This is a genomic window from Massilia sp. Root351, assembly GCF_001425045.1.
Taxonomy (GTDB): Bacteria; Pseudomonadota; Gammaproteobacteria; order Burkholderiales; family Burkholderiaceae_D; genus Rugamonas.
The window spans coordinates 399,324-452,524 of record NZ_LMDJ01000032.1 but is presented as its reverse complement, the minus strand read 5'-3'; the positions used below and the strand labels follow the sequence as shown (position 1 = coordinate 452,524).

Below are 53,201 nucleotides of genomic sequence, written 5' to 3'. Positions count from 1 at the left end.
GAGCGCGCTGGACGCGCTCAAGGTCGGCTGCGCCCAGGCGTTCGCGCTGATCCCCGGCACACACGCCGTTCGGGTTGATCAGGTAGACCTTGCCGTTCGACTGCAGCGCGCCGAGGATCTTGCTGGGGTCCTGGCCGACAATACGGTTCAGCACCTTGCTGTCGCCGCTCTGCTGGATGAAGCGGGTGATCTCGTTGGGATTGATGGAGAAATTCTGCCAATTGATGATGGTGTTCGGCGTATTCGTAATGGTGTACAAATTGCCTTGCTGGAGGAAGCTGGCCTGGCCGGCCACGACTTGCGGGACGCTGGGATTACCGTAGGCGGAACCATAGCAAGCTGCTACCAACACCGCCAGCAGCTTGCGCCGCATGCCTTGGGGAACCTGACCTGTCATCATCGTGCTTACCTCGTTGTGCGTATTATTTAGCGAGTCACCAGCTCAGGTCGACCCTGATGTGCAGGCGATTCTTATCCTGTAGCGGCATCTGGCTGGAGCGCACCACATGGCCGTAATCCACTTGCAAATCCACGTCGCGGGAGAGATTGACGCGCAGGCCCACGCCCACGCTGCCGATCGCCTTGGTGCGCAGCTCGCCTCCCTGTTCGCGGTTGCGCTTGATCATTCCCTTGTCATAAAACACCAGCGCGCGGCAGCGCCAGCGCGCATCGCCGCACAACTGCGGCGAGTATAGCTCGACATTGGCGGTCAGTCCGCTGTCATTTGCCAGATCGCGGGCGCTAAAACCACGCACCTGCGCGCCGCCGCCGGCGCCGATCTGCTCGCCGGGCACCAGCGCGTCGCGCGTGTACTGGCCGTTGACGGCCGCGCGCACCTGGAAATCGCGCGGCAGCTGCCGGGTCAGGCTGGCCGCCAGCCGCACTATGCTGTAGCCGGCGTCCGCGCCGGGACGGGCGCGGCTAAAGTCGGCCTGGCCGCCGCGCGGCCCGCCGGCCAGGTTGCGCAGCACCGTCACCGAGCCGCTCGCCTCGCCCTGCTCGAACAGCCAGCTGCCGCTGTAGTTCACCGTCAGCGGACGGACCGTCACGTCGTAGCCCGCTTCGCTATCCTGCCAGCCTTCGCCGCGGAAGGCCTTGATGCCAGCGCCGTAGTTCAGACGCGACTCATGGCCCTCGCCCCTGGCCAGCAGCTGACTGTAGCGCGCGCCCAACATGGCGCCCTTGCCGCCCTCGGGCCAGGCCCGGGCTTTCCACGCATAGTCGCTCTGGTTGTAGCCGCCGTACAGGTCCAGCGTGTCGCCCGATGACGCCACCGGCAGCCGGTAGTCCAGCCGCAGCGCGCCGCCACCGTTGTCGGCGCTGGCCGAAGCGCTCACGGCGGGCTTATCCGCCGCGCCCTGGACCGCGTCCTGGCCGGCCGGGCAAGCAGCGCCCGAGGCAGCGGCCAAAGCCGCAGCAGCCAGCAGTTGCACGACGCGGCATCGCATGATGGCCTCCGCCCGGACTTGACCTGAGAGAAATACTTATTACTCTCAGTTTAGTCCGAATCGCGTCTTGCGTCCGCTTTTTTTGGCCGCCTGATGTATTTCCGCACAGATACTTTATGTTGGCTTACTTGGTATCAAAGGTGGTTACGCCGTCCCAGTCCGGCGCCGGCGGATGGGTGCGGTAGTGGCCGATGCGCTCCAGGTAGAGCTGGTACAGGCTGTGCGGCGCGGCCGCGTCGAGCGCTTCCAGCGCCGCCTGCGCCGCGTCCCACTGCTGGCTGCGCACCAGCGCCAGCGCCGCGTGCCAGCGCGCCAGCCCGGCGCGCGCCGCTTCATCCAGTTCCCCTTCCCGCCCCAGCGGCTCGAAGATGGCCACCGGCTCGTTCTTGCCCTTGACCCGCACCAGGTCCAGCTCGCGGTAGGCGAATGCCGGCGCCGCCGCGCGGGTGGCCTCGCCCACCGCGATGCCCACGCTGTACACCTTGGTGATGCCTTCCAGGCGCGACCCCAGGTTGACCGCGTCGCCCATGACAGTGTAGGCGCGGCGGATCTGCGAGCCCATGTCGCCCACGTGCATCTGGCCGGTATTGACGCCGATGCCGATCTTCAGCTCGGGCCAGCCGCGCTGAATGAAATCCCGGTTCAGGCGCTGCGCGCTGGCCTGCATCAGCAGCGCGGTGGCCACGGCCCGGCTGGCGTGGTCCGGGAAGGCCACCGGCGCGCCCCAGAAGGCCATCACGGCGTCGCCGATGTATTTGTCCAGCGTGCCCCGGTGGCTGTCGCGGATGTCGGTCGACATGGCCGTCAGGTACAGATTGATGTATTCGCGCAGCGCCTTCGGCGTCAGGCCCTCCGAGATGGTGGTAAAGCCGCGCACGTCGACGAACATCACGCTCAGCTCGCGGCTTTCGCCGTCCATATTGTATTTTTCCGGGTTCTCGGCCATCTCGGCCACCAGCTCGGGCGCCACGTATTCGCCGAAGCGCGACACCAGCGCGCGGCCGCGCCGCACTTCGAAGAAATAGCCCCAGGCCACGTTCAGGATGAACAGCGCCAGCGCCAGCACCAGCATGGACGAGACATTGAACACCAGGTCGTGCGCGCGATACAGGTAGAAGTTGACGGCGCCGGCCGCGCCGATGGCCAGCAGCGACAGCGCGATCGACCAGGCCGGTGCCAGCACCGGCAAGGCCAGCGCCAGCAGCAGTCCCAGCACCACCAGCTGCGCGGCCTCGAACACGGAAGCGTAGTCGGGCCGGAACTTGAAACTGCCGTCGAGGATGGAGCTGATCATGTTGGCGTGGATCTCCACCCCGGGATACTGGGCGTTGACCGGCGTGGCCCGCAGGTCGTTCAGCCCCGGCGCGGTGGTGCCCACCAGCGCGATGGCGCCGGCCAGCTGCTCGGCCGGCACCGCCCCGCGCAGCACGTCGGCGGCCGACACGTAGCGGTAGGCGCCGCCCTGCGGCCCGCCCGCGCCGCGGTACTGGATCGCGGTGGTCAAGCCTTCGCCGACCGGGATGCGGATGTTGCCTTCCTCATGGAACAGGGCGATCGCCTCCAGGCCGCCGTTGGCGCGTTCAGCTTCGGACAGGGTGTCCACCGTGCCCTCGAACAGCGGCGCGATGGAACGCGCGCGCAGCGCCACGGCGGCGGTGGCCAGCGACAGCGTGGGATAGTAGCCGCGGCCGATTTTCTGCAGCAGCGCGGTGGAACGCACCACGCCGTCGCGGTCCGGCATGGCGGTGAAAATGCCGGCGCTGACGGCCGCCTGCTGCAGGCGCGGGATGTTGGCCTCGTAGCCGGCCACCGCGTAGGCATGCACGGTGCGCCCGTTCAGGGCGTCCTCGGTGAAGGCAGGCTTGGGCAGCATGCCCCTGGCCTGGGTGCCGGACAGGCTGTAGCCCAGCACCACCGGCTGGCCCTGGATCGCCTGCGCCAGCAAACCGTCGTAATCGAGTTGCGGCTGCAGGCGCGCCAGCTGGCCCTGCAGGCCCGCCACCTGCTGCAGCTCGCCCTGCGCCAGCTGTTTCAGCACGTCGTAGCCGGAGCTGGTGTCCGGCTCGGGGAAGGAGACGTCGAAGCCGACCGCGGCCACCTCGTAATTCACCGTCAACTGCTCGACCAGCCTGGCCATCACGTTGCGGCTCCACGGGAAGCGCCCTACTTCGGCCAGGCTTTTTTCATCGATATCGACAATCACCACGCGCGGGTCGAGCACCGGCGTCTCGGCCCGCATGCGCAGGCCGGACATGAACGTGTCCATGCGGTCCAGCGTATCGATGTGCAGCACATTGGCCGTATGCAGGATGGCGGCCGCGCACAGCAGCAGTCCCAGCGCCCAGCGGGCGCCGTACTTGCGCAGCGGTTTCAGCACCGGGACACCATGGACGGGGCCACGTCAGGGAACGTAGCCGGGAATCTTCGACTCGTCCACCTGGTCCAGCTGGCGCGCGTCCACATTCTTGTGCGCGAACTCCAGGTAGACCTTGGAGCGGATGAAGATGTCGAACAGGTCCGGATCGATATGGCCGTTCAGGCTGAAATTGCCCAGGATGCGCAGCGACTCCGACAGCGGCTTGCCCTTCTTGTAGGGCCGGTCGCGCGCGGTGAGCGCCTCGAAGATGTCGGCAATGGCCATGATGCGGGCCTGCACCGACATCTGGTCCTTGGTCAGGCCGCGCGGATAGCCCTTGCCGTCCATGCGCTCGTGGTGGCCGCCGGCGTATTCCGGCACGTTCTGCAAGTGCTTGGGCCACGGCAGCGATTCGAGCATGCGGATGGTGACGGCGATATGGTTGTTGATTTCCTTGCGCTCCGGCTCGGTCAGGGTGCCGAAGCGGATGTTCAGGTTCTCCACCTCCTCGGCGGTCAGGAAGTGCTGTTCCTCGCGCAGGAACGGCGGCTCCTCGGCGCCGGGCTCCTTCTTGTACACCCGCGGACCGGTCCAGCGGTAGCCGGCGATCTGCAGCACGCGCTGCTGGTCTTCCGGCTTCATGCCCTCGCCGCCCACATTGGCCTGGCGCAGGAACTGGCGGTCCTGTTCCAGCTGCGCCAGTTCCGTGGCCAGCGCGGCGTCGATGGCGGCGTGATCGGCGGCGCTGCCGCCGGCCAGCTTGGCCTTCAGGGCGCGGATTTCCGCATCGCGCATCAGCACCTCGAAGCGGGTGCCGACCATGTGGATGCGGTCGAAAATGGTTTCCAGCTTGGTGCCCTTGTCCACCACGTGCACCGGGGTGGTGATCTTGCCGCAGTCGTGCAGCAGGCCTGCCAGCCACAGCTCCTTGCGGTCGCCGTCGTCCATGCGGAACTCGGCCAGCGGGCCGGTATCGGTGTTGTGCACCGCCTCGGCCAGCATCATGGTCAGCTCGGGCACGAACTGGCAATGGCGGCCGGTATAGGGCGATTTTTCGTCGATGCCGATGTTGATCAGGTTGACCAGCGCTTCCAGCAGGTCTTCCAGCTGCTGGATCAGGCGCTGGTTGGTCAGCGCCACCGCCGCCTGGGCCGCCAGCGCCTCGATGAAGCGCTGGTCGGTCGGCGAGAAGGCGCGGATCTCGCCGCTGGCCGGGTCCTTCGCGTTGACCAGCTGCAGCACGCCCACCAGTTCGCCCTCGTGGTCGGTCATCGGCACGGTCAGGAAGGACTTCGAATGGTAGCCGCGCTGCTGGTCGAACGAGCGCATGCCGGAGAAGTTGAACACGTCGGCCTGGTACACGTCTTCGATGTTGACCGAGAGCCGGAAATTGGCCGAATAGGCGGCCACCGACGACAGGTTCTTGTCGCCCAGCTCATCGAACAGCGGCACGGCCGGGATGTCGATCCGGTCGCCGCGCGCCCCGCCCTGGCGGATGCCCAGCGTGTCGTTGACCGAGATGTGGAAACACAGGCTGGCGCCGTCGGCGCTGGGGCGGTACAGCGTGCCGCCGTCGGCATGCGTCAGGGCCTTGGCCACCATCAGGATGCGCTCCAGCAGCTCGTCGGTTTCATGGCTGGCCCCGAGGGCCACGCTCAGTTCGGTCAGCTGGTCCAGCCTTTGCGCGATTTGTATGTGGTTCAGCTCTTGCATGGTGTTTTTTATAATCTTTTCGAAGCACAGGCGTGTAGTGGAAGTGTAGCCGCAGCGCAAGCCGCTGTACATTGGAAATCGCGCAAACGGCGCGCCGTGTTTCAGTTGACGACACTGCACCGCCCAGCTCGCTCAAATTCGCAACTTTTGGCCCAGAATTGATGAAAAAAAGGCTATCATCCAAGCGGGATCGCCACTTGCCTGTTCGATCATGGTTCATGCAGAACAGTCAACAGAAGGGCGGCAGTGACAGCACATAAGCGGGCCGAGTTAAGGGTAGAGAGCATGAAATTCAAATTTTGGGGGGTGCGCGGTTCGATCCCGTCCCCGGGTCCGCGCACCACGCGCTATGGCGGCAACACCACCTGCATCGAGGTGCGCAGCGACGACGATACGCTGATCATCATCGACGGCGGCACCGGCCTGTTCGCGTTGGCGCAATCGCTGATCTCCCAAAAGAAAACCCCGGTGCAGGCCAACATCTTCATCACCCACAGCCACTGGGACCACATCCACGGCCTGCCCTTCTTCACCCCGCTGTTCATCAAGGGCAGCCGGGTGCGCCTGCACGGCACCACCGACCCGGACACCGGCAACGGCATCGAGCACGTGATGGGCGTGCAGCTGCAAAACAGCTATTTCCCGGTCAGCGAAACGCAGATGGACGCCACCATCGAGTACCGCACGCTGGCGGTGGGCGAAGCCATCGAGGTGGGCGACGCGGTGGTATCGAACGTGGTCATGAACCACCCGGTGATCGACCTGGGCTACCGCATCGACTGCAACGGCAAATCGGTGTTTTTCACCGGCGACCACGAACCGCACTACAACATCTACCCGGAGCAGCACCCGGAACACGCGGCCTACCAGCAGTACATCGAGGAGCGCATCGGCGCCCTCGAGGACAAGGTGCGCGGCGTGACCGCGCTGATCGTGGACTGCTCCTACACCCGCGAAGAATACCCGGCCAAGCGCGGCTGGGGCCACGGCACCTTCGATTCGGCCTTCGACATGGCCATCAAGGCCGGCGCCAAACAGCTGTACTGCACCCACCACGAACCGACCCGCAGCGACGACGAACTGGAGGCCGTATTCGCCGAAGTGCTGGCGCGCCGCGCGCCGCTGCCGGAAGGCCTGCAGGTGGTGCTGGCCTACGAGGGCCTGGAAGTCACGTTGTAGCGTAGTTGCAAAATTAATACTTTCGCGTAGACAAGCGTCAACCGCCCCGTTAGACTAGTCCATGTTGCACTGCGGCGGAGAAAACAGTGAGCGAACACAGCGCAATCCAAGCGTGGCAAGACCCGGCGGACGCGGTGATGGTCAACCGCATGCGTTCGCTGCTCTCGGCGTCCTGCCTGCTGACCCTGTATATCGATCCGGACGCCATGGGCCGCACCAACGCGTTTGCCGCGCCGGTGTTCGCCGCCTTCCTGGTCTACAGCCTGGCGCTGGACTACAGCCGGGCGCGCCGCTGGGCGCGCGCCGTGGCCTGGGTGGACGTGCTGTGGTTTTACCTGATCGTGCTCAGCACCGGCGGCTCGAGCAGCTTTTTCTACCCCTTCTTCTTCTTCGCCATCCTGAGCGCGGCCTTCACTTCCGGCCTGGCCGCCGGGGCCCGCATCACCATCGCCTCCACCCTGCTGTTCGCCAGCACGGCCGCCTTCACCACCAGCGGCGACGAACTGGCGCGGGTGCTGCTGCGCGCCACCTTCATGCTGGCGCTGGGCTACATGATTTCGCACTGGGGCGGCATGGTGGTGTCGCAGCGGCGCCGCCTGGAACTGCTGCACGAGGTGAGCCGGCAATCGAACCCGCGCTTCGGGGTCGACCACACGGTGGCCTCGGTGCTGGACAAGACCCTGAGTTTCTACGGCGCCGGCACCTGTTTGCTGCTGCTGCGCGACACCGACACCAAGGAATGGATGCTGCGCACCGCCAATACCGGCCAGCCCGGCCACGCGCTGCACGACAAGCGCCTGAGCGCCGAGGCGGCCGAACCGCTGCTGTGCGTGCGCAGCGGCCAGGTGTTGCTGTACCAGCGGCCGCTGTGGCGCTGGCTGCGGCGCGGCCACGAGGCGCACGAATGCCAGCGCGACACCCACAGCTGGAGCCGGGTCGATCCGGCGCCGGCGGGCCGCCTGGCCGAACTGATGGACGCCATTTCCCTGATCGCCGTGCAGGTGCCGCTGCGCCAGGGCGAAGGCTGGCTGATCGTGGCGTCCCGGCGCGACCACAGCCAACAGGACGCGCTGTTCCTGCTGCAGATCGCCGGCCAGGCCTTCCCCATCATCGAAAACATCGCCCTGCTCGACCGCATGGCCTCGGAAGCGGTGTTGCGCGAGCGCGAGCGTATCGCGCGCGACATCCACGACAGCACCATCCAGCCCTATATCGGCTTGCGCCACGGCGTGAGCGCCATGCGCAAGCGGGCCGCGCCGGACAACCCGCTGCTGCCCGACCTGGACGGGCTGCTGGACATGATGGGCCAGGTGATCGTCGACCTGCGCCGCTTTGCGCAAACCTTCCGCAGCGGCGAGGCGCCGCGCGAGCCGGAGCTGCTGGTGGCGCTGCGGCGCCAGGCCAGCCAGGTCAAGCAGTTCTACGGCATCGACATCACGGTCGACAGCACCGGCCAGCTGGCCGTCAACGACCGCCTGGCCGCCGAGGTGTTCCAGATCGTCAACGAGGGCATGAGCAATATCCGCAAGCACACCGAGGCGCGCACCGGCGCCGTGACGCTGGCCTGCGACAAGGGCGAACTGCGGGTGCGCATCGAGAACGACTGCCGCAGCCTGACGCAGGCCGATTTCCTGCCGCAATCGATCGCCGAGCGCGCCTTCGCGCTGGGCGGCAGCACCCGCGTGCAGGCCAGCGCCGGCCGCCGCACGGCGATCGAAGTCGTCATTCCTGTCTGAAGCGCCGATGAGCACACCCGCCACGCCCGCCAATCCCGCCCCGCCATCGGCGCGCATCCGCGTGCTGCTGGTGGACGACCACAAGACCATCCTGTGGGGCCTGGACCGCCTGGTGGGCAGCGAGGCCGACGGCATGGAAGTGGTGGGCGCGGCCTCCGACATCGCCGGCGCGCTGGCGCTGACGGCGCAGCTGGCACCGGACGTGGTGGTGCTGGACCTGGACCTGAACGGCAAGAGCTCGCTGGAGATCCTGCCGACCCTGGCGGCCGCGCCGGGCACGCGGGTGCTGGTGCTGAGCGGCACCCGCGACCGCGATCAGCTCGACCAGGCAGTGCTGCGCGGCGCGCGCGGCGTGGTCGGCAAGGAAGCGGCGCCGGAAATCATGCTGAAAGCCATCCGCAAAGTGCATGAAGGCGAGCTGTGGCTGGAACACGGCATGCTGGGCCGCATCTTCGAGGAAATGCGCAAACCGGCCCACAGCGCGCCGCCGCAGGCCGACCGCCTGGCCAGCCTGACCCTCAAGGAACGCAAGATCTGCCAGCTGCTGGCCGACGGCGGCGGCGCCGTCAACAAGGCGCTGGCCGAGCAGCTGTACATCTCGGAACACACGCTGCGCAACCACCTGACCGCCATCTATCACAAGCTGGGCGTGACCAACCGGCTGGACCTCTACATCTTCCTCACCACCCCGCAAAACGGCCGCCACGACGGCTGACGCTGCGCGACTGTTGTTTTTCGCCAAATTCTCACACTTTGTCACGCTCCGATCATGCTTTTCGCGTGTTGTCATTCTGCGACTACCTCCCTGCAAGCCGCGCCATTACGTGCTTCCATGACAAATGTCCTGCCTGTTGGAAATGGAAATAGGGTGTGTGTCATGGACGAAAAAAGGACATTCATCTGATGTAGCTCAATTCCCCCAGGAATATATTGTTTCCATGGCAGCGCTAATCCAAGCACGGCCCCGCGAGGAGAACAGCATGCAAGCAGCAGACAGTAGGCCGGTCTCCACACGGGGTTTCCTGGGCAGCGAACAGGGCGCCACCTTTTACGAAGCGGTACTGCTGGCGGCACTGGTGAGCGTGGTTTGCATCATCTTGCTGCTGGCGCTGGGCAAGGGAATCTGAACCGCCGCACCGCGGTTGCAGAGGCTACACATCGGGGTGCATTTCTTTAACCAAAGGAGAATCATCATGCAAGCAATTCAAAAATTCTGGCAGCAGGAAGACGGTGTCACCGCAATCGAATACGGCCTGATCGCTGCGCTGATCGCAGTAGCCATCATCGTCGGCGTCACTGCCGTGGGGACCAAGCTGAACACGATGTTTACCAACATCAGCACCAAAATCAGCGGCGTCACGCCAGCGGCCTAAACCAAGACGGCGGTTCCGGGACGGGGTGAGCCCCCGTTTCGGCCCGGCCTCCGCCACCGCACTCCCCACACCAGACACAGCGAGGGCACCATGAAACGCCGCCTCTGCCGCTTTCTCAACGACCGCTCGGCCGTTACCGCGATCGAATACGCACTGCTGGCTTCCCTGATCGCAGGCGTGGTCATCGTCGGCGCCACCGCCTTCGGCGACGCGCTCGGCAATATGTACATCTACGCCAGGGACTTGATCGTCCTTGCCCTGCAATGAAATCCATGACGACATCGGCGCCGGCAACGCTGCTGCGCGAACTGGCCCCCGCACTGCGCGCACACCGCTGGCTGGCCCTGGCGGTCGCCGTGCACGCGCTGGCCGCCGCCGCCATCCGTATCCGCTACCACAGCGGCGCCGGGCTCGGCACGCTGCTGGCCGGCTACGCCTCGTCGCTGCTGGTCGGCCCGCTGTTCGCGCTGGCCGGCTATGCGCTGTACGTCATGCTGTTCATCCGTCCCCGCCTGCTGCTGCGCCACCTGGGCCAGCAGCTGCGCGGCTACCTCAGCCGCGAGCGCGTGCTGTTCGCGCTGCCGGCCATGCTGCTGCTGTCGCTGTTTGCCGGTAGCTTCACCGAATTGAAAGCGGCCGTGCCGCTGATACAGCCATTCGCGCTGGACCGCCGCCTGGCCGAACTGGACCTGGCGCTGCACGGCGGCGTCGCGCCCTGGGTCTGGCTGCAGGCGGCGTTCGGCCATCCGCTGCTGACGGCCGCGCTGAACCTGGCCTACCACCTGTGGTTCTTCATCATGTTCGCGCTGACCTACTGGCTGGTGTTCAGCAGCGAACGCGCCGCCCTGCGCATGCAGTTCCTGTTCAGCTTTGTACTGACCTGGGCCTTGCTGGGCAACGTGCTGGCGGTGCTGATGTCCTCGGCCGGGCCGTGCTACTACGGCCTGGTGCTGGACGGCGCCAATCCCTACGCCGCCCAGATGCAGGCCCTGCATCTGGCCGACCGCGAGGTGCCGCTGCTGGCGCTGCGGGTGCAGGAAATGCTGTGGCAGGATTACCGCAATGGCAGCGCCATCTCCGGCATGGCAATTTCGGCCATGCCCAGCATGCACGTGGCCAGCTCGGTGCTGATGGCGCTGGCCGGCTGGCGCCTGAACCGCGCTGCCGGCATGGCGCTGACCGCGTTCGCGCTGCTCATCATGATTGGCTCGGTGCACCTGGGCTGGCACTACGCGGTGGACGGCTACGTCGGCGCCATCGGCGCGGCGCTGCTGTGGAAGCTGACCGGCTGGCTGCAACACGGACTGCCACGCCAGATACCGGGCCGCGCGCTGCCGGCCGGGAGGCCGCATCATGGTTAATCCAGCGGCCCACGCAGTGGCGGAATTGCCGGCTGGCTCCATGGCCGCCGCGATGACCGACGCCGTACTTGCCTCGATGACCGGCCTGGCCACGCGGCTGGCTGCCGACCCGCGCATGGCGCTGCCGCTGCTGCTGCTGCTCGGCCTGATGGCGGCAGCCGTCTGGCACGACGTGAAGGCGCGCCGCATTCCCAACGCCCTGGTGCTGCCGGGTGCGCTGGCCGGCCTGGCGCTGCAGGGCATGCTGCCGGCCGGCGCCGGCCTGTACGCCCACCCCTTTGGCGCGCTGGGTCTGCTGCTCGGGCTGGCCGGCATGGCGCTGGGCCTGGCCATGCTGCTGCCCATGTATATGCTGGGCACCATGGGCGCCGGCGACGTCAAGCTGCTGGCCATGGCCGGCGCCTTCCTGGGCCCGCAGCAGGTGCTGGGGGCCGGCCTGCTGTCGCTGCTGGCCGGCGGCCTGCTGGGACTGGCGGTGGCCGCGCAGCGCGGCGACCTGGCGCGAGTCTGGAACAACCTGCGCACCATGCTGCTGTCGACCATGCTGCGCGGCATCGGCGGCGGCCGCGTCAGCGTGGACGCCCCCACCGCACCCACCGGCCAGTTGCCGTATGCCATCGCCATTGCGGCGGGCACCACCCTGCAGCTGCTGCTATCCGACCTTCCAGCCTGGCGAGACCTGCTATGAAAACAACGACCACTCCCCTGCGCTGCCTGCTTGCTTCGCGCACCCTGCACGCCTGCGGCGCCCTGCTGCTGGCCGGCGTCTGGATCAGCTTCTGCTACAGCCACCTGCTGGCCTGGCAGCATACCGGCGCCTGGAGCTACCTGCTGTTCGCCGGCTCCGAATCGCTGGTGGCCATGCTGTTCCTGCTGCGCGACCGCCCGGCCGCCGTGTCGGACGCGCCGCTGGACTGGCTGCTGGCGCTGGCCGGCACCGCCACCCCGCTGCTGTTCACGCCCACGGCCAGCGGCATGCTGCCAGGCGGCGCGGCGATGATCGCCGCCGGCGTGCTGCTGCAAATCGGCGGTCTGCTGTCGCTGAACCGCAGCTTCGGCCTGGTGGCCGCGCGCCGCACCGTCAAGACCGGCGGCCTGTACCGCCTGGTGCGCCACCCGCTGTACGCCAGCTACCTGCTGATGTACCTGGGCTACGTGCTGGTCAACACCAGCCTGGCCAACCTGCTGCTGGTGCTGCTCGGCGTGGTGCTGCTGATGGCCCGCATCGTGCGTGAAGAGCGCTTCCTGGCGCGCGACGTGCAGTACCTGAATTACATGGGCCAGGTGAAATATCGCCTGATTCCCCTGCTGTTCTGACCCGAGGTCCCGCCATGCCAGCCGATACCGCCCAAGCCGTCCTGTCCCGCCCTGCCGCCGCGCCGGCACAGCCGCCGCTGCCGCTGAAGGGCACGCCGCGCAAGCCCGCGCCGCGCACCGTGGAGGAAACCGGCCTGCCGTTCATGTTCCTGACCGAGCTGCTGGGCAAGCTGCTGGCCATGCGCGGCCAGCTGCGCCTGGCCGAGCTGTCCGCGCTGAGCAAGCTGCCGCCCAGCGTGCTCGATCCGCTGCTGACCTTCATGCGCGCCGAAAAGCTGTGTGAGATCGGCCGCCGCGGCAGCAGCGGCACCGACGCCGACCTATATTACAACCTGACCGAGTCCGGGCGCGTGCGGGCGCTGGACGTGCTGCGGCGCGACGCCTACGCCGGCCCGGCGCCGGTGCCCCTGGCCGACTACGCGGCCCAGGTGCAGCAGGACAGCGTGCGCCACATCGGCATCACCCGCGAGCGCATGCAGCAAGTGATGGGCCACCTGGTGATCAGCACCGAGCTGCTCGGCCAGCTAGGCGCGGCGCTCAATTCCGGCCGCGCCATGTTCGTGCATGGCCCGGCCGGCAGCGGCAAGACTTATCTGGCCGAGCGCCTGCGCCTGCTGCTGCAAGGCGAGATCACGCTGCCCTACGCGCTGATGGTGGACGGCGCGGTCATCTCGCTGTACGACCCACTGGTGCACAGCATGATAGAGGAAGGCGGGCCGCCGCCCGGCATGTTCGACCGCCGCGCACCGCGTGACCAGCGCTGGCTGCGCAGCACGCGCCCGGCGGTGCTGACCGGCGGCGAGCTGACCCTGGACATGCTGGACCTGCGCTTCGACACCGGCTCGCGCCTGTACCTGGCGCCGCCGCACCTGAAGGCCAACGGCGGCGTGTTCATCATCGACGACCTGGGCCGCCAGCGCTGCTCGCCCAGCGAACTGATGAACCGCTGGATCGTGCCGATGGACCGCCACCTCGATTTCCTGGCGCTGCAAAGCGGCTACAAGTTCCCTATTCCGTTTGACGTGACCGTGGTGTTCTCGTCCAACCTGGCGCCGGCCGACCTGGCCGACGCAGCTTTCCTGCGCCGGCTGGGCTACAAGATCCACGTCGGCGCGCTGACCGAGGCGCAGTACCAGCGGGTATTCCAGCAGCAGTGCGAACAGCTGGCTATCCCATACGCCGAGGAGCACTTCCGCTACCTGCTGGACCAGCTGCACGGCCCGCAGCAGCGCGCGCTGATGGCTTGCTATCCGCGCGACATCCTGGGCCAGGTGTGCGACCTGGCGCGCTATCAGGGCTGCACACCGCAACTGGGACGGCCGGTGCTGGACTGGGCCTGGAACAATTATTTCACTGGCGCCTGAACCCGGCGCAACGCCGGCAAGGCAGAGGAGACGAACATGAGAAACACACGCGCACTGGTGATGATGCTGATCGCCGTGATACTTGCAGGCGGCGCCGTGCTGGTGGCGGCACGCTGGATCAATGGACAGGCCGCCAGCCAGGCCGGCACCGGCAAGGTGGCGGTGGCGCTGGTCGACATCGCGCTGGGCTCGCGCCTGAACCCCGACATGGTGCGCATGGTGGACTGGCCGGCCAACGCCATGCCGCCCGGCGCCATCAGCGACCCCAAGCTGCTGGCCTCGCGCGTGACGCGCTCCAGCCTGCAGCGCGGCGAGCCGCTGATGGAAGGCAAGCTGGCGCCGCCCGGCACCCAGGGTGGACTGTCGGCGGTGGTGGCCGAGGGCAAGCGCGCCATGACGGTGCGGGTCAACGACGTGGTGGGCGTGGCCGGCTTCGCCCTGCCCGGCAACTTCGTCGACGTGCTGGTCAACACCCAGGAGGACGGGCCGCGCGGCATGAAGGACGCCAGCATCTCCAAGATCGTGCTGGAACGGATACTGGTGCTGGCCATCGCCCAGGAAGCGGGACGCGACGAGACCAAGCCCAAGGTGGTCAACGCGGTAACGCTGGAACTGTCGCCGCAGCAGGCCGAGCGGCTGGACCTGGCGCGCAGCGTGGGCACCCTGTCGCTGGTGCTGCGCAACCAGGCCGACCCCGACCCGGTGCGTACCGCCGGCGCCACCAAGGCCAGCCTGCTGGACGCCAAGCTGGCGGCCGCGCCGCCGGCGCCAGCCCCGGCCCGGGCGGCAGTGCTGGTGCGCCCCCGCCCGGCGCAGCCGCCGCGCGAAGCTGACATGGTGGAAGTCATGCGCGGCACCGCCGTCAGCTTTGAACGCTACTGAACGCTACTGAACGCCATTGAATGCGATTGAATGCCATGAACGCCACGAACGCCATTGCGCGGCCGCTTCGGCCAGCCACAGGAGACCATCACATGAAACCACTCAGCACAAGGGCGCCAGCGGCGCGCCGGCACCTTCTGGCCATCGCGGCCTGCCTGGCGGCGGCCAGTCCGGGCGCCGCCCTGGCCGCGGCAGCGGCCGCCGGCGGCTGCGAAGGCGTGACCACGGCGGGCGAACCCGGCAAAGTGCAGGAAGCGCCGCGCCGCCTGCCTGCGGCCAAGGGCCCGGCGCTGACCACGGCCGTGTCGCTGGCCGAGGGCCGCTCGGTACTGCGCCCGCTCGACGCTCCGGTGGCGCGCCTGTTCGTCAGCGATCCCTGCGTGCTGGACGCCAAGTACATCCAGCCCAACCAGCTCTACCTGATCGGCAAGCGGCCCGGCGCCGCCAACGTCATCATGTGGAACCAGCAGGGCGACGCCAGCATCCTGGACGTGACCGTCAGCATGGACACTGCCGTGCTCAAGGCCAGCTATGCGATGCTGCCGGAAAAAGTGAGCGAATCGATCCGCATCACGCCGGCCGGCGACACCATCATCGTGTCCGGCACGGTGGCCGACGTGGTGCAGGCTGAACAGGTGCTGGCGCTGGCCAACGCCCACTTGCAGCGCGGCCGCAGTCCCGCCCAGGGCCAGGCCGAAGGCCAGGGCCAGGCGGCGCCCAAGGTGGTCAACATGCTGGCCATCGCCGCGCCGCAGCAGGTGATGCTGGAGGTGAAAGTGGCCGAGGTGTCCAAGACCCTGGTCGACCAGCTGGGCGCCAGCCTGGGCATGAGCCGCACCATCGGCTCCTGGACTTACACCATGCTGACCAATTTACTGAGCAACAACCCGGCCGTGCTCGACGGCTTCAACAACCGCAATGGCAACTTCCTGACGCTGGATGCGCAAAAACGCGACGGCCTGATCAAGGTGCTGGCCGAGCCGACCATCATGGCCATCAGCGGCCAGGAAGCCAGCTTCCTGGCCGGCGGCAAGATCTTCATCCCGGTGGCGCAAAACAACAACGGCGGCCAGCAGACCATCACGCTGGAGGAGAAAGAGTTCGGGGTGGCGGTCAAGTTCACCCCCACCGTGCTGGCGGGCGGCCTGATCAACCTGAAAGTGGCGCCCGAGGTGTCCGACCTGAACAAGGAAGGCGTGGGCATCACCGCCACCGGCGTCAACACCACCGCCATCCTGCCCTCGTTCACCACGCGCCGCGCCACCACCACGGTGCAGCTGCGCGACGGCCAGAGCTTCGCGATCGGCGGCCTGATCAAGAACAACGTCACCACCAACGTCAAGGCCTTCCCGGTGCTGGGCGAGATCCCGGTGCTGGGCGCGCTGTTCCGCAGCAGCGACTTCCAGACCGACCGCAGCGAACTGGTGTTCGTCATCACGCCGCGCCTGGTGCAGCCGCTGCCGCTGGACTACAAGCTGCCCACCGACGGCTACATCCAGCCCAGCCGCAGCGAGTTCTTCTTGCAGGGCAAGCTGGAAGGCAAGCCGCCGGCCGCCCCCGCCTCCACCGCAGCCGCCGCCGGCGGCGGCTTTGACCTCAAATAGGAGTCCATCATGCAGACTTCCACTTTCCTTGTCCCCGTGGCCGCATCGCTGCTGGCCTTGCTGGCCGGCTGCGCCCAGCAGTCGCCGCTGCTGGACGCCCAGATGGAGCAGTCGGTACGCATGCTCAACGTGCAGCAGGTGCGCTACCCGGAGGCCGGCCGCCAGGCCAGGCCGGCCGACGGCATCGACGGGCGCGCCGCCGCCAGCGCCTACGCCCAGTACCAGAAATCGTTCCAGGCGCCGGAACCGCAGCCGCAGGCCTTCACCATCGGCATCGGCAGCGGCAAAGGCAAATAGGCGCCGCCATGTTCTCGCTCCTGTCCCCAGCCCAGCGGCGCCAGCGCGGCGCCGTGGCGGTCATCGCCGCCATTGCCCTGCCCATCCTGATCGGCTTTGCCGGCCTGGCGCTGGATGGCGGCCGCCTGTACATGCAGAAGACCGAGCTGCAGAACGCAGCCGATGCTTGCGCATTGGCCGCCTCGCGCGAACTGACCTGCGACCCGTCGGCCGGCGCCTGCGCCGCCAGCTTCCTCATCAACGCCGAGAACGCCGGCCTGGCGGTGGCCGGACGCAACCGCATCGATTTCCAGGGCAGCCCGCTGGGTTCGGCCCAGCTGACCGCCGCCGACATCACCTTCAGCACCACCTACGGGCCGGCCTCGTCCTACCTGTCGCGCGCCGCCGGCGCCAGCCCGGCCGCCAAATACGTGCGCTGCCAGCCGCGCCAGACCGGCGTGCTGCCCTGGTTCATGCAGGTGCTGGGCGTAGGCGCGCAATCGATCAACGCCGACGCGGTGGCCTCGCTGTCGCCGGCCCAGACCAATTGCGCCATTCCGATCGGCGTGTGCATGACCGCCACCGGCACCTCCAGCAATCCGTTCGCCGGCCTGACCGTGGGCCAGTGGGTGACCAGCAAGCTGAGCTCGTCGGCCACCGGCAGCTTCGACTGGATCGATTTCACGCCGCCGGGCGGCGGCGCCAGCGAGCTGGGCGACCTGCTCAAGGGCACCGGCCAGTGCAGCACTTCCTCGTCCAGCAACGTGGGCGAGCAGGGCAACAAGGCCAGCCTGGCCAAGGCCTGGAACACCCGCTTCGGCCTGTACCAGGGCAGCGACAGCGTCACCACGGCCACCCCGGACTACACCGGCTTTGCCTATACCGCCACCAGCTGGCCGTCCAAATTCAACGCCTACGGCGGCACCAGCGGCAGCACCAGCAACTTCCTGGCGGCGCGCACCCTGTTCAAGCCCTACCAGGGCGACAGCGCGTCCGGCATCAACATCATCGGCAACCCGGCCGTCAGCAGCGCCGCCCAGCACCAGCAGTATGGCGCCGACCGCCGCCTGGTGACCGCGCCGGTGGTCAATTGCGCGGCCTGGGCCGGCGGCACCGGCTCGCAACAGGTACCGGTGCTGGGCTATGCCTGCGTGCTGATGCTGCACCCCATGGGCAAGGACGACGACGAGGTGTTCCTCGAATACCGCGGCAAGTCTACCGACCTGTCCAGCGCATGCGCCACTTCCGGCGCGGTGGGCGGTCCAAGCAGCATGGGGCCGCTGGTGCCGGCCCTGGTGCAATAGGAGCGGCCATGCACACGTCCGACTTCCGCTCCTCGCTCCGCGCCCTGCGCGGGCGCCGCCCGGCGCTGCGGCGCCAGGCCGGCACCGCCGCCATCGAACTGGCCATCCTGGCCACGGTGCTGGTGCCGCTGACGCTGGGCGTGACCGAACTGGGGCGCGCCATGTACCAGTACAACTCGCTGATCAAGGCCACCCGCGACGCCACCCGCTACCTGTCCGGCCAGGGCCCCGGCGACGCCGCCGACATCGCCATCGCCCAGTGCCTGGCCGTGTACGGCACGCGCGACTGCAGCGGCAGCACGCTGCTGCCGGGCCTGACCACGGCCATGGTCAGTGTGTGCGACAGCACCAGCTGCGCCGGCACGCACGCCAACCAGGCCACCGGCAGCGGCGTGATCAACCTGGTGTCCGTCACCATCAGCGGCTATGTGTTCACCCCGGTGGTGCCGCTGCCGGTATTTACCAACCTGACCGGCGCGACCATCACGTTCAGCGACGTCAGCACCACCATGCGGCAGATCCTATGAAAACGCCAACCACACGCCATTTCTCGGCCCGCCAGCGCGGCACCACCGCGGTCGAATTCGCCATCGTGGTGGCGCTGTTCCTGATGCTGCTGCTGGGCATGATGGAAATGGGCCGCATGCTGTACTACTGGAACGCGGGCGTGGAGGCGACCCGCCTGGGCGCGCGCGTGGCGGCCGTGTGCGACATCAACGACAGCGCCATCAAGACGCGCATGCAAAACATCCTGGACATCCTGCCCACGGCCCAGATCAGCGTGACCTATGCGCCGGCCGGGTGCGACCTGAACACCTGCACCAGCGTCACGGTGAGCGTGCTGGCCGGCACCACGGTGGCCACTTATATACCCTTTGTCCCGCTGGCGCTGACGTTGCCGGCGTTTAGCACCACGCTGCCGCGCGAGAGCATGCGCAGCGCCATCGACGGCATCGCCAACCCGGTGTGCGATTGACCTCAAGGAGCAGCATCATGCGTATCATCGTTGTGTCGCAAGCGGAAAAAAATCTGCTGGAAATAGCCCGGCTGCTGCGCGAGCGCAGCACTGCCGACGAAATCGACGTGGTGGCCGGCACGCTGGCGCGGCTGCAGGAGCCGCGCGGCGCGGCCGTGCTGCTGCTGCACCAGGCCACGCTGGACAGCGCCGACCTGGAGCAGCTGGAAGTGCTCAGCAGCCGCAACCCGGCCATGGCCATCGTGCTGGTGTGCCAGCCGCAGCCGGCCGAATTCCTGCTGCGCGCCATGCGCAGCGGCGTGCGCGAAGTGCTGGCCGCGCCGCTCGACCCGTCCCAGCTGCACGCGGCCATGCGCCGCATCGAAGACAAGCTCAGCGCCAGCAACCGCTCGCTGGGCAAGGTGCTGGCCTTCATCTCCTGCAAAGGCGGCAGCGGCGCCACCTTCCTGGGCACCAACCTGGGTTACGCGCTGGCCACCCAGGAAAACAAGCGGGTGGCGCTGCTGGACCTGAACCTGCAGTTCGGCGACGCCTCGCTGTTCGTGTCCGACCGCAAGCCGCTGGCCACGCTGTCGCACGTGGCGCAGCAGATCCACCGCCTGGATGCGTCCTTCCTGGCCGCCTCGATGGTGCAGGTGTGCCCCAACTTCCATGTGCTGGCCGCGCCGGACGACCCGGCCCAGGCCAACGACGTCAAGCCCGAGCACGCCGAGCAGCTGCTGCAGCTGGCGCGCCTGCACTACGACTTCGTGCTGCTCGACATCGGCCGCAGCCTGGACGCGGTGAGCGTGCGCGCGCTGGACCACGCCGACATGATCTTCCCCATCCTGCAGCTGACCCTGCCCTACATCCGCGACGGCAAACGCCTGCTGGGCCTGTTCCGCTCGCTGGACTACAGCCGCGACAAGATCCACCTGATCGTCAACCGCTACGCCGCCAGCGGCGAGATCCGCCTGAGCGACTGCGAAGAAGCGTTCGGCTCGCCCATGTACAAGACCGTGCCCAACCACTACGAGGCGGCTGCCGCCTCGGTCAACCAGGGCGTGCCCATCCTGCAGCTGGCGCGCACCAGCCCGGTTTCCCGCGCGCTGCTGGAAATGGCGCGCACGCTGGTCGGCGACAACGCCGAAGAATCGCGCAGCTGGCTGTCGCGCATGCTCAAGCGCGCCTAGTCCCGGACTTTCACCCAATACAGGAGACACCCGCCATGACCTCGGAAACCCAATCACTGCGTGACCGCCTCACCAGCGGCGGCTCGGCCTTCGGCAGCACGGCGCCGTACGCGCTGCCGAAAGCGGGCGGCGTCGACAGCACCACCTACCAGGCCCTGAAACACCGCACCCACCAGGCCCTGCTGGACCGGGTCGACCTGGAGGGCATGCAGCAGCTGAGCAAGGGCCAGATCCGCGACGAGCTGGCAGTGCTGGTGAGCCGCCTGCTGGACGAGGACACCGTGGTCATCAACGACGCCGAGCGGCGCAGCCTGACGCGCGACATCCAGTACGAGGTGCTCGGCTTCGGCCCGCTCGAGCCGCTGCTGTGCGACCCGACCGTGTCCGACATCCTGGTCAATACCCACAGCCAGGTGTATGTGGAGCGCGGCGGCCGCCTGGAACTGAGCGAGGTGCGCTTCACCGACGACGCCCACCTGATGAAAATCATCGACAAGATCGTCTCGCGCGTGGGGCGCCGCATCGACGAGTCCAGCCCCATGGTCGACGCGCGGCTGCCGGACGGCTCGCGCGTGAACGCCATCATCCCGCCGCTGGCGATCGACGGCCCGATCATGTCGATCCGGCGCTTCGCCGCCGAGCCGCTGCGCCTGGCCGACCTGGTGGAATTCCAGAGCCTGAGCAGCGGCATGGCCACCATCCTGCAGGGACTGGGCAAGGCCAAGGTCAACATCCTGATCTCGGGCGGCACCGGCAGCGGCAAGACCACCATGCTGAACGTGATTTCCGGCTTCATCAGCCACGCCGAGCGCATCATCACGGTGGAAGACGCGGCCGAGCTGCAGCTGCAGCAGCCCCACATCGTGCGGCTGGAAACGCGCCCGCCCAACATCGAGGGCAAGGGCGAGGTGACGCAGCGCTCGCTGGTGCGCAACGCGCTGCGCATGCGGCCGGACCGCATCATCCTGGGCGAGGTGCGCGGCGGCGAGGCGCTCGACATGCTGCAGGCCATGAACACCGGCCACGAGGGCTCGATGGCCACCATCCACGCCAACAATCCGCGCGAGGCGCTGACACGGCTGGAAAACATGATCAGCATGGCTGCGGCCACCCTGCCGGTGAAAGCCATGCGCCAGCAGATCAGCTCGGCCATCGGCGTGGTGGTGCAAGTGGCGCGCCTGACCGACGGCAAGCGCAAGGTCATGTCGATCGCCGAAATCACCGGCATGGAGGGCGAAGTGATCACCATGCAGGAAGTGTTCAGTTTCAAGCAGACCGGGGTCGACCAGGGCGGCAAGGTGCTTGGCGCCTTCCGTGCCAGCGGCGTGCGGCCACGCTTTTGCGAGCGCCTGAAGAGCTTTGGCGTGACGGTGGACGAGACGCTGTTCGATCCCAGCCGGGATCTGACGTAACGGGACGGCGGCCAAGCGGGCCTGACTAGGGGAACCATCGTGGACTATCTCTATTACATCTTCGGCATCCTGATCTTCATCGCCGTGGTGCTGGCGGTCGAAGGCCTGTTCCTGGGCTGGAACGCCAGCCGCGGCCCGGAGGCGGAACGGATTGCGCGCCGCCTGCGCATGATGTCGGCCGGCGCCAACGGCCAGGGCAGCTCGATGATCAAGCAGCGCCTGCTGAGCAAGTCGCCGCTGATGCAGCGCCTGCTGCTGGGCATGCCGCGCGCGCACCAGCTCGACCGCTTGCTGGAACAGTCCGGCCTGAGCTGGAGCGTGTCGCGCCTGCTGACGCTGATGGGCCTGGCGGTCGTGCCGGTGGCCATCGCCGCGCTGTGGGCCGGCCTGCCGCCGCTGCTGGCGCTGGCGGTGGGCGCGGCCGGCTGCCTGCTGCCGCTGCAGTACGTGATGCGCCGCAAGCGCCGCCGCCTGCAGCAGATCGACCAGCAGCTGCCCGACGCGCTCGACCTGATTGGCCGCGCGCTGCGCGCCGGCCACGCCTTCCCCACCGCGCTCAACATGGTGGGCAACGAGATGCGCGACCCGATCGCCGGCGAGTTCGCCACCGCTTTCGACGAGGTCAATTTCGGCATCGCCATGCAGGACGCGCTGATGAACCTGGCCACCCGCGTGCCCAGCACCGACCTGCGCTACTTCGTCATCGCCGTCACCATCCAGCGCGAGACGGGCGGCAACCTGGCCGAGCTGCTCGACAACATCAGCACCATCATCCGCGAGCGCATCAAGCTGCTGGGCCAGGTGCGCGTGCTGTCGGCCGAGGGCCGCATGTCGGCCTGGGTGCTGGGCCTGCTGCCCTTCGGCGCGGCCGCCATGATACAGCTGGCCAACCCGGCCTTCCTGAACGTGCTGTTTACCGATCCGGCCGGACGCATGATGCTCGGCTTCGCCGGCGGCCAGATGCTGCTGGGCTTTTTCGTCATGCGCAAGATGATCCATATCCGCGTGTAGCGCGCGCCGCATCCTCCGAACCTGTAGACCTGTAGAACCGGGAGTCCGCCATGAGTCCATTCCAATTAGCCAGCCTGGCCCTGCTGTTCGTGGCCGTGTTCGGCGCCGTGCTGCTGATGCTGAGCCGGCTGTCGCGCAGTCCGGTGCAGCAGCGCCTGGCCGAGGTCGGCGATTCGGCCGAGCGCAAGCGGCGCGCACCCGGTCCGTGGAGCGCGCGCATGACGCGCTGGGCCTCGGCCCTGGGGCAATTATCCGCGCCCGAGAACAGCTGGGAAAATTCGGCAATCCGCACCCGCTTCATGAATGCCGGCCTGCGCCATCCTACCGCTCCCACCTTGTACTTCGCGGCCAAGACGGCGCTGGCCATCGCGCTGCCGCTGACGCTGTACCTGGGGCTGAACGTGGGCGTCGGCCGCCTGGAGGGCAACTCGCTGCTGATGTGGCTACTCATTGCGGCGGCCGCCGGCTACTACCTGCCCAACCAGCTGCTGCGCATGCGCGTCAAGCAGCGCCAGCGCGAAATCTTCGAGAGCTTCCCCGACGCGCTGGACTTGATGACGGTGTGCGTCGAAGCCGGGCTGGCGATTGACGCCGCGCTGGGCCGGGTATCGCAGGAGATCAGCCTGCGCAGCGCGGTGCTGAGCGAGGAGCTCAAGCTGGTGACCCTGGAGCTGCGCGCCGGCAATCCGAAGGACCGCGCGCTGCGCAACCTGGCGCTACGCACCGGGGTGGACGACGTCGACGCGCTGGTGGCCATGCTGATCCAGGCCGAGCGTTTCGGCACCAGCGTGGCCGATTCGCTGCGGGTGCAGTCCGAAACGCTGCGCACCAAGCGCCGCCAGCGCGCCGAGGAAGCAGCCGCCAAGATCGCGCTCAAGCTGCTGTTCCCGCTGATTTTCTTCATTTTCCCGTCCCTGCTGGTGGTGTTGATGGGGCCGGCTTTCATCCAGATCTACCGGGTGCTGCTGCCCGGCATGAGCAGCCAATAAGGAGACTTCCATGTCCCACGATTCCATGTCCCACGATTCCATGTCTCACGATTCCATGTCCTGCGCGTCCGTTTCCCGCGAGTCCACCATCCGCGCCGCAGCCGTGCGCATCAGCGGCACGCGCCGCCTTCCCGCACCGCTGCTGGCCGCTTGCAGCGCGGTACTGCTGCTGGGCTGCGCGTCGCCGCCGCACACCACCGCGCTGGCCGTGCAGCCGCTGCTGCGCATGCAGCACAGCGGCGACCAGGGCGCGGCCGCCTGGTACCGGCTCGGCAAATACCACCAGGAGCGCGGCCAGATCGGGCTGGCGATGGGGGCCTACGCGCAGTCGCTCGCGCTGGACGGCCGCCAGCTTGACGCCCGCATGGCGGTGGCGGCCATCGACGCGCGCCAGGGCCGTCTGGCCGAAGCGCGCGACGCCTTGCTGGCCCTGGTGGACGACTACCCGGCACAAGCGCAGCTGAGCAACAACCTGGGCTATGTGTACCACCTGATGGGCGACCAGCAAGCCGCCATCGCCATGCTGCGCCGCGCCCTGGCGCTGGACGCAGCCAGCACCCGTGCGCAAGACAATCTGCGTCTGGCCGAAGCGGCGGCTGCCGCCGGCGCCGCCAGCGCCCAGCTGGCCGCCGCGCCAGCGCCAGCACCCATCAGCACCGCGATCAGTCCCTCCGCCGGGGCCGCTGGAACCGCAGTGCAAGCTGTACCGGCGGTGTCCGCCGGTGCCGCTCCCCCCATGCCTGCCGCCACCGCCACCGCACCAGCGGTGCCGGCCACGCGCTTGCCGCTGCCTGCCGCCGCCGAGGCCGTCGACGCCGGTTTGCCGCCGCCAACTCGCGCCGAACTGCGCGAAGTGCAGGAGCAGCTGCGCCAGCTCCAGTTGCGCCACGCGGCGACCGAAGCGGCCGCCGCAGCCGCCACGAAAATAGCAAGCGATGCTGCCGCAACCGTGGCAGCGACCGCCACCAGCTTGGCCGTGGCGCCATTGCCTGCCACTGCATCGTCGGCCCCTGCGCCGCTGCCCGCCGTGCCGGCGCCTTCCGCCGCGCTGCTAGCGCAGCTGGAAATTGCCAACGGCAACGGCGTGCCCGGCCTGGCCAAGCGCTTCCGCCGCGCACTGGCGCAACTGGGCATCCCGGTCGAGCGCCTGAGCAACGAAAAGCCCTACCGCCAGCAGCAGACCACCATCGAGTACCGCCCCGGCTACCGCCAGCAGGCTGCCGAGCTGCAAGCCGCGCTGCGCGGCCAGGCCACGCTGCAGGACGCCGGGCCGCGCACGCGCACCGAGCTGCGCCTGGTGCTGGGCAAAGACGCGCCAGCCCAGCTGGCCAGCGCGGAAAACGCCGCCACCTTGCTGGCCGCCCTCGGCACCGGCATCAGCACAAACACCAGCAGCAACGATTGAGCGTCCAGAACAATTCCAAATCCAACCAAATTGGGGTGGCACATGCGAGACTTATCGAGGTATTCCCGACCAGCACAGTTCCTGCTTGCCGCCGTCCTGGCGAGCGTGTTGACCGCCTGTGGCGGCGGCGGCGGCGGCCCCAGCGGCGGATGCGTCAGCTTTGACGCCGGGCGCGATCCCGCCCTGCCGTCCTGCGGCGGCACCACCAGCACGCCGTCCAGCACCGCCTCCTCACTGGCCATGGCGCTGACCGATTCGGCCGGCGCCGCCATCACCTCCATTTCGCAGTCGCGCAGCGGTACCCTGGTGCTGACGCTGAAAGACGCGCGCGGCAATGCCGTGCCCAACGTCACCGTGACCGTGATCACGTCCGACAAAACTGCCGTTCTCAGTCCCGCCTCCGGCAGCGCGTTGACCGACGCCAGCGGCGTGGCCAGGATCGGCCTGAATGCGGGCACGCAGGCCGGCGCCTTCACCGCCACCGCGACCGCCGCCCTCGCCAGCGGCAACCTGACCGCGCAAGTGAGCTACGCCGTCAGCGCCCCGGCCAGCATGGTTACGCTGTCGCTGGCCGACACCGGCGGCGCCCCCACCACCGCCATCTCGCCCGAACGCAGCGGCACGCTCTCGGCCACCATCAGAAACAGCGCTGGCGTGCCGCAAGCAAACGTCGCCGTCACATTCTCCAGCAGCGACAAAACCTCGGTCATGGAACCGCCCTCCGGCACCGCGCTGACCGACGCCAGCGGCATCGCCAAGGTCGGCATCAATGCCGGCACGCAGGCGGGCGCCTACACCGCCCAGGCCGCAGCCAGCGTGGGCGCTGTCCCGGCATCGGCGTCATTGAACTATAGCGTCGGATTCAAGGCCCTCGCGCTGAGCAGCCTGACCATGACGCCTTCCATCTTGTCGGCGGGCGGCAATGCCAGCGTCAGCGTCACCGTCCAAAGCGATGGCGCGCCTTATCTGCCGGTGCTCCCGGTCAGCTTCACCTCGCCCTGCGTGGCGGCAGGCCGGGCTTCCATCGGTTCACCAGTATTGACGCAAAATGGCGTCGCGACGGCAAGCTATTCCGACCGCGGCTGCGGGGTGCCGGACGTGATCACCGCCAGCGTCACGCTGGGCGGCAACATCAGCCGGGCCGGCACGCTGACCGTGCTGCCCGCTGCCGCCGGTTCGATCAAGTTTATCAATGCGAACACCACCAATATTGCGCTGAAGGGCACCGGCGGCTTCGGCCGCCAGGAATTCTCCACCCTCAAATTCCAGGTGATGGACGTGACCGGCAACCCTGCCTCGGGCAAGCAGATCGATTTCCTGTTCGCCGATACGATGGCGGTCGGCACCATCGGCGGACTGACGCTCACTCCGGCCTCGGCTACTTCGGGAGCGGACGGCACGGTGACCACCCTGGTTAGCGCCGGCACCATTCCAACTTCGGTCAGCGTGGTCGCCAGGGTAAGGGGCACGGAAATTACCACGCTCTCGAACATCCTGGTGATCTCTACCGGCGTACCGGACCAGCGCCATCTCTCGCTTGCTGCCTCCACCGGCAATTGCGAGGGGTTCGAGTTCGATCTGTCCTGCAGCTTCATCACAGCCAGCCTGGGCGACCATTTCGGCAACCCGGCGCCGGATGGCACCGCCGTCAATTTCACCACCAGCGCGGGCGTGATCGGCGCCTCCTGCGTCACCGGTTCGCTGCCGCCTCCCGGCGCCACCCCGGACAACGTGGTCCCTGGCGTACCGCCCGGCACCTCCCAGACCACCAATTCGCGGGTCGGTCCCGGCTCCGGCACCTGCACGGTCGAATTGCGTTCGGGGGCGCCACGCAAATCCGACGGCAAGGTCGTGGTACTGGCTTATGCACAGGGCGAGGAAACCTTGATCGACGCCAATGGCAACAACGTCTACGACAGCGGCGAAGCGTTCATCGACCTTAGTCCCGACGTGTTCCGCGACGACGACGAGAACGGCGCCTGGTCAAGCGGCGAACCGTGCATCGGCCTGAACCAGAATACGAAGTGCAGCACACCCGGGGACGGCGTGTACAACGGCGTGCTGCGCTCGCCGCCAACCAGGAGCCCGTACGTGCAATATATATCGCGGCAGGTCGGCCTGATCTTCTCGGGCAGCAGGGCCGTGATCAGTTTCTCGCCGACGGCGCCCGTGTGCAACGCCAACCTGACCGCCGACATCCTGGTGACGGTGAAAGACGAGCGCAACAACATCATGCCGGCCGGGACCGTGCTCGACTTCAATGCCCTGTTCGGCGCCACATTCGTCCCGGTGGTCCCCGGCAGCGTGAAGGTGCCGAATGTCGTGCGGGCCGTTGGCCAAAGCATCATACCGGGGTCCCACCTGGTCACGGTGGGCTGCCCATCGCAAGCTTCGAAGGGCAAATTCACGGTCACGGTAACCACGCCGAACGGCGTGGCCACCAGCGCCAACGTCACCATCAACTGACGGGACCGGCCCGGGTCACAGCTGCTTTTCGAAGCAGACCGACTCGGGCTTGGCGGCGTAGCGGCCGAAGTTGGAAATGACGCGGTAGCCGCGCGCTTCATAGAATGCCACCGCCCGCGTGTTGACGCGGCGCGTCGACAGCCGCAGCGCCTGGTAACCCAGCGCTGCGGCTTGTTTTTCCAGGTAGGCCAGCACCGCGCTGCCTACGCCGCCATGGCCGGGCCGCGCGTACATGCGCTTCACCTCGGCGATGCCTTGCTCCAGCGGCCGGAACGCGCCGCAGCCCAGCGCAGTGCCTTGCACACTACGCGCCAAGGCAAAGCACGCCCGCGGGCCACGCACGTCGTCCACGTCGAAGGACGACTGGCCGCTGTCGCCGGTGATGGCCGCCAGCACCGCCGACAGCTCCGCCACCAGCAGCAGCGCATCCGCCGATCCCGGATCTGCCGGCTGCACCCGCACCTGCGGCCGCGCCGCCACGCCGCGCATGGCGCGCACGACGCTCATGGCGCCAAGCGCTCCGCGCGGCGCGCGAAACGCTGCGCCAGCACCGCGCACACCATCAGCTGGATCTGGTGGAACAGCATCAGCGGCAGGATCACCACGCCCAGCGACGACGTGGCAAACAGCACCTTGGCCATCGGCACGCCGCTGGCCAGGCTTTTTTTGGAGCCGCAGAAGACGATGGTCACCTCATCCTCCTTGCAAAAACCCAGCCGTCGGCTGAGCCAGCCTGTCAGCGTCAGCACCACGGCCAGCAGCAGGCAGCACAGCAGCGTCAGCGCCAGCAGCGCGGTCGCGCCGACCTTGAGCCACAGCCCTTCGCTGACGGCCTGGCTGAAGGCCGTATAGACCACCAGCAGGATCGAGCCCTGGTCCACGTACTTCAGCATCGGCTTGCGGCGGTCCACCCAGGCCCCGATCCAGGGCCGCATCAGCTGACCCGCGATGAAAGGCAGCAGCAGCTGCAGCACGATGGACAGCACAGCGTCGGCCGAGGACTTGCCCGCCGGGCCGTGCACCACCAGTGCGCTGACCAGCAGCGGCGTGAGGAAGATACCGAAGAAATTGGACGCCGAGGCGCTGCACACGGCGGCCGCCACGTTGCCGCGTGCCACGGCGGTGAATGCGATCGACGATTGCACGGTGGACGGCAGCATGCACAGGAAAAGGATGCCCAGGTACAGGTCGGGCGTGAGCACCGTCAGCGCGAGCGGCTTGAGCAGCATGCCCAGCACCGGGAACAGCACGAAGGTGCAGCACAGCACCAGCAGGTGCAACCGCCAGTGCGTCATGCCGGCCAGGATGGCTTCGCGCGGCAGCTTGGCGCCGTGCAGGAAGAACAGCGCGCCGATGGCGACCGTGGTGACCGCGCCGAAGCCTTCGGCCACGCGGCCGGTGGCCGGCAGCAGGCTGGCGAAGGCCACGGTGAGCAGCAGGGCGAGCGTAAAGTTGTCGGGCCGCAGGCGGCGCAAAAGAGCGAGGATGGAAGGCATAGGCGTATTTTAGCAGCCGGAGGTGATCACCCCGCGGCGCAGCCCGGCACGGGCCATGGCAATGACCGGCTATTCGCAGCGGACGCTGCACGCGCCGCCGTGTTGGTAGGCGCTGCTGCGCTCCAGGCCGGCCACATTGTCGTGGCTGATCGTCAGCGTCAGCCTGCCGCTAGCCGACGAGAACGGCGAGCCGGTCGCCGGCTGAAATACCAGGTAACGGGACAGCCATGCACCCTGGCAAGCTGTGACCTCGGCAGTTTCGACCGGCAGTTTGACACCGGAGGTCCGCACCGGCGATACGGTGGTCTGGCGCGTACTTGCACTTGCCGCAGGCGGCCAGCACGAGCAGCAATATCAACAGTAGCGCACGCGGCACGGCCGACTCCCATCCATGGAACAAAAAAAAATGCCGCCCAGGGTGCACCGGGCGGCATTCATGCGTGTCGTGCTGCGCAGGCTTACAGGATGTGCTTGCCGATCCACCATGCGATCGCGGCCACGAAAGCGGAGGCCGGGATGGTAAAGATCCAGGCCCACACGATGTTGCCCGCCACGCCCCAGCGCACCGCCGACATCTTTTGCGCCGAGCCGACGCCGACGATGGCGCCGGTGATGGTGTGGGTGGTGGACACCGGCACGCCCAGGGCGGTGGCGGTGAACAGCGTGATGGCGCCGCCGGTTTCGGCGCAGAAGCCGCCCACCGGTTTCAGCTTGGTGATCTTCTGGCCCATGGTCTTGACGATGCGCCAGCCGCCGAACAGCGTGCCGAAGCTGATCGCCGTGTAGCACGACACCACCACCCACAGCGGCGGCTCGGCGTCGGTGGACAGCGAGTGGCCGGCCGCGATCAGCAGCATCCAGATGATACCGATGGTCTTTTGCGCGTCGTTGCCGCCGTGGCCCAGCGAATATGCCGCGGCCGATGCCAGCTGCAGGCGGCGGAACCAGGTGTCGACCTTGCGCGGCGTGGTGCGGACAAAGATCCAGGACACCATCAGCATCATCAGCGAACCGAACACGAAGCCCAGCAGCGGCGACAGCACGATGAACATCACCGTCTTGATCAGGCCGGCGGAGACCAGCGCACCGGTGCCCGACTTGGCGACCGCCGCACCCACCAGGCCGCCGATCAGCGCGTGCGAGGACGACGAGGGGATGCCGTAGTACCAGGTCACCAGGTTCCACACGATGGCGCCCATCAGCGCGCCGAAGATGACGTACTGGTCGACCACGCCGGGGTCGATGGTGCCCTTGCCCACCGTGGTGGCCACGGTCAGCTGGTGAAACACGAAGATGGCGATGAAGTTGAAGCAGGCGGCCATGGCGACGGCGGTCTGCGGCTTGAGCACGCCCGTCGAGACCACGGTGGCGATCGCGTTCGCCGCGTCGTGGAAGCCATTCATGAAGTCAAACACCAGCGCCAGGAAGATCAGCACTCCCAGCACATAGATGCTCATTTGTACGCTATTCATGGATTATTCTTTTTCGTGGGGGCAATTACGCGTTTTCGACGATGATGCCTTCGATGATGTTGGCCACATCTTCGCAGCGGTCCGTCACCGTTTCGAGGATTTCGTAGATGGCCTTCATCTTGATCAGGTTGCGCACGTCCGGCTCGTCGCGGAACAGCTTGGACATGGCGGCGCGCATCACATGGTCGGCGTCCGATTCCAGGCGGTCGATCTCTTCGCAGATCGAGACGATCTGGCGCGAGTTGTCCATGTTGTGCAGCAGGGCCACCGCTTCGCGGACCTTCTCGGTGCAGGCCAGCACCAGTTCGGCCAGGCGCTTGGCTTCCGGGGTCACCGAGTGCAGGTCGTACAGCGACACGGTCTGGCCGGCGTCTTCCATCAGGTCCAGGATGTCGTCCATCTTGGTGATCAGCTTGTGGATGTCGTCGCGGTCGATCGGGGTGATGAAGGTCTTGTGCAGCAGATCGACGGTGGCATAGGTGATCTTGTCGGCCTGTTTCTCGATGCCTTCGATGGCGTGCACGCGGTTTTCCAGGTCGTCGAAGTTGGTCATCAGGGCCAGCATTTCCTTGGCGCCTTTGACGCACAGTTCAGCGTGCTGGTTGAACAGGTCAAAAAACTTGCCCTCGGTGGGCATCAAGCGTCCAAACATATCAATCTCCAATCATGATTCATCGTTACTGCAGGCAGCCGCCAGGCGGCGGCCTCAGAAAATTTACGGGTACTGCGGGAAGTAAAACTTAGTCGCCCTGGTAGGTCGTCAGCGCACCGCTGTAGTTGCCGAACTTGGTGTACATGCCCATCCAGGTCAAACGTATTGCGCCGATCGGGCCGTTACGCTGCTTGCCGATAATGATCTCGGCCGTGCCTTTTTCGGGTGAGTCGGGATTGTAGACCTCGTCCCGGTACAGGAAGATGATGACGTCCGCATCCTGCTCGATAGCGCCGGACTCGCGCAAGTCGGACATCACCGGGCGCTTGTTGGGACGCTGTTCCAGCGAGCGGTTCAGCTGCGACAGCGCGATGACGGGACAGTGCAGCTCCTTGGCCAGGCCCTTGAGCGAGCGCGAGATTTCGGAAATCTCGGAGGCGCGGTTGTCGCCCGGCTTGCTGCCCTGCATCAGCTGCAAGTAGTCGACGATGATCAGGCCGAGCTTGCCGCACTGGCGCGACAGGCGGCGCGCGCGGGCCCGCATCTCGATCGGATTCAGCGCCGGCGTTTCATCGATGAACACCTGGGCGTCGTTCATTTTCTGGATCGCGTTGGTCAGGCGCGGCCAGTCTTCGTCGTTCAGTTTGCCGGTGCGCAGGCGGTGCTGGTCCAGCATGCCCACCGAACCCAGCATACGCATCGCCAGCTGGGTGCCGCCCATCTCCATCGAGAAGATGGCCACCGGCAGGCCGGCGTCGACCGCCACGTTCTCGCCGATGTTGACCGAGAACGCGGTCTTGCCCATCGACGGACGTCCCGCCACGATCACCAGGTCGCCCGGCTGCAGGCCGGAAGTCATGCGGTCCAGGTCGATGAAGCCGGTCGGCACGCCAGTGATTTCGCTGGAGTTGTCGCGCGAATAGAGTTCGTCGATGCGTTCAACCACCTGGGTCAGCAGCGGCTGCACCGCCAGCCAGCCCTGCGCGCCGCGCGCGCCTTGCTCGGCAATGGCGAAAATCTTCGATTCAGCCTCGTCCAGCATCTGCTTGACTTCCTTGCCCTGGGGGCTGAAGGCCTGGCCGGAAATCTCGTCGGCGACCGTGATCAGCTGGCGCAGGATGCCGCGATCGCGCACGATCTCGGCATAGCGGCGGATGTTGGCCGCCGATGGCGTGTTTTGCGCCATCGCGTTCAGGTAAGCCATGCCGCCCACCTCGTCCGCCTTGCCCAGCATGGACAGCGCCTCGAACACGGTCAGCACGTCGGCCGGCTTGGAGCCGTTGATCAGGCGGACGATCTGTTCGAAGATGATGCGGTGATCATAGCGGTAGAAGTCGTCGGGATTCATGAAATCCGCGATACGGTCGAACGCGGCATTGTCGCGCAGCAGGCCGCCGATGACGGACTGTTCTGCTTCGATGGAATGCGGCGGAATGCGTAGCGAATCTACCTGTGGATCGGAGGGGGTGTTCATGGCGCGAATTATACCTGCTTCGGTGCAAGGGCAAAAAATAAAAAAGCCGGGCAAGCCCGGCTTTTTTATATGTACAACAGTCTATCCGTAGATTTCTCTACAACTAAACTTAGGCAGCTTCGCCAACGACGGCAACGGTCACGTCGACCACTACGTCGGTGTGCAGCGATACCGAAACGGCGTGCTCGCCGGTGACTTTCAGCGGGCCGTTAGGCATGCGCACGGCAGCCTTTTCAACAGCGAAACCAGCTTTGGTCAGCGCCTCAGCGATGTCGAAGTTGGTCACGGAACCGAACAGACGGCCGTCCACACCAGCTTTTTGCGACACGGTCACGGTCATGCCGTTCAGTTTCTCGCCTTGGGCTTGGGCAGCAGCCAGTTTGACGGCGGCAGCTTTTTCCAGTTCAGCGCGCTTGGCTTCGAATTCAGCGACAGCGGCGGTGGTGGCGCGGCGGGCCAGCTTTTGCGGGATCAGGAAGTTACGTGCGTAGCCGTCCTTGACCTTAACCACGTCGCCCAGGTTGCCGACGTTAACAACTTTTTCCAACAGAATGATTTGCATAGTTCTCTCCAGTTTCTAATCTGACGGCGCTAATTAAGCGTGGTGCAGATCGGTGTACGGCAGCAGGGCCAGGTAGCGAGCGCGCTTGATCGCGGTGTCAACTTGACGCTGGTAGTGCGCCTTGGTACCGGTCAGGCGTGCTGGCATGATCTTGCCGTTTTCCTGGACGAAATCTTTCAGCGTGTCTACGTCTTTGTAGTCCACTTGCTCAACGTTTGCAGCGGTGAAGCGGCAGAACTTCTTACGTTTGAACAGAGGATTCTGTTGCTTGCGCTTTTCTTTCAGCTTGAGCTTGTTTTTGTCGAACTTTTTACCGAATGCCATTTTAGGCTCCTGTATCTAATAAACTAAAATCAATGATGTGAAACACCAGGCTTCTGCTATTGCGGTTTTTCTTGGCCAGGAATCCTGTGAACCGATAAACACCACCGAGGGGCGCCGCTTCGAACCGTTTTGCCAGATCCCCTGCCGCCAGGGCCGGGACTTCGAATTCGGTGAGGCGGGCAATGCCTGCCTCCATCTGCTGCGAACTGTGCTGCAAGGTTGCAGTGACAATCGGCATGCCGGCCGGGGTGTACCTGATGGTGTCCCGTTCGGTGATGAGGGCGGTTACCTGTAGCTGGTTCAGTTCAGTTCCTGATCAGTACTTAGGCCGCTGCGGCTGCTTGGGCTTCGGCGCGATGGCTCTTGGCCGCGTCTTCACGTTGTACCGACTTCATCATCGGCGAAGGAGCGGTTTCCGCTTTCTTCATTTTGACGGTCAGGTGACGCAGCACGGCATCATTGAATTTGAATGCGGTTTCCAGCTCGACCAGGGTCTCGTTGTCGCACTCGATGTTCATGCAGATGTAGTGTGCTTTAGCCAGTTTCTGGATCGAGTAAGCCATTTGACGGCGGCCCCAATCTTCCACGCGATGTACGTTACCGCCGCGCGAGGTCACGCTGGCTTTGTAACGTTCGATCATCGCGGGCACTTGCTCGCTTTGGTCCGGATGGACGATAAATACGATTTCATAGTGACGCATGAAAACTCCCTTAAGGACTGTGAATATAGCCCACCCCGGCGTCAAGACGGGTGTGGGAAGAGGTAAGCCCGCGACTATAGCGCCTTTCCGCTGAAAAATCAAGCAGCCGCCCGCCTTGACCCTGCGCAAAGCCGGCCGGCCCGCGCGCGCGCATGCTACAGCCCATGGAACAGCCCGCCGACGACTATGACACCCCGTGGAAAAGCGCCGTCATGCGTCACTTCCGCGAATTCATGGCATTTTTCTTCCCCCAGGTGCACGACGCCATCGACTGGCGCCAGCCGCACCGTTTCCTGGACCAGGAGCTGGCGCAGGTCGTGCGCGACGCCAGCCTCGGCCGGCGCAGGCTGGACAAACTGGTCCAGCTGACCCGCCGCGACGGCGACGCCGGCATACTGTACATCCACGTCGAAATCCAGCGCAGCCGGGAAAAGGACTTTGCCGAACGGATCTTCACCTACCACTACCGGATATACGACCGCTTCCACAGTCCGGTCAGCACGCTGGTCATCCTGGCCGATCCGCATCCCGGCTGGCGGCCGGACTGCTACCGCTACGATATGCATGGAGGCGAGACCTGCATCATCTTCCCTGTCGTCAAACTACTGGACTTCTGGCCCAGCCTGGACCGGCTGCTAAGCAGCCACAACGCTTTCGCCCTGCTGACCGCTGCCCACCTGATGACGCTGCGCACCCGGGGACTGGACCAGCAGCGATTCGAATTCAAGGCCATGCTCACGGCGCTGATGTACGAGCGGAATTGGGATACCCAGCGCGTGCTCGATGTATTCAATGTACTAGACTGGATGATGAAGGTCCCCGGCCACCTGCAGCACCAGTTGGCCATGCGGATCGACGAACTAAACAGGAGCAAGGAAATGCCATTCGAGAACTTGATGATACGCATGGCCAAGGAAAAGGCCCGCGAGGAAGGACTGCAGGAAGGCAGGGCGGCTGGCAGGGAGGAAGGCAGGGCGGCTGGCAGGGAGGAAGGCCGGGAGACAGGGCTGGAGCTGGGCCGGGAGCAAGGGTTAGAACTGGGCCGCGAAGCGGGTTTGAAATTAGGCCGTGAAGAGGGCCGTGAAGAGGGCCGTGAAGAGGGTCGTGAAGAGGGGCGTGAAGAGGGGCGCAAAGAAGGCAGACGCGCGGTGGTACGCAAGCTGCTGCTGTTGCGATTCGGCTCGCTCACGCCGCATGCAGAACAATTGCTCGCCACGGCGGGGCCAGCGGAACTGACAGCGCTGGAGGACAAAATACTGCAGGCGGCCGACCTGAACGAGCTAATTCAGCCGATGGAGTGAAAATATTTCGCGCACTTCAACAAAATCCCTTGCATTAGCGCTCACACTGTACAAAAATACAGTCTGTCTATATCCACAGCTCTCCGAGCGAAAAAGCACCATGATCAAGCTCACTGCACGCCAGGAACAAATCCTTAATCTGATCAAGGATGCCATCGACAATACGGGCTTCCCGCCCACCCGCGCCGAGATCGCGAACGAACTGGGCTTCAAATCGGCCAACGCCGCCGAAGAGCACCTGCAGGCGCTGGCGCGCAAGGGCGCCATCGAGATCGCGGCCGGCACCTCGCGCGGCATCCGCCTGCTGGGCGTGCATGCGGAAAGCGCTGCCACCAAGGTGGCGAATGCTGCCGCTGCGGCCGCGTCGAGCATGATGTCGTTGCCGCTGATCGGCCGTGTGGCCGCCGGCTCGCCCATCCTGGCCCAGGAAAACCTGGAAACCAGCTACAGCGTGGACCCGGCCCTGTTCTCCGCCAAGCCGGACTTCCTGCTCAAGGTGCGCGGCGAATCGATGCGCGACATCGGCATCATGGACGGCGACCTGCTGGCCGTCAAAAAGGTGGACAGCGCCAAGAACGGCCAGATCGTCGTGGCCCGCATCGGCAACGAAGTGACGGTCAAGCGCTATCAGAAGACCGGATCGACCATCGAGTTGTTTCCTGAAAATCCGGATTTCAAAGTAATCACCGTCAATCCGGAAGCCGATGAGTTTGCGCTGGAAGGCTTGGCGGTAGGCCTGCTGCGCAGCTGGCACTGATGGCACTGGCGGCGGACAGCGGCATGGGCGCATTCAAACTCTACGGCAATTGCGAGTCCGGCCACAGCTACAAGGTGAAGCTGGCCATGGAAGTGGCCAAGGTGCCGCACGAGTATGAAGAGATTGACCTGCGCCTGGAGCGCGCCGCGCGCCCCGAGCCCTTCCGCAGCCTGGCGAAATACGGCGAAGTGCCACTGCTGCTGCATGACGGCCAGGCCTATGTGCAGTCGAACGCCATCCTGCTGCACCTGGCGGAACACTTGAAAGCGTTTGGCGGCGAAACGCAGCAGCGTCTGGAGCGCGTGCGTGAATGGCTGTTCTGGGAAGCCAACCGCATCGGCTTCTCGATGGCGCACTTGCGCTACGGCCAGAAATTCGATCCGGCAGCCTACGCCGGCACCGTGCTGCCATGGTTCCGCAAGCGCTTCGACGCCGACATCGAATGCTTGAACGACGAACTGTCCGACGGCCGCGCCTTCCTGCTCGACGACAGCATCAGCATGGCCGATTTTTCCATCTGCGGCTATATGTACTGGCCAGAGCAGGCTAACGTCAGCTTCCCGCCGCACGTGCAAGCCTGGCTGGCGCGCATCGCCACCCTGCCCGGCTGGCGCCATCCGTATCGAATGGAAGGCGCGCAGCCCTGGTAACGCTGGCTTAGCAGGCTTCCAGTGCGCAGCTGAAGTCTTCCAGCAAATCCGCCGTGTCCTCGATGCCGACCGACACGCGTATCAGCGATTCCGCAATCCCCATCGACGCCCGGCGCTCAGCGCCCATCTCGTAGAAAATGGTGTGCGCCACCGGGATAATCAACGTGCGGGTATCGCCCAGATTGGAGGCCGGCACCGCCAGCTTCAGCCGGTTCAGGAAATCGAAGCAATCGATGCCGTCCTTCAGTTCAAAGCTCAGCAGCGAACCATGCGCGCGGAACAGCTCCGCCGAAATGGCGTGCTGCGGATGCGACTTCAAGCCCGGGTAGTACACCGCCGCCACGCGCTCGTCCGATTCCAGCAGCTCGGCCAGTGCCTTGGCGTTGGCGCAAGTGCGCTCCATGCGCAAGGCCAGCGTTTCGGCGCCAACGGCAATGTGGTGCGCCGCTTCCGGGCCCAGCGACGCGCCGAAGTCGCGCAGGCCCTTGGCACGGATCTGCGTGATGCCCCACTGCGCCGGCGCGGCCTTCTTGTAATTCTCGAAGATATTGGGGAACTGGGTCCAGTCGTAGGCGCCGGTATCGGTCAGGCTGCCGCCCAGCGCATTGCCATGCCCGCAGATCGACTTGGTCAGCGCGTTGACCACCAGGCCGGCGTGCACCGCCTTCGGCAGGAACAGATAAGGCGTGGTCATGGTGTTGTCGACGATATAGAGAATGCCGCGCTCTTTGCACAGCTCGCCGATCCGTTTCAGGTCCGCCACCTGCGTGCGCGGGTTGGCGATGGTCTCGACGAATACGATGCGGGTGTTCGGCTGGATCGCCGCCGCCACATTGGCGACATCGGTGGCATCGACGAAATCGACCGCCACGCCCTGGCCCGCCACGGTCTGCCACAGCGAGTTGGTGTTACCGAACAGGAAGGACGACGATACCACGTGGTCGCCGGCGCGCAGCAGCGCCTGGAACACGGCGCCGATGGCGCCCATGCCGGTGGCGAAGCACAAGGTGGCCACGCCCTGCTCCATCTTGTTGACCTTGTCTTCCAGCGCCGACACGGTGGGATTGCCCTGGCGGCCGTAGCGGAAGCCCGGTTCCTTGCCCTGGAATACTGACGCCAGCTGGCGCGCGTCGCCGTAGCCGAAGGCTACCGACGTGTGCACCGGCTTGTGCAGCGAGCCGTGCTCGATGCCCTTCTGGCGGTCGTTGTGCAGAATGGTGGTGGTGAAACCGTAATTTTTCTTTTCTGTCATGATCTCAGGCTAAGAAAAAGCCCGGCGCCGTCAGGCGCCGGACTGCGACATCACCCTTCGGCGGTCGCTGCGTTCAAGTTCAGCTGGGTCCGGCCGGTATCCTCCGCCGCAGCCGGTTTCGGGTTGTGGCGGTTGTACTCCAGCTTGTCCAGGTAGTCCGGCGACACGTCGCCGGTGACGTAGATGCCGTCGAAGCACGACGCTTCGAACTTGGTCAGCTTCGGATTAACGTCGGTGATGGATTGCTTCAGCGCGTCGATGTCCTGGTACACCAGGTAGTCGGCGGTGATTTCCTTGCACACTTCCTCGGTGGTGCGGCCGTAGGCGATCAGCTCGTCGCGCGTGGGCATGTCGATGCCGTATACGTTCGGATAGATCACCGGCGGCGCAGCCGAAGCGAAGATCACCTTCTTGGCGCCGGAGTCGCGCGCCATCTGCACGATCTCGCGCGAAGTGGTGCCGCGTACGATGGAGTCGTCCACCAGCAGCACGTTCTTGCCCTTGAACTCGTGCGGAATCGCGTTAAGCTTCTGGCGCACGGACTTTTTGCGCGCGGCCTGGCCCGGCATGATGAAGGTGCGGCCGATGTAGCGGTTCTTGATGAAGCCTTCGCGGTATTCCACGCCCAGGCGCAGCGCCAGCTGGATCGCAGCCGGACGTGAGGAGTCGGGAATCGGCATGACCACATCGATTTCGCCGTCCGGGATTTCGCGCTTGATCTTGTCGGCCAGGTACTCGCCCATTTTCAGGCGCGTGGCGTACACCGAGGCGCCGTCGATCACGGAGTCCGGACGGGCCAGGTAGACGAATTCGAACACGCAAGGATTGAGCTGCGGATTGTCGGCGCACTGGCGCGCGTGCAGCTGCTTATCGGCGTCGATGAAGATGGCCTCGCCCGGCTCCACGTCGCGCACGAAGCGGAAGCCCATGCCTTCCAGCGCCACCGATTCGGAAGCGATCAGGTACTCGGTGCCCTGCTCGGTTTCGTTGATGCCCAGGCACAGCGGACGGATGCCGTTCGGATCGCGGAAGGCCAGCAAGCCGACGCCGGCGATCTGCGCCACGGCGGCGTAGCCGCCCTTGACGCGGCGGTGCAGCACGGTGACGGCCTTGAAGATCGCGTCCGGGTCCAGGTTCAGGCCGGTGGTGGCGGTCTGGATTTCATGCGCCAGCACGTTCAGCAGCACTTCCGAATCGGAGTCCGTGTTGATGTGGCGGCGGTCGTTCTTGAACATTTCCAGCTTCAGCTGTTCCCAGTTGGTCAAGTTGCCGTTGTGCGCCAGCGTGATGCCGAACGGCGCGTTGACATAGAACGGCTGCGCTTCTTCTTCGCTGGACGAGCCGGCGGTCGGATAGCGGCAGTGGCCGATACCCGAATTGCCTTGCAGCGAACGCATATTGCGGGTGCGGAAAACGTCACGCACCAGGCCATTGGCCTTGTGCATGGAAAACATGCTGCTGTGATTGGTCGCGATGCCCGCCGCGTCCTGGCCGCGATGCTGCAGCAGCAGCAAGGCGTCATACAGCATTTGGTTGACGGGTTGATGGGATACGACGCCGACGATGCCACACATGGTAGTGCTCCTGGACTGGTACTACGGATTTAAAGAATTCTAAAATTGCACATGCTGCGCGAAGGCAGCGGGCAGGAAAGGTTTCACGGTACGCGCCCCGGTCTCCGCGAGCGGACTCAATAGCGCGTTCTTCCAGAAATCCTGCTGCGGTATCGTGGTCATCCCGCACAAGATGACGGCGGCCAGCACGATTACAAGGCCACGCCCCAGGCCGAACAGGCCGCCCAGGCCCCGGTCCGCCAGGCTCAGGCCACCTGCTTTGATCAACGCATCGACTGCCATGCCCAGCAGCCCCATCAGGATGCGCACGCCGATGAACAGCACGATAAAGGCCAGGATCAGGCGCACCACCTCGCCCGGCACCAGTTCCGGCAACAACTTTGCCAGATCCGCGCCATAGGCGTTGGCCACCACGAAGGCAACGATCCAGCTGGCCAATGAAATCATTTCCTTGACCAGGCCGCGCAGGGTGCTGATGACAACGGAGGCGATCAGCACGAATATCACCAGGTAATCGAATAGCGTCACGTCAGCCCAGCATCAGCTCAGGAGGTGGCCAGGGAGCTGCTCAGGCCGATCTTGCTCAGCTTGGCGCGCACTTTTTCGGCTTCCTCTTTGTTGGGGAACGGGCCGACGCGGATACGGGTCAAGGCGCCGCTGGCGGTGGTCACCTTCTGCGTAAAGGACTTGATGCCGGCTTCCTTCAGCTTGCCTTGCAGCTCGTCCACTTTTTCCTGCGTCGCCACGGCAGCCACCTGCACCAGATATTTGGTGTCCGACGGCTTGTCTTCCAGGATGGCCATGGCGCGCGCGGCGTCTTCCGTTTTCGGCTTGGCGTCCGGGTGCTTGGCATCGGCTTCCGCCTTGGCGCGCTTGGCGTCATGCTCCGCTTTGGCCTTGGCGTCCGCCTCGGCCTTGGCGTGCCGGATTTCCTCGGCCTTGGCCTTGGCGTCGGCCTTGGCTTTCGCCTCCATTTTGGCCTTGGCTTCCGCTTCCAGCTTGGCTTCAGCGGCGCGGCTGCTTTCCTTCAGGCTTTCCTTGACGCTGTCCTTCGGCGGCTTGGCCAGCTCGGCATGCGGTTTCAGCTCGGTCACCTGCGGTGCGGCGGCGGCCACCTGCGCGGTGACGGGGGCAACCGGGGCGCGCATCGCGACAGGATGGGCAGGGGTGGCGGCGGCAGCCGGCTTGGCGGGCAGTGCTTCCTTGACAATTTCCTCGCTCTTGTCGAGCGCGTCGGCGGCATTCACGGCGGACGGCTGCGCCGCGGCTCCGGTGGCAGCGGCGGCCGCCGGCACGGTGTCGGCCGGCTTATCCTTGGCGGGAATCTGGATCGCGATGTCCGACGCCAGCGGCTTGGGCTCGGAGTCCAGCAGCATCGGCAAGCCGACCGCAACCGCCAGCGCCAGCGCGATCGCGCCCACCAGGCGGCGGCGAGCGCGTTTCTTTTCAGGCAAGACCGGATCGGCAGCGCCATCCTTGTCGCGCTGGCGGCGCACGCCGTCGGTGTTGCGGTCGGCGGCGCTGGCACGCTTGGATTTGGCCCGCTCCAGCGCGGCCGTGTCGGCTGCGCTGGTGTAATAGCCGCTGTCCTGGCCAGCGGCTTCCTGCTTGTTTTTACTGAGTTTCGAGAACAAGCCCATGCGTGATTTCAGTCGGTGATGTCAGTGAAGTGCGGATTTTCGCGCTGCCATGACGCCGGCAACGGTCAGGAAAGATCCGAAGACCACAATTCTATCATTCTCGCTGGCACGACTCATCGCATTTGCAAAAGCTTGTGCCGGATCGTCGAATATATGCACCGTGCGTTCCGGCTTGTCTTCCTGGATCAGCTGCACCTTGGCGGCCAGTTCGGAGCCGCTCGCCGAACGCGGCGACGGCAGCGTGGTCAGGCACCAATGGTCCACGTGTTCGGACATGGCCTTGATGACGCCGTCGATATCCTTGTCGTGCATCGAGCCGAACACCGCGAAGGTGTACGGGTGGTAGCCCATATTGCCCAGGTTCTGGTTCAGCGCGGACGCGGCGTGCGGATTGTGCGCCACGTCCAGGATCACGGTCGGGCGGCCCGGCAGCACCTGGAAGCGGCCCGGCAATTCCACCGTCACCAGGCCGGTGCGCACTTCCTGCGCGCCCACCGGCAGCGCAATCTTCAGCGCTTCCAGCGCGGCCAGCACGGCCGACGCGTTCAGCAGCTGGTTGGCGCCGCGCAGGCTGGGGTATGCCAGCGAGTTGCGGCGCTGCGAGCGGCCGCCGTAGTTCCACTGCTGCTTGTCGCCGGAATAGTTGAAATCGCGCCCCATCAGCCACAGGTCGGCGCCGAGGCCCTCGGCGTAGTCGATCAGCGACTTCGGCGGCACCGGGTCGCTGCAGATGGCCGGCTTGCCGGAGCGGAAAATGCCGGCCTTCTCGTAGCCGATCTGCTCGCGGTTGTCGCCCAGGTAGTCGGTATGGTCGATATCCACGCTGGTGACGATGGACACGTCGGCGTCGATCACGTTGACCGCGTCCAGGCGGCCGCCTAGGCCCACCTCCAGGATCGCCACGTCCAGTCCGGCGTTGGCCAGCAGGTGCATGATGGCCAGCGTGGTGAACTCGAAATAGGTCAGCATGGTGTCGCCGCGCGCGGCCTCCACCACGTTGAAGCTGGCCACCAGAGCCGCATCGCTGGCCAGGTCGCCATTGACGCGCGCGCGCTCGTTGAAGTCCAGGAAGTGCGGCTTGATGTACAAGCCCACTTTGTAGCCGGCGCGCAGCAGGATCGATTCCAGCATGGCGCAAGTGGAACCCTTGCCGTTGGTGCCGGCCACCATGATGACCGGGCAGCTGAAGGCCAGCGCCATGCGTTCCTTGACGGCGCGCACGCGGTCCAGGCCCATGTTGATTTCAGTGACGGCGTGGCGCGATTCGATCAGCGCGAGCCATTCGGGCAGAGTAGTCGGGAGAGTAGACATCGGGGAGGCATTCCAGGCGGGAGGTGGGGCGGGTCCGCTGGACCCTGCCCCGGGTGTTTCTTAGGCCAGTACTTCGACAGCCTGGCTTTGCAGCAGCGCCAGCAGGCGGGCGATTTCTTCGCGCATCTTGCGGCGGTCGACGATCATGTCGACGGCGCCCTTCTGCACCAGGAACTCGGCGCGCTGGAAGCCTTCTGGCAGCTTCTCGCGCACGGTGTTCTCGATCACGCGCGGGCCGGCAAAGCCGATCAGCGCTTTCGGCTCGGCGATCACCACGTCGCCCATGAAGGCGAAGGAGGCGGACACGCCGCCCATGGTCGGATCGGTCAGCACCGAGATGAACGGCAGCTTCTTCTCGGACAGCTTGGTCAGCATGGAAGTTGTTTTCGCCATCTGCATCAGCGACAGCAGGCCTTCCTGCATGCGCGCTCCGCCGGTGGCGGTGATGCAAATGAACGGCACTTTCTGTTCCAGGGCCACCTGGGCGCCGCGCGCAAAGCGCTCGCCGACCACGGAACCCATGGAGCCGCCCATGAATTCGAACTCGAAGCACGCCACCACGACCGGCAGGCTCATGATGGCGCCGCCCATGACGATCAGCGCATCGGTCTCGCCGGTCGCTTCCATGGCCTGCTTCAGGCGGTCAGGGTACTTTTTGCTGTCCTTGAACTTGAGCGTGTCGACCGGCAGCGTTTCCTGGCCGATTTCATAGCGGCCGCCCGCGTCCAGCAGGCCGTCCAGGCGCTCGCGGGCGCGGATGCGCATGTGGTGGTCGCACTTGGGGCACACGTGCAGGTTCGATTCCAGGTCGGTACGGTACAGAACGGCTTCGCACGACGGGCATTTCACCCACAGGCCTTCGGGCATGGTCTTGCGTGCGGCAGCTTCGGAACGCTGGATGCGCGGTGGCAGCAATTTTTCCAACCAGCTCATATATTTCTCCTAATGCACAATTCAGTGGCGGCAGTGTAGCCGTTTTAGCCGCCACTGTCGAACTTTACACCCGGACAACTTTGCGCACGATCGTGATATTTTCAGGCGTCCAGCGCCGTGCGGATGCCCGCAACGAAAGCTTGAACGGCAGCCGCCGCGCCGCCTTGCGGCGCGTTCTCGATCTCCTGGATCACGCGGCTGCCGATCACGACGGCGTCCGCCACCTCGGCCACGGCCCGGGCGGTGGCGCCGTCGCGGATACCGAAGCCGACCCCGATCGGCAGCTGCACATGCTTGCGGATGCCTTGCAGGCGCTCGGCCACTTCCACGGTGTCGATATTGCCGGCGCCGGTCACGCCTTTCAGCGACACATAGTAACTGAAGCCGCCACCCACCTTGGCCACCTGGGCGATGCGCTCCTCGGTCGAGGTGGGCGCCAGCAGGAAGATCAGGTCCAGGCCGGCCGCCCGCATCCGCGCGGCGAAGTCCTCGCATTCCTCGGGCGGATAGTCGACCACGATGGCGCCGTCCGCGCCTGCTTCCAGCGACTGCGCGATGAAGCTTTGCTGGCCGATGCGCTCGATCGGGTTGGCATAGCCCATCAGCACCACCGGCGTGGTCTGGTTGGTCAGGCGGAACTCGCGTACATAGTCGAAGCAGTCGCGGATGCCGACGCCGAACACCAGCGCGCGTTCGCAGGCGCGCTGGATCACCGGGCCTTCGGCCATGGGGTCGGAGAACGGCACGCCGAGCTCCAGGATGTCGGCGCCGCCGGCCACCAGGGCGTGCATCAGCGGCACGGTTTCATCCGGGCCGGGGTCGCCTGCGGTGATAAAGGTGACCAGGGCGGTTTTTTTCTGTTCTTTCAGGGCGGCGAAAGTGGATGCAATACGGGACATAGTTATTTCCTTATAAGTAGTGAGCGTGGACAAGGCGAGCCGGCATTAGCCGAACTTCAACCCCATGCGCTCCGCTACCGTATGCATGTCCTTGTCACCACGGCCCGACAGGTTGGCCAGCACGATCTTGTCCTTCGGCAGCGTGGCCGCCAGCTTGGCCGCGTAAGCCAGCGCGTGCGACGATTCCAGCGCCGGGATGATGCCTTCGATGTGGCAACAGTCGTGGAAGGCCTGCAGCGCTTCCTCGTCCGTGATCGACACGTACTGCGCGCGCCCGCTGTCCTTCAGGTAGGCGTGCTCCGGCCCCACGCCCGGATAGTCCAGCCCGGCCGACACGGAATGGGTCTCGATGATCTGGCCGTTCTGGTCCTGCAGCAGATAGGTGCGGTTGCCGTGCAACACACCCGGATAGCCCTTGGTCAGCGAGGCCGCGTGCTTGCCGCTGTCCAGCCCCTCGCCCGCCGCTTCCACGCCCACCAGCTGCACCTGCTGCTGGTCGATATACGGGTAGAAGATGCCCATGGCGTTGGAGCCGCCGCCGATGCAGGCCACCACGTAGTCCGGCTGGCGGCCGGTCATTTCCGGCATCTGCACCAGGCACTCTTCGCCGATCACCGACTGGAAGTCGCGCACCAGCATCGGGTACGGGTGCGGGCCGGCCACGGTGCCGATGATGTAGAAGGTGTTTTCAATGTTGGTGACCCAGTCGCGCATGGCTTCGTTGAGCGCGTCCTTCAGCGTCTTGGAGCCGGACTCCACCGGCACCACGGTGGCGCCCAGCAGCTTCATGCGGTACACGTTCTGGGCCTGGCGCTTGACATCCTCGCTGCCCATGTAGACCACGCATTCCAGCCCGAAACGGGCGCAGATGGTGGCCGTGGCCACGCCGTGCTGGCCGGCGCCGGTTTCGGCGATGATGCGCTGCTTGCCCATGCGGCGCGCCAGCAGCGCCTGCCCGATCACGTTGTTGATCTTGTGCGCACCGGTGTGGTTCAAGTCTTCGCGCTTGAAGTAGATCTGCGCGCCGCCGGCCTGCCCGGACCAGCGCTTGGCGTGGTAGATCGGCGATGGACGGCCGACGAAGTGCTTCAGCTCGTAGCGGAACTCGTCGAGGAAGATGGGATCTTTGCTGTAGTGCTCGTAGGCGGCGTTCAGCTCGGCCAGCGCAAAGGTCAGGGTTTCGGCCGCGAAGGCGCCGCCGTACGGGCCGAAATGGCCCTTGGCGTCCGGCAGATGGTAATCGTGGGCGTGAAACAGGGCGTTAGGAACTTGGTCTTTCATGGTGCGGATCTCTCTCAAAGGTGGCATCGGCCGCACGCACCGCGCGCACGAAGGCGGCGATCTGGTGGGCGTCTTTTATGCCCTTGGACGCTTCGACACCACTGCTGATGTCAACCGCGTAGGGGCGTAGCTGAGCCACCGCGCCAGTCGCGTTGAGTACGCTCAAGCCACCACTCAAAACGGCCCGATGCGCGAGATCTTTTGGAACGAGTGACCAATCGAAAACCTTTCCTGCGCCGCCGTAGGCATCCACCCAGGTATCGAGCAACAGGCCCGAAAACAGCCTGCTGGATGCGCGGCATTGTGTTTCGTATTCTAGCAAATCGTCCGGCGTAGTGTCGGGTTTGACGCGAAATACCCGCAAATAGGGGCGGTTTGCCAATTCGGCGGCGGCCGCGCACTGCCCGGCCGTCTCATCGCCGTGGAACTGCAGCAAGCCCACCGGGGCGATGCGCACCGCCTCGGCCACCTGCTCCGGCGTGGCGTTGACAAACAGGCCGGTGGCGGTGACGAAGGGCGGCAGGCCCGCGATCAGTTCGGCGGCGCGCTGCGGCGTGACATAGCGCGGGCTCTTGTCGTAGAACACGAAACCGGCGGCGTCGGCGCCGGCGGCGACCACGGCGGCCACGTCTTGCTCGCGGGTCAGGCCGCAAATCTTGATGCGGGTACGGTGCATGGGCTTATCCTTTTAGAACCACGGCAGCGGGCGCGCACGCTCTTGCGGCAGTTCCCACTTGGCGTCGTATTCGATGTCGGCCAGGTACAGGCCGTCGGGCATGAACGTGGGCGCGGCCTTGGAACGGTCCTTCAGCGCCAGCAGCCGGCCCAGCCATTCCGGTTCCTCGCGCCCGGCGCCGATGTAGACCAGCGAGCCCACCAGGTTGCGCACCATGTGGTGCAGGAAGGCGCTGGCGCGCAAGGTGAACACGATCAGGTCGCCATGCCGCTCGATGCGGATCTCGTGCATCTGCTTGACCGGCGTCTTGGCCTGGCAGTGCGCGGCGCGGAACGTGGTGAAGTCGTGTTCGCCGATCAGCGCGGGCACGGCGGCGCGCATGCGCTCCACGTCCAGCGGGCGGTGCGTGAACCCGGCGCGGCCGGCCAGCAGCGGCGAGCGCACCTGGTGGTTGTGCAGCAGGTAGTGGTAAGTGCGGGAACGCGCGCTGAAGCGGGCGTGGAAGTCCTGCGCGGTGTGCGGCGGCGGCGAGTCCGCCGCTGCGGCCGGGTCGTAGGGCACCACCTGGTGCAGTTCCTTGGCCCAGCGCACGCCGATGGAGTCCGGCAGGAAGGCGTTGATGCCGCGCACCCAGGCATGCATTTCGCGGTTCAGTTCGGTGTCGAAGTGCACCACCTGGCCCAGCGCATGGACCCCGGCGTCGGTGCGGCCGGCGCAGGTGGTGGCCAGCGGCACGGTGGCGAAGCGTTCGATCGCCTGCTCCAGCTGGTCCTGCACGGTGTTGCCGCAGGGTTGGGTCTGGTAGCCTTGCCAGGCCGTGCCGTCGTACTGGACTCCTAATGCGATGCGTTTCAATTGCTGCTCTGTATGTTGTGTGCCTCGCCGCATTATACCCGCCGAGGCAAGGGGCGGCTTGCCGCCCCCGCCGGCTGCCTAGCCCAGCAAGGCCCGCATGGAACTGGCGCGTGCCACCTGGTCGTCGCTGCCGCCGCGGATCACTTCGTCCAGCAGCTCGCGCGCGCCTTCCTTGTCGCCGATCTCCTGGTAGGCGATCGCCAGGTCCAGCTTGGTGTCCATTTCCATGTGCATGGCCGACATGTCGTCGTCGCCGGCCAGCGGGCTCTTGGTGGCGGCGCTGCCCAGCAGGTCCAGGTCGATGCCGGACAGGTCGAACTCCGGTGCGGCCGGAGCCGATGGCGCGGCAGCGGGCGCCGGGGTGGCGCTGGCGTCGGCCAGGCCGGGAATGTCGAAGTCGTCCATGGACAGTGCGCCGCCGGCAGCCGGGGCGGCCGTCGGCGCCGGGGCCGGCTCGTCCGGCAGCTTGAAGTCCATCATGTCCAGTTCGGCCAGCGGGTCGGCCGGCGCGCCAGGAGCCGTGACCGGCGCACCGGCGGAGGCTGGCAGGTCAAGGCCGAAGTCCATGCTGAAATCTGCCGCCTTGGCCTCGGCCGGCGGTGTGCCCGGGGCCGCCGCCGGGCTGTCCTGCGCCGGCCCCGCAGCCTTGGCTGGCGGGTCCAGGTCGAAGGCGAAGTCGAACGGCTCGGCGCTGTCGGCTGTCGGCTGCAGCGCCTCGGCCACGATGGCCGGCTCTTCCGCTGGCGCCGGCATTTCGATCGCCGGTGCCGCGGCAGGGACCGGCTCGAAGCTCAGGCCGCCCAGGTCGAAGTCCAGGAAATGGTCGGCGTCGGCGGCTGCGGCCACCGAGGCCGGCGTCGGCGCCGTGGTGGCGGCCGGCGCGTCGAAGGACGGCAGCGCGGTGGCGTCGCGGTCCAAGTCGAAGTCCATCAGATTCGATTCGGCAACCGGTTCCGGCACCGCCGTAGCCGGCGCGCCGGCGGCCGCGTCCAGGCTCAGATCCAGGTCCAGGCCGCTGAAATCGGCGGCGGACGGCGCTTGCGTGGCGGGTGCGGCCGCTGGCGGCTCGGCGAACATGCTGGCGAAGTCGTCCACGTCCGGCGCGCTGGCGGCCGCAGCGCCGGCAGCGGCTAAGCCTGTGGCCGCGCCTGCCACGGCCGCACCGGCGCCACCGGTGCCGGACGCATGCGCGTACAGCGGATTGAGCGGATCGATGCTCTGGCCCAGCGCCGCAGCCTGCTCCCATTCCTCGCCCTCGCCCTTGGTCATCGCATACAGCTCGCTGGCCTGCATTTCGAACGAGCGCGCGTCCTTGCGGTTGGCAAAGATCTCCATCAGCTTCAGACGCACCGGGTGGCGCTCGGGGTGGGTGCGCAGCGCCTCCTTCAGGATCTCCTCGGCCTGCGCGTCGCGGCCGTAGGCGATGTAGACGTCGGCCTCGGCCACCGGATCGACTTCATTGGTGTCGAGCTGGCTGGCCGACGGCGCGAAATTGGAGTTGAACACGCTGTTGTTGGTGTCCACGCTCTGGCCGCCGGTTTCGGCGATCAACGGCTGGGCCTGCGCGCCGGGGTCGCCCAGCACGCTGATTTCCGGCCTGCCCGGCGCGGCGGCCTGCTCCTGCTTGCGGCGGCGCGCCAGGATATAGCCGGCGCCAGCCAGCAAGGCAGCCAGCGCAATGCCGATGGCCTGGATATTTTCCATGAGGATATCCATCACGCCCGGCTCGGCAATCGGCGGCGGCGCCACCGGCGCTTTCGGCTTGGGCGCCGGCGCAGCGGGCGCGGCGGAGAGCGGGGCAGCTGCGGCAGGCGCAGGCTCCGTGGCGGCCGGCGCGGCGGCCGTCTGCTGCTTCTCGGCCATGGTCTTGCTCTTGACCGCCATCAGCTTTTCCAGGTCGGCGACGTTTTTCTCCAGTTCCTTGACGCGGGCGTTGGCCTCGGCCACCTGCTTTTCGCGGGCGATCTTGTCTTCCTCGCCCGCGGTCGCGGTCCTGCCTTCGGCCGGCGCGCCGGCAGCCTTGGACAGCTTGAGCTGGTCTTTCGATTCGGTGACGGCGGTCGGACGTTCTTCCACCTTGGCGGTGATCTTGCCGCCCGCGCTCTGGCTGGTTTCCGGGGCCTTGGCTGGCGTGCTGGCCGAGACCTGGCCGGCCAGCTTGGCGCGGTAGGCGTTGAAATCGGCCGCGTGGGCCACCACCACGCCGCGCGCTTCGCCCTGGTCGGCGCCGCCCTTGATGGCGTCCGAGTCCGGCACCGCCAGGATCTGGCCCGACTTCAGGCGGTTCATATTGTTGCCGACGAAGGCTTCCGGATTGGCGCGGTACAGCGCCACCAGCATCATGTCCAGCGAGACGTCGGCCGGCTTCAGGCGCGAGGCGATGCGGCCCAGCGTGTCGCCCGGCTTGACGCGGTATGCCTTGTCGCCATCGGCGGCCGGCTCGCGCGGCGCTGGCGCGGGGCGGGCCGCGGGCGCCGGCGCGGCGCCTGCCTGGGCCTGGTTCTGGGCGCGCGCCACTGCCGCCAGGGCGGCGGCCGACGGTGCGGCGGCGCGGCCCGGCACGTCGACCGGGGCGGCGACCTGCGCCGGCTGGGTGCTGCGCAGCTCGGCCGGGTCCAGCAGGAAGGTGTATTCGCGCACCAGGCGTCCGCCGGTCCAGCTCAGCTCGAGCAGCATGTCGACGAAAGGCTCGTTGACCGGCTGGGTGGAGCTGACGCGGATGAACTGGCGGCCATTGCGCTGGTCCACTTCGAAGCGCAGCGACAGCAGGGCCGGGTTGAATTCGATATTGGCAAGGCGGAAGGCATCCGCCGGGGCCAGCTTGGCGGCCAGGCCGGACGCTTCCTCCGGCGTGACGGCGGTCAGCTCGATCTCGGCGCGCAGCGGCTGGCCCAGCGACGACAGCACGGTCAGCTTGCCCAGCCCGGCTGCGTTGGCTGCCGGGGACAGCAGCACCGCACAGGCGACAGCGCCGGCGAGTGTTTTCAACGCGAACGTAACGGTCTTGGAGCGGCGATGTACATGCATAGTGTCGTGGGCGTGTGTGGTGAGCGGAAAAGTTGCTTTCCGAGATATACCAACATATCACCATGGGCAATAGCATGCAAGCTTTGCCGCCGCATCTGTCACCTCTGTGCTGAATTCATAGTTTGATGCCAAGAAAAAAGGGCGATTTCCCTATGAAATCGCCCTTTTGCACAGCCCGCGGAAAATTACCGCGGATGACTGGGGATTAGCGCGGATTACTTATCCAGCACGATGCGCAGCATGCGGCGCAGCGGCTCGGCCGCGCCCCACAGCAGCTGGTCGCCCACGGTGAAGGCGGACAGGTACTCGCCGCCCATGCTCATCTTGCGCACGCGGCCGACCGGGATGGTCAGGCTGCCGGTGACGGCGGCCGGCGACAAGTCGCGCACCGACGCTTCGCGCGTGTTCGGCACGAACTTCACCCACTGGTTGTCGCCGGCGATGATGTCGTTTACTTCATCGAGCGGCACGTCCTTCTTCAGCTTGATGGTCAGCGCTTGCGAGTGGCAGCGCATGGCGCCGATGCGCACGCACAGGCCATCGACCGGGATCGGGGCGCTGCCGAAGTCCAGGCCGCGGCCCAGGATCTTGTTGGTCTCGGCGCCGCCCTTCCACTCTTCCTTCGACTGGCCGTTGCCCAGGTCCTTGTCGATCCACGGGATCAGGTTGCCGGCCAGCGGCGCGCCGAACTGCTTGATCTCGTCGGCCGAATAGCCGTGCTGGGTGGCCAGCACCTGGCGGTCGATTTCCAGGATCGCCGAAGCCGGGTTGTCCAGCAGCGGACGCACGGCGGCGTTGATGGTGCCGAACTGGGTCAGCAGTTCGCGCATGTGCTGCGCGCCGCCGCCCGATGCCGCCTGGTAGGTCATCGAGGTCATCCATTCCACCAGGTCGTGCTTGAACAGGCCGCCCAGGCCCATCAGCATGCACGACACGGTGCAGTTGCCGCCCACGAAGTTCTTCACGCCCTTGGACATGGCGTCCTTGATGACGTTCAGGTTGACCGGGTCCAGCACGATGACGGCGTCCTTTTCCATGCGCAGCGTGGACGCGGCGTCGATCCAGTAGCCGTTCCAGCCGGCCGCGCGCAGTTTCGGGAACACTTCCGAGGTGTAGTCGCCGCCCTGGCAGGAGATGATGATCTCGCAGCGCTTCAGTTCGTCGATATTGGTGGCGTCCTTCAGCACGGTTTCATTCTTGGCCATCGCCGGCGCTTTGCCGCCGGTGTTGGAGGTGGTGAAAAACACCGGCTCGATGTGGGCGAAATCGCCCTCTTCCTGCATGCGCTGCATCAGGACCGAACCGACCATGCCGCGCCAACCTACCAGACCTACGAGTTTCATTTTGCTATCCCTTGAATATTTGAACCGGGGGTCAGACCCGACGGGCCGCCCCCAGGCTGTTAGTTTGCCAGCGCTGCCACGACGGCATCGCCCATTTGTTCCGTGCCGACCTTCGTGGTGCCAGCTTCATAGATGTCCACGGTGCGCAAGCCTTGCGACAGCACTTTCTTGACGGCGTTCTCGATGCGCTCGGCCTGCTCGGCGCGGTTCAGCGAGAAGCGCAGCATCATGGCTGCGGACAGGATGGTCGCCAGCGGATTGGCGATGCCTTTGCCTGCGATGTCCGGCGCGGAACCATGCGACGGCTCGTACAGGCCCTTGTTGTTGGCGTCCAGCGAAGCCGACGGCAGCATGCCGATCGAACCGGTCAGCATGGCCGCCGCGTCCGACAGGATGTCGCCGAACATATTGCCGGTGACGATGACGTCGAATTTCTTCGGCGCGCGCACCAGCTGCATGGCGGCGTTGTCGACGTACATGTGCTCCAGCGCCACGTCCGGATACTCCTTGTGGACGTCGATGACGATGTCTTTCCAGAACTGGAAGGTTTCCAGCACATTGGCCTTGTCCACGCTGGTCAGGCGCTTGTCGCGCTTTTGCGCGGCCTGGAAGGCCACGTGGGCGATGCGGCGGATTTCGCCTTCGGCGTAGCGCATGGTGTCGTAGCCTTCGCGCTGGCCCTTGAACGGGCCGTCCGGGCACTCGCGCACGCCGCGCGGCTGGCCGAAGTAGATGTCCCCGGTCAGTTCGCGGATGATCAGGATGTCCAGGCCGGACACCACTTCAGGCTTGAGCGTGGAGGCGCCGGCCAGTTCCGGGTAGAGGATGGCCGGACGCAGGTTGGCGAACAGGCCCAGGTTCTTGCGCAGGCCGAGGATGGCCTGCTCCGGGCGCAGCGCGCGTTCCAGGCCGTCGTACTGGTAGTCGCCGACGGCACCGAACAGCACCGCGTCGGCCGCCTTGGCCAGCGCCAGCGTGCCTTCGGGCAGCGGGTGGCCGTGCGCGGCGTAACCTGCACCGCCTACCGGCGCGGTTTCCAGTTCGAATTTCTCGTCCAGCACATTCAGTACCTTGACTGCCTGCGCCACGATTTCCGGGCCGATGCCGTCGCCCGGGAGGATTGCAATTTTCATGGTGGGTTCTTAAATGACGTTGGCCAGCCAGGGCTGGTTCGCCAGATGACGCTCTTCGAAGGCGCGGATGTCGTCTGCGTGGCGCAGCGTCAGGCCGATATCGTCAAGCCCGTTCATCAGGCAGTATTTGCGGAAGGCGTCGATCTCGAAGGGATAGGAGACGCTGCCATTACTCGTTGAAATACGCTGCTGCTCAAGATCCACCACCAGACGGTAACCGGGGAAGGCCTTGACTTCATTGAACAGATGATCGATCTGTTGCTCGCTCAATACGATAGGCAGCAAGCCGCTTTTGTAGCTATTGTTGAAAAAGATGTCGGCGAAGCTGGGCGCGAGGATGGCGCGGAAGCCGTACTGGTCCAGCGCCCACGGCGCGTGTTCGCGCGAGGAGCCGCAGCCGAAGTTCTTGCGCGCCAGCAGGATGGAGGCGCCCTGGTAGCGCGGCTGGTTCAGCACGAAGTCCGGGTTCAGCGGGCGCTTGCTGTTGTCCATGCCGGGTTCGCCGTGGTCCAGGTAGCGCCACTCGTCGAACAGGTTGGGGCCG

The 53,201-nt window shown here is 66.1% G+C and carries 53 protein-coding genes (1 of these 53 only partly in view); 25 read left to right on the top strand and 28 right to left on the bottom strand.

Translation table 11 applies throughout. The features are described from left to right. The 4 genes from ASD15_RS24940 to ASD15_RS24925 form a co-directional block, all read right to left on the bottom strand. Positions 1–400, bottom strand: a 400-nt coding sequence (locus tag ASD15_RS24940) for a filamentous hemagglutinin N-terminal domain-containing protein (RefSeq protein ID WP_200954079.1), incomplete at its 3' end; no start/stop codon positions are given. Between the two features lie 34 nt (positions 401–434). After that, positions 435–1,448, bottom strand: a complete 1,014-nt coding sequence (locus ASD15_RS24935; RefSeq protein ID WP_157201140.1) for a ShlB/FhaC/HecB family hemolysin secretion/activation protein — start codon at positions 1,446–1,448, stop codon at positions 435–437. Positions 1,449–1,572: 124 nt separating this feature from the next. Beyond that, complete coding sequence (locus ASD15_RS24930; RefSeq protein WP_057157721.1) at positions 1,573–3,825, bottom strand: CHASE2 domain-containing protein; 2,253 nt, start codon at positions 3,823–3,825, stop codon at positions 1,573–1,575. Positions 3,826–3,849: 24 nt separating this feature from the next. Beyond that, positions 3,850–5,517, bottom strand: a complete 1,668-nt coding sequence (locus ASD15_RS24925) for an HD family phosphohydrolase (RefSeq protein WP_057157761.1) — start codon at positions 5,515–5,517, stop codon at positions 3,850–3,852. 285 nt (positions 5,518–5,802) lie between these two features. Here ASD15_RS24925 and ASD15_RS24920 point away from each other — a divergent pair, with 285 nt between their 5' ends. From ASD15_RS24920 to ASD15_RS24825, 22 genes are all read left to right on the top strand, one after another. Continuing rightward, a complete protein-coding gene (locus ASD15_RS24920; protein WP_057157720.1) occupies positions 5,803–6,696 on the top strand; it encodes an MBL fold metallo-hydrolase in 894 nt (297 codons plus the stop codon). Between the two features lie 86 nt (positions 6,697–6,782). Then, the gene (locus ASD15_RS24915; protein WP_057157719.1) at positions 6,783–8,432 is read left to right on the top strand and encodes a sensor histidine kinase; all 1,650 of its coding nucleotides are present in this window, start codon (positions 6,783–6,785) and stop codon (positions 8,430–8,432) included. Positions 8,433–8,439: 7 nt separating this feature from the next. Beyond that, complete coding sequence (locus tag ASD15_RS24910; RefSeq protein WP_057157718.1) at positions 8,440–9,147, top strand: response regulator transcription factor; 708 nt, start codon at positions 8,440–8,442, stop codon at positions 9,145–9,147. Positions 9,148–9,412: 265 nt separating this feature from the next. Next, the gene (locus ASD15_RS32645) at positions 9,413–9,559 is read left to right on the top strand and encodes a hypothetical protein (protein WP_157201139.1); all 147 of its coding nucleotides are present in this window, start codon (positions 9,413–9,415) and stop codon (positions 9,557–9,559) included. A 66-nt stretch (positions 9,560–9,625) separates the two neighbouring features. Next, positions 9,626–9,805: a Flp family type IVb pilin gene (locus ASD15_RS24905; protein WP_082552129.1), complete on the top strand. Its 180-nt coding sequence runs from the start codon at positions 9,626–9,628 to the stop codon at positions 9,803–9,805. 90 nt (positions 9,806–9,895) lie between these two features. Beyond that, positions 9,896–10,072 (top strand): Flp family type IVb pilin, encoded by a 177-nt coding sequence (locus tag ASD15_RS31995; protein WP_082552128.1) that lies wholly within the window; start codon positions 9,896–9,898, stop codon positions 10,070–10,072. Positions 10,073–10,077: 5 nt separating this feature from the next. Next, a complete protein-coding gene (locus ASD15_RS24900) occupies positions 10,078–11,166 on the top strand; it encodes a phosphatase PAP2 family protein (protein ID WP_057157717.1) in 1,089 nt (362 codons plus the stop codon). Next, positions 11,159–11,854: a prepilin peptidase gene (locus ASD15_RS24895; RefSeq protein WP_229418324.1), complete on the top strand. Its 696-nt coding sequence runs from the start codon at positions 11,159–11,161 to the stop codon at positions 11,852–11,854. Before ASD15_RS24900 ends, ASD15_RS24895 begins: the two co-directional genes overlap by 8 nt. Next, a complete protein-coding gene (locus tag ASD15_RS24890; RefSeq protein ID WP_057157716.1) occupies positions 11,851–12,483 on the top strand; it encodes an isoprenylcysteine carboxylmethyltransferase family protein in 633 nt (210 codons plus the stop codon). Before ASD15_RS24895 ends, ASD15_RS24890 begins: the two co-directional genes overlap by 4 nt. A gap of 14 nt (positions 12,484–12,497) precedes the next feature. Next, positions 12,498–13,847 carry an ATP-binding protein gene (locus tag ASD15_RS24885; protein ID WP_200954078.1) on the top strand — a complete coding sequence of 450 codons (1,350 nt, stop codon included), beginning with the start codon at positions 12,498–12,500 and terminating at the stop codon, positions 13,845–13,847. A gap of 36 nt (positions 13,848–13,883) precedes the next feature. After that, a complete protein-coding gene (gene cpaB / locus ASD15_RS24880; protein WP_057157715.1) occupies positions 13,884–14,729 on the top strand; it encodes a Flp pilus assembly protein CpaB in 846 nt (281 codons plus the stop codon). A gap of 92 nt (positions 14,730–14,821) precedes the next feature. Next, positions 14,822–16,333: a type II and III secretion system protein family protein gene (locus ASD15_RS24875; RefSeq protein ID WP_057157714.1), complete on the top strand. Its 1,512-nt coding sequence runs from the start codon at positions 14,822–14,824 to the stop codon at positions 16,331–16,333. A 9-nt stretch (positions 16,334–16,342) separates the two neighbouring features. Next, complete coding sequence (locus ASD15_RS24870) at positions 16,343–16,630, top strand: hypothetical protein (RefSeq protein WP_057157713.1); 288 nt, start codon at positions 16,343–16,345, stop codon at positions 16,628–16,630. 8 nt (positions 16,631–16,638) lie between these two features. After that, positions 16,639–17,913, top strand: coding sequence for a pilus assembly protein TadG-related protein (locus ASD15_RS24865; protein WP_057157712.1), 1,275 nt, complete (start codon positions 16,639–16,641; stop codon positions 17,911–17,913). Between the two features lie 8 nt (positions 17,914–17,921). Then, entirely contained in the window at positions 17,922–18,440 is a 519-nt protein-coding gene (locus ASD15_RS24860) for a TadE/TadG family type IV pilus assembly protein (RefSeq protein WP_082552126.1), read from the top strand. Then, on the top strand, positions 18,437–18,889 hold the full coding sequence (locus tag ASD15_RS24855) for a TadE/TadG family type IV pilus assembly protein (RefSeq protein ID WP_057157711.1): 453 nt from the start codon (positions 18,437–18,439) through the stop codon (positions 18,887–18,889). Before ASD15_RS24860 ends, ASD15_RS24855 begins: the two co-directional genes overlap by 4 nt. Before the next feature lie 17 nt (positions 18,890–18,906). Beyond that, positions 18,907–20,061, top strand: a complete 1,155-nt coding sequence (locus ASD15_RS24850) for an AAA family ATPase (protein ID WP_057157710.1) — start codon at positions 18,907–18,909, stop codon at positions 20,059–20,061. Between the two features lie 35 nt (positions 20,062–20,096). Further along, positions 20,097–21,473 carry a CpaF family protein gene (locus ASD15_RS24845; RefSeq protein WP_057157709.1) on the top strand — a complete coding sequence of 459 codons (1,377 nt, stop codon included), beginning with the start codon at positions 20,097–20,099 and terminating at the stop codon, positions 21,471–21,473. 39 nt (positions 21,474–21,512) lie between these two features. Next, entirely contained in the window at positions 21,513–22,484 is a 972-nt protein-coding gene (locus tag ASD15_RS24840) for a type II secretion system F family protein (RefSeq protein WP_057157708.1), read from the top strand. A 50-nt stretch (positions 22,485–22,534) separates the two neighbouring features. Continuing rightward, entirely contained in the window at positions 22,535–23,473 is a 939-nt protein-coding gene (locus ASD15_RS24835) for a type II secretion system F family protein (protein ID WP_057157707.1), read from the top strand. A gap of 10 nt (positions 23,474–23,483) precedes the next feature. Continuing rightward, the gene (locus tag ASD15_RS24830) at positions 23,484–24,878 is read left to right on the top strand and encodes a LytR C-terminal domain-containing protein (RefSeq protein ID WP_057157706.1); all 1,395 of its coding nucleotides are present in this window, start codon (positions 23,484–23,486) and stop codon (positions 24,876–24,878) included. 105 nt (positions 24,879–24,983) lie between these two features. Then, positions 24,984–27,344: a hypothetical protein gene (locus tag ASD15_RS24825; RefSeq protein WP_157201138.1), complete on the top strand. Its 2,361-nt coding sequence runs from the start codon at positions 24,984–24,986 to the stop codon at positions 27,342–27,344. Between the two features lie 15 nt (positions 27,345–27,359). Here the strand turns inward: ASD15_RS24825 and ASD15_RS24820 are convergent, their stop codons facing one another. The 10 genes from ASD15_RS24820 to rpsF all read right to left on the bottom strand — a co-directional run bounded on the left by ASD15_RS24820 (position 27,360) and on the right by rpsF (position 34,025). Further along, positions 27,360–27,851: a GNAT family N-acetyltransferase gene (locus ASD15_RS24820; protein WP_229418323.1), complete on the bottom strand. Its 492-nt coding sequence runs from the start codon at positions 27,849–27,851 to the stop codon at positions 27,360–27,362. Then, the gene (locus ASD15_RS24815; protein ID WP_057157704.1) at positions 27,848–28,840 is read right to left on the bottom strand and encodes a bile acid:sodium symporter family protein; all 993 of its coding nucleotides are present in this window, start codon (positions 28,838–28,840) and stop codon (positions 27,848–27,850) included. The genes ASD15_RS24820 and ASD15_RS24815 overlap by 4 nt, the downstream gene beginning before the upstream one ends. A 69-nt stretch (positions 28,841–28,909) precedes the next feature. Beyond that, positions 28,910–29,131: a hypothetical protein gene (locus ASD15_RS24810; protein ID WP_057157703.1), complete on the bottom strand. Its 222-nt coding sequence runs from the start codon at positions 29,129–29,131 to the stop codon at positions 28,910–28,912. Between the two features lie 167 nt (positions 29,132–29,298). After that, complete coding sequence (locus ASD15_RS24805) at positions 29,299–30,312, bottom strand: inorganic phosphate transporter (RefSeq protein WP_057157702.1); 1,014 nt, start codon at positions 30,310–30,312, stop codon at positions 29,299–29,301. A gap of 25 nt (positions 30,313–30,337) precedes the next feature. Continuing rightward, a complete protein-coding gene (locus ASD15_RS24800; RefSeq protein WP_057157701.1) occupies positions 30,338–30,964 on the bottom strand; it encodes a DUF47 domain-containing protein in 627 nt (208 codons plus the stop codon). An 88-nt stretch (positions 30,965–31,052) separates the two neighbouring features. Continuing rightward, complete coding sequence (locus tag ASD15_RS24795; protein WP_057157700.1) at positions 31,053–32,438, bottom strand: replicative DNA helicase; 1,386 nt, start codon at positions 32,436–32,438, stop codon at positions 31,053–31,055. 109 nt (positions 32,439–32,547) lie between these two features. After that, positions 32,548–33,000 carry a 50S ribosomal protein L9 gene (gene rplI / locus ASD15_RS24790; protein ID WP_057157699.1) on the bottom strand — a complete coding sequence of 151 codons (453 nt, stop codon included), beginning with the start codon at positions 32,998–33,000 and terminating at the stop codon, positions 32,548–32,550. 33 nt (positions 33,001–33,033) lie between these two features. Beyond that, complete coding sequence (gene rpsR / locus ASD15_RS24785) at positions 33,034–33,324, bottom strand: 30S ribosomal protein S18 (RefSeq protein WP_008450941.1); 291 nt, start codon at positions 33,322–33,324, stop codon at positions 33,034–33,036. Between the two features lies 1 nt (position 33,325). Beyond that, the gene (priB, locus tag ASD15_RS24780) at positions 33,326–33,628 is read right to left on the bottom strand and encodes a primosomal replication protein N (RefSeq protein WP_057157698.1); all 303 of its coding nucleotides are present in this window, start codon (positions 33,626–33,628) and stop codon (positions 33,326–33,328) included. 19 nt (positions 33,629–33,647) lie between these two features. Next, entirely contained in the window at positions 33,648–34,025 is a 378-nt protein-coding gene (gene rpsF / locus ASD15_RS24775) for a 30S ribosomal protein S6 (RefSeq protein WP_056394461.1), read from the bottom strand. Between the two features lie 164 nt (positions 34,026–34,189). Between rpsF and ASD15_RS24770 the strand changes: the two genes are divergently transcribed. The 3 genes from ASD15_RS24770 (at position 34,190) to ASD15_RS24760 (ending at position 36,733) form a co-directional block, all read left to right on the top strand. Beyond that, positions 34,190–35,326, top strand: coding sequence for a transposase (locus ASD15_RS24770; RefSeq protein ID WP_157201137.1), 1,137 nt, complete (start codon positions 34,190–34,192; stop codon positions 35,324–35,326). Positions 35,327–35,426: 100 nt separating this feature from the next. Next, complete coding sequence (gene lexA, locus ASD15_RS24765) at positions 35,427–36,083, top strand: transcriptional repressor LexA (protein ID WP_057157696.1); 657 nt, start codon at positions 35,427–35,429, stop codon at positions 36,081–36,083. A gap of 23 nt (positions 36,084–36,106) precedes the next feature. Further along, positions 36,107–36,733 carry a glutathione S-transferase family protein gene (locus ASD15_RS24760; RefSeq protein WP_057157755.1) on the top strand — a complete coding sequence of 209 codons (627 nt, stop codon included), beginning with the start codon at positions 36,107–36,109 and terminating at the stop codon, positions 36,731–36,733. Between the two features lie 7 nt (positions 36,734–36,740). On the opposite strand, the gene ASD15_RS24755 is transcribed toward ASD15_RS24760, so the two are convergent. From ASD15_RS24755 to leuD, 14 genes are all read right to left on the bottom strand, one after another. Beyond that, positions 36,741–37,985 carry a cystathionine gamma-synthase family protein gene (locus ASD15_RS24755; RefSeq protein WP_057157695.1) on the bottom strand — a complete coding sequence of 415 codons (1,245 nt, stop codon included), beginning with the start codon at positions 37,983–37,985 and terminating at the stop codon, positions 36,741–36,743. A gap of 50 nt (positions 37,986–38,035) precedes the next feature. Then, positions 38,036–39,559: an amidophosphoribosyltransferase gene (gene purF / locus ASD15_RS24750; RefSeq protein ID WP_057157694.1), complete on the bottom strand. Its 1,524-nt coding sequence runs from the start codon at positions 39,557–39,559 to the stop codon at positions 38,036–38,038. 39 nt (positions 39,560–39,598) lie between these two features. Continuing rightward, entirely contained in the window at positions 39,599–40,087 is a 489-nt protein-coding gene (locus ASD15_RS24745; RefSeq protein WP_057157693.1) for a CvpA family protein, read from the bottom strand. A gap of 17 nt (positions 40,088–40,104) precedes the next feature. Continuing rightward, complete coding sequence (locus tag ASD15_RS24740; protein ID WP_057157692.1) at positions 40,105–41,199, bottom strand: SPOR domain-containing protein; 1,095 nt, start codon at positions 41,197–41,199, stop codon at positions 40,105–40,107. Between the two features lie 21 nt (positions 41,200–41,220). After that, a complete protein-coding gene (folC, locus tag ASD15_RS24735; RefSeq protein ID WP_057157691.1) occupies positions 41,221–42,510 on the bottom strand; it encodes a bifunctional tetrahydrofolate synthase/dihydrofolate synthase in 1,290 nt (429 codons plus the stop codon). Positions 42,511–42,570: 60 nt separating this feature from the next. Next, a complete protein-coding gene (accD, locus tag ASD15_RS24730) occupies positions 42,571–43,443 on the bottom strand; it encodes an acetyl-CoA carboxylase, carboxyltransferase subunit beta (RefSeq protein ID WP_056394440.1) in 873 nt (290 codons plus the stop codon). A gap of 101 nt (positions 43,444–43,544) precedes the next feature. Next, positions 43,545–44,342, bottom strand: a complete 798-nt coding sequence (trpA, locus tag ASD15_RS24725) for a tryptophan synthase subunit alpha (protein ID WP_057157690.1) — start codon at positions 44,340–44,342, stop codon at positions 43,545–43,547. A 45-nt stretch (positions 44,343–44,387) separates the two neighbouring features. Next, entirely contained in the window at positions 44,388–45,623 is a 1,236-nt protein-coding gene (gene trpB, locus ASD15_RS24720) for a tryptophan synthase subunit beta (RefSeq protein ID WP_057157689.1), read from the bottom strand. Then, positions 45,604–46,299: a phosphoribosylanthranilate isomerase gene (locus tag ASD15_RS24715; RefSeq protein ID WP_057157688.1), complete on the bottom strand. Its 696-nt coding sequence runs from the start codon at positions 46,297–46,299 to the stop codon at positions 45,604–45,606. The genes trpB and ASD15_RS24715 overlap by 20 nt, the downstream gene beginning before the upstream one ends. A 12-nt stretch (positions 46,300–46,311) precedes the next feature. Then, the gene (truA, locus tag ASD15_RS24710; protein WP_057157687.1) at positions 46,312–47,154 is read right to left on the bottom strand and encodes a tRNA pseudouridine(38-40) synthase TruA; all 843 of its coding nucleotides are present in this window, start codon (positions 47,152–47,154) and stop codon (positions 46,312–46,314) included. Between the two features lie 78 nt (positions 47,155–47,232). Continuing rightward, a complete protein-coding gene (locus tag ASD15_RS24705; RefSeq protein WP_229418322.1) occupies positions 47,233–50,142 on the bottom strand; it encodes a FimV/HubP family polar landmark protein in 2,910 nt (969 codons plus the stop codon). Positions 50,143–50,396: 254 nt separating this feature from the next. Beyond that, the gene (gene asd, locus ASD15_RS24700) at positions 50,397–51,524 is read right to left on the bottom strand and encodes an aspartate-semialdehyde dehydrogenase (RefSeq protein WP_057157686.1); all 1,128 of its coding nucleotides are present in this window, start codon (positions 51,522–51,524) and stop codon (positions 50,397–50,399) included. Between the two features lie 59 nt (positions 51,525–51,583). Next, positions 51,584–52,657, bottom strand: a complete 1,074-nt coding sequence (gene leuB, locus ASD15_RS24695) for a 3-isopropylmalate dehydrogenase (RefSeq protein ID WP_057157685.1) — start codon at positions 52,655–52,657, stop codon at positions 51,584–51,586. A 9-nt stretch (positions 52,658–52,666) separates the two neighbouring features. Further along, positions 52,667–53,201, bottom strand: partial view of a 3-isopropylmalate dehydratase small subunit gene (leuD, locus tag ASD15_RS24690; RefSeq protein ID WP_057157753.1) — the 3' portion only. Its footprint extends 113 nt past the window's final position; the window shows 535 of its 648 coding nt (coding positions 114–648); the start codon falls outside the window, past its right edge; its stop codon occupies positions 52,667–52,669.

Coding starts and splice junctions, on each gene's coding strand:
- ASD15_RS24935 (WP_157201140.1), bottom strand. CDS start 1,448: ATGCGATGCCGCGTCGTGCAACTGCTGGCTGCTGCGGCTTTGGCCGCT.
- ASD15_RS24925 (WP_057157761.1), bottom strand. CDS start 5,517: ATGCAAGAGCTGAACCACATACAAATCGCGCAAAGGCTGGACCAGCTG.
- ASD15_RS24920 (WP_057157720.1), top strand. CDS start 5,803: ATGAAATTCAAATTTTGGGGGGTGCGCGGTTCGATCCCGTCCCCGGGT.
- ASD15_RS24910 (WP_057157718.1), top strand. CDS start 8,440: ATGAGCACACCCGCCACGCCCGCCAATCCCGCCCCGCCATCGGCGCGC.
- ASD15_RS32645 (WP_157201139.1), top strand. CDS start 9,413: ATGCAAGCAGCAGACAGTAGGCCGGTCTCCACACGGGGTTTCCTGGGC.
- ASD15_RS24905 (WP_082552129.1), top strand. CDS start 9,626: ATGCAAGCAATTCAAAAATTCTGGCAGCAGGAAGACGGTGTCACCGCA.
- ASD15_RS31995 (WP_082552128.1), top strand. CDS start 9,896: ATGAAACGCCGCCTCTGCCGCTTTCTCAACGACCGCTCGGCCGTTACC.
- ASD15_RS24900 (WP_057157717.1), top strand. CDS start 10,078: ATGACGACATCGGCGCCGGCAACGCTGCTGCGCGAACTGGCCCCCGCA.
- ASD15_RS24895 (WP_229418324.1), top strand. CDS start 11,159: ATGGTTAATCCAGCGGCCCACGCAGTGGCGGAATTGCCGGCTGGCTCC.
- ASD15_RS24890 (WP_057157716.1), top strand. CDS start 11,851: ATGAAAACAACGACCACTCCCCTGCGCTGCCTGCTTGCTTCGCGCACC.
- ASD15_RS24885 (WP_200954078.1), top strand. CDS start 12,498: ATGCCAGCCGATACCGCCCAAGCCGTCCTGTCCCGCCCTGCCGCCGCG.
- cpaB (WP_057157715.1), top strand. CDS start 13,884: ATGAGAAACACACGCGCACTGGTGATGATGCTGATCGCCGTGATACTT.
- ASD15_RS24875 (WP_057157714.1), top strand. CDS start 14,822: ATGAAACCACTCAGCACAAGGGCGCCAGCGGCGCGCCGGCACCTTCTG.
- ASD15_RS24870 (WP_057157713.1), top strand. CDS start 16,343: ATGCAGACTTCCACTTTCCTTGTCCCCGTGGCCGCATCGCTGCTGGCC.
- ASD15_RS24865 (WP_057157712.1), top strand. CDS start 16,639: ATGTTCTCGCTCCTGTCCCCAGCCCAGCGGCGCCAGCGCGGCGCCGTG.
- ASD15_RS24860 (WP_082552126.1), top strand. CDS start 17,922: ATGCACACGTCCGACTTCCGCTCCTCGCTCCGCGCCCTGCGCGGGCGC.
- ASD15_RS24855 (WP_057157711.1), top strand. CDS start 18,437: ATGAAAACGCCAACCACACGCCATTTCTCGGCCCGCCAGCGCGGCACC.
- ASD15_RS24850 (WP_057157710.1), top strand. CDS start 18,907: ATGCGTATCATCGTTGTGTCGCAAGCGGAAAAAAATCTGCTGGAAATA.
- ASD15_RS24845 (WP_057157709.1), top strand. CDS start 20,097: ATGACCTCGGAAACCCAATCACTGCGTGACCGCCTCACCAGCGGCGGC.
- ASD15_RS24835 (WP_057157707.1), top strand. CDS start 22,535: ATGAGTCCATTCCAATTAGCCAGCCTGGCCCTGCTGTTCGTGGCCGTG.
- ASD15_RS24830 (WP_057157706.1), top strand. CDS start 23,484: ATGTCCCACGATTCCATGTCCCACGATTCCATGTCTCACGATTCCATG.
- ASD15_RS24820 (WP_229418323.1), bottom strand. CDS start 27,851: ATGAGCGTCGTGCGCGCCATGCGCGGCGTGGCGGCGCGGCCGCAGGTG.
- ASD15_RS24815 (WP_057157704.1), bottom strand. CDS start 28,840: ATGCCTTCCATCCTCGCTCTTTTGCGCCGCCTGCGGCCCGACAACTTT.
- ASD15_RS24805 (WP_057157702.1), bottom strand. CDS start 30,312: ATGAATAGCGTACAAATGAGCATCTATGTGCTGGGAGTGCTGATCTTC.
- ASD15_RS24800 (WP_057157701.1), bottom strand. CDS start 30,964: ATGTTTGGACGCTTGATGCCCACCGAGGGCAAGTTTTTTGACCTGTTC.
- ASD15_RS24795 (WP_057157700.1), bottom strand. CDS start 32,438: ATGAACACCCCCTCCGATCCACAGGTAGATTCGCTACGCATTCCGCCG.
- rplI (WP_057157699.1), bottom strand. CDS start 33,000: ATGCAAATCATTCTGTTGGAAAAAGTTGTTAACGTCGGCAACCTGGGC.
- rpsR (WP_008450941.1), bottom strand. CDS start 33,324: ATGGCATTCGGTAAAAAGTTCGACAAAAACAAGCTCAAGCTGAAAGAA.
- rpsF (WP_056394461.1), bottom strand. CDS start 34,025: ATGCGTCACTATGAAATCGTATTTATCGTCCATCCGGACCAAAGCGAG.
- ASD15_RS24770 (WP_157201137.1), top strand. CDS start 34,190: ATGGAACAGCCCGCCGACGACTATGACACCCCGTGGAAAAGCGCCGTC.
- lexA (WP_057157696.1), top strand. CDS start 35,427: ATGATCAAGCTCACTGCACGCCAGGAACAAATCCTTAATCTGATCAAG.
- ASD15_RS24760 (WP_057157755.1), top strand. CDS start 36,107: ATGGGCGCATTCAAACTCTACGGCAATTGCGAGTCCGGCCACAGCTAC.
- ASD15_RS24755 (WP_057157695.1), bottom strand. CDS start 37,985: ATGACAGAAAAGAAAAATTACGGTTTCACCACCACCATTCTGCACAAC.
- purF (WP_057157694.1), bottom strand. CDS start 39,559: ATGTGTGGCATCGTCGGCGTCGTATCCCATCAACCCGTCAACCAAATG.
- ASD15_RS24740 (WP_057157692.1), bottom strand. CDS start 41,199: ATGGGCTTGTTCTCGAAACTCAGTAAAAACAAGCAGGAAGCCGCTGGC.
- folC (WP_057157691.1), bottom strand. CDS start 42,510: ATGTCTACTCTCCCGACTACTCTGCCCGAATGGCTCGCGCTGATCGAA.
- accD (WP_056394440.1), bottom strand. CDS start 43,443: ATGAGCTGGTTGGAAAAATTGCTGCCACCGCGCATCCAGCGTTCCGAA.
- trpA (WP_057157690.1), bottom strand. CDS start 44,342: ATGTCCCGTATTGCATCCACTTTCGCCGCCCTGAAAGAACAGAAAAAA.
- trpB (WP_057157689.1), bottom strand. CDS start 45,623: ATGAAAGACCAAGTTCCTAACGCCCTGTTTCACGCCCACGATTACCAT.
- ASD15_RS24715 (WP_057157688.1), bottom strand. CDS start 46,299: ATGCACCGTACCCGCATCAAGATTTGCGGCCTGACCCGCGAGCAAGAC.
- asd (WP_057157686.1), bottom strand. CDS start 51,524: ATGAAACTCGTAGGTCTGGTAGGTTGGCGCGGCATGGTCGGTTCGGTC.
- leuB (WP_057157685.1), bottom strand. CDS start 52,657: ATGAAAATTGCAATCCTCCCGGGCGACGGCATCGGCCCGGAAATCGTG.